Source organism: Pseudomonas jilinensis, from assembly GCF_003586265.1.
Taxonomy (GTDB): Bacteria; Pseudomonadota; Gammaproteobacteria; order Pseudomonadales; family Pseudomonadaceae; genus Halopseudomonas; species Halopseudomonas phragmitis.
The window spans coordinates 224,761-282,431 of the sequence record NZ_QJSA01000004.1 but is presented as its reverse complement, the minus strand read 5'-3'; the positions used below and the strand labels follow the sequence as shown (position 1 = coordinate 282,431).

53 protein-coding genes, 1 tRNA gene and 1 pseudogene (2 of these 55 only partly in view) are annotated in these 57,671 nt (G+C 60.2%); 26 read left to right on the top strand and 29 right to left on the bottom strand.

The window, feature by feature from the left end; translation table 11 throughout:
- The 9 genes from C2846_RS06450 to alkB all read left to right on the top strand — a co-directional run.
- Positions 1–183 carry the 3' end of an FAD-dependent oxidoreductase gene (locus C2846_RS06450; protein WP_080050123.1) on the top strand. Its footprint begins 1,959 nt before the window's first position, so only the last 183 of its 2,142 coding nucleotides appear in the window; its start codon lies beyond the left edge, outside the window; the stop codon is at positions 181–183.
- A complete protein-coding gene (locus C2846_RS06445; RefSeq protein ID WP_338067857.1) occupies positions 180–881 on the top strand; it encodes a TIGR04283 family arsenosugar biosynthesis glycosyltransferase in 702 nt (233 codons plus the stop codon). Before C2846_RS06450 ends, C2846_RS06445 begins: the two co-directional genes overlap by 4 nt.
- Before the next feature lie 19 nt (positions 882–900).
- Positions 901–1,503, top strand: a complete 603-nt coding sequence (locus C2846_RS06440; RefSeq protein ID WP_080050121.1) for a TIGR04282 family arsenosugar biosynthesis glycosyltransferase — start codon at positions 901–903, stop codon at positions 1,501–1,503.
- A 178-nt stretch (positions 1,504–1,681) separates the two neighbouring features.
- Positions 1,682–2,878, top strand: a complete 1,197-nt coding sequence (locus tag C2846_RS06435) for an acyl-CoA dehydrogenase family protein (RefSeq protein WP_119700993.1) — start codon at positions 1,682–1,684, stop codon at positions 2,876–2,878.
- 125 nt (positions 2,879–3,003) lie between these two features.
- Complete coding sequence (locus tag C2846_RS06430) at positions 3,004–3,768, top strand: SDR family NAD(P)-dependent oxidoreductase (protein ID WP_119700992.1); 765 nt, start codon at positions 3,004–3,006, stop codon at positions 3,766–3,768.
- A 165-nt stretch (positions 3,769–3,933) separates the two neighbouring features.
- Complete coding sequence (locus C2846_RS06425) at positions 3,934–4,983, top strand: phosphotransferase (RefSeq protein ID WP_119700991.1); 1,050 nt, start codon at positions 3,934–3,936, stop codon at positions 4,981–4,983.
- Between the two features lie 17 nt (positions 4,984–5,000).
- Positions 5,001–5,840, top strand: coding sequence for a 5'/3'-nucleotidase SurE (surE, locus tag C2846_RS06420; RefSeq protein ID WP_080050117.1), 840 nt, complete (start codon positions 5,001–5,003; stop codon positions 5,838–5,840).
- A gap of 20 nt (positions 5,841–5,860) precedes the next feature.
- Positions 5,861–6,649, top strand: a complete 789-nt coding sequence (locus C2846_RS06415) for an SDR family NAD(P)-dependent oxidoreductase (protein ID WP_080050116.1) — start codon at positions 5,861–5,863, stop codon at positions 6,647–6,649.
- Between the two features lie 285 nt (positions 6,650–6,934).
- Positions 6,935–7,585, top strand: a complete 651-nt coding sequence (alkB, locus tag C2846_RS06410) for a DNA oxidative demethylase AlkB (RefSeq protein WP_119700990.1) — start codon at positions 6,935–6,937, stop codon at positions 7,583–7,585.
- Between the two features lie 123 nt (positions 7,586–7,708).
- On the opposite strand, the gene C2846_RS06405 is transcribed toward alkB, so the two are convergent.
- The 3 genes from C2846_RS06405 to C2846_RS06395 all read right to left on the bottom strand — a co-directional run bounded on the left by C2846_RS06405 (position 7,709) and on the right by C2846_RS06395 (position 11,075).
- Positions 7,709–9,508, bottom strand: a complete 1,800-nt coding sequence (locus C2846_RS06405; RefSeq protein WP_119700989.1) for an acyl-CoA dehydrogenase — start codon at positions 9,506–9,508, stop codon at positions 7,709–7,711.
- Between the two features lie 139 nt (positions 9,509–9,647).
- Positions 9,648–10,832, bottom strand: coding sequence for an acetyl-CoA C-acyltransferase (locus C2846_RS06400; protein WP_080050113.1), 1,185 nt, complete (start codon positions 10,830–10,832; stop codon positions 9,648–9,650).
- A 51-nt stretch (positions 10,833–10,883) separates the two neighbouring features.
- A complete protein-coding gene (locus tag C2846_RS06395; protein WP_119700988.1) occupies positions 10,884–11,075 on the bottom strand; it encodes a hypothetical protein in 192 nt (63 codons plus the stop codon).
- Positions 11,076–11,268: 193 nt separating this feature from the next.
- Between C2846_RS06395 and C2846_RS06390 the strand changes: the two genes are divergently transcribed.
- Together C2846_RS06390 and C2846_RS06385 are read left to right on the top strand one after the other, a co-directional pair.
- Positions 11,269–12,369 (top strand): FAD-dependent oxidoreductase, encoded by a 1,101-nt coding sequence (locus tag C2846_RS06390; protein WP_119700987.1) that lies wholly within the window; start codon positions 11,269–11,271, stop codon positions 12,367–12,369.
- Between the two features lie 117 nt (positions 12,370–12,486).
- Positions 12,487–14,031: a methyl-accepting chemotaxis protein gene (locus C2846_RS06385; RefSeq protein ID WP_119700986.1), complete on the top strand. Its 1,545-nt coding sequence runs from the start codon at positions 12,487–12,489 to the stop codon at positions 14,029–14,031.
- Positions 14,032–14,153: 122 nt separating this feature from the next.
- On the opposite strand, the gene glpD is transcribed toward C2846_RS06385, so the two are convergent.
- Positions 14,154–15,674: a glycerol-3-phosphate dehydrogenase gene (gene glpD, locus C2846_RS06380; RefSeq protein WP_119700985.1), complete on the bottom strand. Its 1,521-nt coding sequence runs from the start codon at positions 15,672–15,674 to the stop codon at positions 14,154–14,156.
- Between the two features lie 115 nt (positions 15,675–15,789).
- Here glpD and ybaK point away from each other — a divergent pair, with 115 nt between their 5' ends.
- Together ybaK and glpK are read left to right on the top strand one after the other, a co-directional pair.
- Entirely contained in the window at positions 15,790–16,263 is a 474-nt protein-coding gene (gene ybaK / locus C2846_RS06375; protein WP_080050108.1) for a Cys-tRNA(Pro) deacylase, read from the top strand.
- Positions 16,264–16,302: 39 nt separating this feature from the next.
- Positions 16,303–17,790 carry a glycerol kinase GlpK gene (gene glpK / locus C2846_RS06370; RefSeq protein ID WP_080050107.1) on the top strand — a complete coding sequence of 496 codons (1,488 nt, stop codon included), beginning with the start codon at positions 16,303–16,305 and terminating at the stop codon, positions 17,788–17,790.
- A gap of 125 nt (positions 17,791–17,915) precedes the next feature.
- On the opposite strand, the gene C2846_RS06365 is transcribed toward glpK, so the two are convergent.
- The 3 genes from C2846_RS06365 to C2846_RS06355 all read right to left on the bottom strand — a co-directional run bounded on the left by C2846_RS06365 (position 17,916) and on the right by C2846_RS06355 (position 22,041).
- A complete protein-coding gene (locus tag C2846_RS06365) occupies positions 17,916–20,252 on the bottom strand; it encodes an FdhF/YdeP family oxidoreductase (protein WP_119700984.1) in 2,337 nt (778 codons plus the stop codon).
- Entirely contained in the window at positions 20,245–20,976 is a 732-nt protein-coding gene (fdhD, locus tag C2846_RS06360; RefSeq protein ID WP_231705611.1) for a formate dehydrogenase accessory sulfurtransferase FdhD, read from the bottom strand. Before fdhD ends, C2846_RS06365 begins: the two co-directional genes overlap by 8 nt.
- Positions 20,977–21,153: 177 nt before the next feature.
- On the bottom strand, positions 21,154–22,041 hold the full coding sequence (locus tag C2846_RS06355; RefSeq protein ID WP_080050104.1) for a LysR family transcriptional regulator: 888 nt from the start codon (positions 22,039–22,041) through the stop codon (positions 21,154–21,156).
- Positions 22,042–22,345: 304 nt separating this feature from the next.
- Here C2846_RS06355 and C2846_RS06350 point away from each other — a divergent pair, with 304 nt between their 5' ends.
- Complete coding sequence (locus tag C2846_RS06350; protein ID WP_080050103.1) at positions 22,346–24,397, top strand: TonB-dependent receptor family protein; 2,052 nt, start codon at positions 22,346–22,348, stop codon at positions 24,395–24,397.
- A gap of 133 nt (positions 24,398–24,530) precedes the next feature.
- On the opposite strand, the gene C2846_RS06345 is transcribed toward C2846_RS06350, so the two are convergent.
- Positions 24,531–24,607 (bottom strand) — tRNA-Pro (locus C2846_RS06345).
- Positions 24,608–24,689: 82 nt separating this feature from the next.
- Positions 24,690–25,268 carry a molybdenum cofactor guanylyltransferase MobA gene (mobA, locus tag C2846_RS06340; RefSeq protein ID WP_119700983.1) on the bottom strand — a complete coding sequence of 193 codons (579 nt, stop codon included), beginning with the start codon at positions 25,266–25,268 and terminating at the stop codon, positions 24,690–24,692.
- 79 nt (positions 25,269–25,347) lie between these two features.
- Here mobA and moaB point away from each other — a divergent pair, with 79 nt between their 5' ends.
- Both moaB and C2846_RS06330 read left to right on the top strand, forming a co-directional pair.
- Positions 25,348–25,884 carry a molybdenum cofactor biosynthesis protein B gene (gene moaB / locus C2846_RS06335; RefSeq protein ID WP_080050101.1) on the top strand — a complete coding sequence of 179 codons (537 nt, stop codon included), beginning with the start codon at positions 25,348–25,350 and terminating at the stop codon, positions 25,882–25,884.
- Positions 25,881–27,089, top strand: coding sequence for a molybdopterin molybdotransferase MoeA (locus C2846_RS06330; RefSeq protein WP_119700982.1), 1,209 nt, complete (start codon positions 25,881–25,883; stop codon positions 27,087–27,089). Before moaB ends, C2846_RS06330 begins: the two co-directional genes overlap by 4 nt.
- Positions 27,090–27,208: 119 nt before the next feature.
- Here the strand turns inward: C2846_RS06330 and grxD are convergent, their stop codons facing one another.
- Together grxD and C2846_RS06320 are read right to left on the bottom strand one after the other, a co-directional pair.
- Positions 27,209–27,526 carry a Grx4 family monothiol glutaredoxin gene (gene grxD / locus C2846_RS06325; RefSeq protein WP_080050099.1) on the bottom strand — a complete coding sequence of 106 codons (318 nt, stop codon included), beginning with the start codon at positions 27,524–27,526 and terminating at the stop codon, positions 27,209–27,211.
- 113 nt (positions 27,527–27,639) lie between these two features.
- Positions 27,640–29,733, bottom strand: a complete 2,094-nt coding sequence (locus C2846_RS06320; RefSeq protein ID WP_119700981.1) for a molybdopterin oxidoreductase family protein — start codon at positions 29,731–29,733, stop codon at positions 27,640–27,642.
- 285 nt (positions 29,734–30,018) lie between these two features.
- Between C2846_RS06320 and argF the strand changes: the two genes are divergently transcribed.
- The gene (gene argF, locus C2846_RS06315) at positions 30,019–30,924 is read left to right on the top strand and encodes an ornithine carbamoyltransferase (RefSeq protein WP_080050097.1); all 906 of its coding nucleotides are present in this window, start codon (positions 30,019–30,021) and stop codon (positions 30,922–30,924) included.
- A 14-nt stretch (positions 30,925–30,938) separates the two neighbouring features.
- Complete coding sequence (locus C2846_RS06310; protein ID WP_080050096.1) at positions 30,939–32,060, top strand: ABC transporter ATP-binding protein; 1,122 nt, start codon at positions 30,939–30,941, stop codon at positions 32,058–32,060.
- 149 nt (positions 32,061–32,209) lie between these two features.
- Here the strand turns inward: C2846_RS06310 and C2846_RS06300 are convergent, their stop codons facing one another.
- Positions 32,210–33,433 carry a serine hydrolase domain-containing protein gene (locus tag C2846_RS06300; RefSeq protein WP_165443778.1) on the bottom strand — a complete coding sequence of 408 codons (1,224 nt, stop codon included), beginning with the start codon at positions 33,431–33,433 and terminating at the stop codon, positions 32,210–32,212.
- Between the two features lie 149 nt (positions 33,434–33,582).
- Between C2846_RS06300 and msrB the strand changes: the two genes are divergently transcribed.
- The 4 genes from msrB (at position 33,583) to C2846_RS06280 (ending at position 35,547) form a co-directional block, all read left to right on the top strand.
- Complete coding sequence (gene msrB, locus C2846_RS06295; protein WP_119700979.1) at positions 33,583–34,101, top strand: peptide-methionine (R)-S-oxide reductase MsrB; 519 nt, start codon at positions 33,583–33,585, stop codon at positions 34,099–34,101.
- Positions 34,102–34,104: 3 nt separating this feature from the next.
- On the top strand, positions 34,105–34,719 hold the full coding sequence (gene msrA, locus C2846_RS06290; RefSeq protein WP_119700978.1) for a peptide-methionine (S)-S-oxide reductase MsrA: 615 nt from the start codon (positions 34,105–34,107) through the stop codon (positions 34,717–34,719).
- A 62-nt stretch (positions 34,720–34,781) separates the two neighbouring features.
- Complete coding sequence (locus C2846_RS06285) at positions 34,782–35,261, top strand: FKBP-type peptidyl-prolyl cis-trans isomerase (protein WP_080050092.1); 480 nt, start codon at positions 34,782–34,784, stop codon at positions 35,259–35,261.
- A gap of 106 nt (positions 35,262–35,367) precedes the next feature.
- Complete coding sequence (locus C2846_RS06280; RefSeq protein ID WP_080050091.1) at positions 35,368–35,547, top strand: hypothetical protein; 180 nt, start codon at positions 35,368–35,370, stop codon at positions 35,545–35,547.
- Positions 35,548–35,553: 6 nt separating this feature from the next.
- On the opposite strand, the gene C2846_RS06275 is transcribed toward C2846_RS06280, so the two are convergent.
- The 6 genes and pseudogenes from C2846_RS06275 to C2846_RS18810 form a co-directional block, all read right to left on the bottom strand.
- Positions 35,554–36,285, bottom strand: a complete 732-nt coding sequence (locus C2846_RS06275) for an SDR family oxidoreductase (RefSeq protein WP_119700977.1) — start codon at positions 36,283–36,285, stop codon at positions 35,554–35,556.
- 126 nt (positions 36,286–36,411) lie between these two features.
- Complete coding sequence (locus tag C2846_RS06270) at positions 36,412–36,927, bottom strand: GDYXXLXY domain-containing protein (RefSeq protein ID WP_119700976.1); 516 nt, start codon at positions 36,925–36,927, stop codon at positions 36,412–36,414.
- Positions 36,924–37,985, bottom strand: a complete 1,062-nt coding sequence (locus C2846_RS06265; RefSeq protein WP_119700975.1) for a DUF4401 domain-containing protein — start codon at positions 37,983–37,985, stop codon at positions 36,924–36,926. Before C2846_RS06265 ends, C2846_RS06270 begins: the two co-directional genes overlap by 4 nt.
- Positions 37,982–38,953, bottom strand: coding sequence for a DUF2157 domain-containing protein (locus C2846_RS06260; protein ID WP_080050087.1), 972 nt, complete (start codon positions 38,951–38,953; stop codon positions 37,982–37,984). Before C2846_RS06260 ends, C2846_RS06265 begins: the two co-directional genes overlap by 4 nt.
- Entirely contained in the window at positions 38,954–40,831 is a 1,878-nt protein-coding gene (locus C2846_RS06255; protein WP_080050086.1) for an MFS transporter, read from the bottom strand.
- 154 nt (positions 40,832–40,985) lie between these two features.
- Positions 40,986–42,358: pseudogene (locus C2846_RS18810) on the bottom strand (MFS transporter).
- Positions 42,359–42,811: 453 nt separating this feature from the next.
- Here C2846_RS18810 and C2846_RS06240 point away from each other — a divergent pair.
- The 4 genes from C2846_RS06240 (at position 42,812) to C2846_RS06225 (ending at position 45,337) form a co-directional block, all read left to right on the top strand.
- Positions 42,812–43,231 (top strand): anti-virulence regulator CigR family protein, encoded by a 420-nt coding sequence (locus tag C2846_RS06240; protein ID WP_269434084.1) that lies wholly within the window; start codon positions 42,812–42,814, stop codon positions 43,229–43,231.
- A 122-nt stretch (positions 43,232–43,353) separates the two neighbouring features.
- Entirely contained in the window at positions 43,354–43,566 is a 213-nt protein-coding gene (locus C2846_RS06235) for a bacterioferritin-associated ferredoxin (protein ID WP_080050084.1), read from the top strand.
- Positions 43,567–43,684: 118 nt separating this feature from the next.
- The gene (bfr, locus tag C2846_RS06230; protein WP_080050083.1) at positions 43,685–44,152 is read left to right on the top strand and encodes a bacterioferritin; all 468 of its coding nucleotides are present in this window, start codon (positions 43,685–43,687) and stop codon (positions 44,150–44,152) included.
- 129 nt (positions 44,153–44,281) lie between these two features.
- On the top strand, positions 44,282–45,337 hold the full coding sequence (locus C2846_RS06225; RefSeq protein ID WP_080050082.1) for an NAD(P)-dependent alcohol dehydrogenase: 1,056 nt from the start codon (positions 44,282–44,284) through the stop codon (positions 45,335–45,337).
- Between the two features lie 48 nt (positions 45,338–45,385).
- Here the strand turns inward: C2846_RS06225 and pyrF are convergent, their stop codons facing one another.
- The 11 genes from pyrF to gyrA form a co-directional block, all read right to left on the bottom strand.
- Positions 45,386–46,087 carry an orotidine-5'-phosphate decarboxylase gene (pyrF, locus tag C2846_RS06220; protein ID WP_080050081.1) on the bottom strand — a complete coding sequence of 234 codons (702 nt, stop codon included), beginning with the start codon at positions 46,085–46,087 and terminating at the stop codon, positions 45,386–45,388.
- A gap of 39 nt (positions 46,088–46,126) precedes the next feature.
- Positions 46,127–47,305, bottom strand: coding sequence for a lipopolysaccharide assembly protein LapB (lapB, locus tag C2846_RS06215; protein WP_080050080.1), 1,179 nt, complete (start codon positions 47,303–47,305; stop codon positions 46,127–46,129).
- Positions 47,306–47,310: 5 nt separating this feature from the next.
- Positions 47,311–47,610: a lipopolysaccharide assembly protein LapA domain-containing protein gene (locus tag C2846_RS06210; RefSeq protein WP_080050079.1), complete on the bottom strand. Its 300-nt coding sequence runs from the start codon at positions 47,608–47,610 to the stop codon at positions 47,311–47,313.
- A 73-nt stretch (positions 47,611–47,683) separates the two neighbouring features.
- Positions 47,684–47,968, bottom strand: a complete 285-nt coding sequence (ihfB, locus tag C2846_RS06205; RefSeq protein ID WP_080050078.1) for an integration host factor subunit beta — start codon at positions 47,966–47,968, stop codon at positions 47,684–47,686.
- A gap of 158 nt (positions 47,969–48,126) precedes the next feature.
- Positions 48,127–49,809 (bottom strand): 30S ribosomal protein S1, encoded by a 1,683-nt coding sequence (rpsA, locus tag C2846_RS06200; RefSeq protein ID WP_080050077.1) that lies wholly within the window; start codon positions 49,807–49,809, stop codon positions 48,127–48,129.
- A 156-nt stretch (positions 49,810–49,965) separates the two neighbouring features.
- The gene (cmk, locus tag C2846_RS06195) at positions 49,966–50,658 is read right to left on the bottom strand and encodes a (d)CMP kinase (protein WP_080050076.1); all 693 of its coding nucleotides are present in this window, start codon (positions 50,656–50,658) and stop codon (positions 49,966–49,968) included.
- On the bottom strand, positions 50,655–52,898 hold the full coding sequence (locus C2846_RS06190) for a bifunctional prephenate dehydrogenase/3-phosphoshikimate 1-carboxyvinyltransferase (RefSeq protein ID WP_080050075.1): 2,244 nt from the start codon (positions 52,896–52,898) through the stop codon (positions 50,655–50,657). Before C2846_RS06190 ends, cmk begins: the two co-directional genes overlap by 4 nt.
- Positions 52,891–54,003, bottom strand: coding sequence for a histidinol-phosphate transaminase (hisC, locus tag C2846_RS06185; protein ID WP_080050074.1), 1,113 nt, complete (start codon positions 54,001–54,003; stop codon positions 52,891–52,893). The genes C2846_RS06190 and hisC overlap by 8 nt, the downstream gene beginning before the upstream one ends.
- A 34-nt stretch (positions 54,004–54,037) precedes the next feature.
- The gene (gene pheA / locus C2846_RS06180) at positions 54,038–55,135 is read right to left on the bottom strand and encodes a prephenate dehydratase (protein ID WP_080050073.1); all 1,098 of its coding nucleotides are present in this window, start codon (positions 55,133–55,135) and stop codon (positions 54,038–54,040) included.
- A gap of 4 nt (positions 55,136–55,139) precedes the next feature.
- Positions 55,140–56,222, bottom strand: coding sequence for a 3-phosphoserine/phosphohydroxythreonine transaminase (gene serC / locus C2846_RS06175; protein WP_080050072.1), 1,083 nt, complete (start codon positions 56,220–56,222; stop codon positions 55,140–55,142).
- An 8-nt stretch (positions 56,223–56,230) separates the two neighbouring features.
- Positions 56,231–57,671 carry the 3' portion of a DNA gyrase subunit A gene (gene gyrA, locus C2846_RS06170; RefSeq protein WP_119700972.1) on the bottom strand. 1,196 nt of this gene lie beyond the right edge of the window, so the window shows 1,441 of its 2,637 coding nt (coding positions 1,197–2,637); its start codon lies beyond the right edge, outside the window; its stop codon occupies positions 56,231–56,233.

Here is a 57,671-nt window from a genome sequence, read left to right as displayed (position 1 = left end):
CTCGCCGAGTTCGTGCTGGCGATGAAGCACAACATCGGCCTGAGCAAGATTCTCGGTACTGTCCACAGCTACCCGACACTGGCTGAGGCCAACAAATACGTTGCAGGCCAGTGGAAGAGAAACCACGCACCACAAAGGCTACTGGCCTGCTTGACACACTATCACGCCTGGAGGCGTCGGTGAGGCTGTCGGTTATCATGCCCGTGCGCGACGAGGCCGCAGGCATCGTTCAAGCCCTGCTGCCCCTGCAGGAGCTGCGCGGCGAACTGGAAATCATCGTCGTCGATGGCAACAGCAATGATGCCACCCGGGTGCTGGCAGAACCGCTGGCCGATCAGGTTATCGTCACCGAGACGGGACGTGCACGACAGATGAATGCCGGGGCATTGCTGGCCAGAGGCGAGTGGCTGCTGTTTCTGCATGCCGATACCCGATTACCAGAAGGTTTTATGCAATTGCTGCCATTGGATGCTGAAGCGAACACGGCCAACCGCACCTGGGGCCGGTTCGATGTGCGCCTGCAGCCCTCGTCACCGCTACTGCGTCTGGTCGCCTGGATGATGAACCGACGCTCGCGCCTGACCGGCGTGTGTACCGGGGATCAGGCGATTTTTGTGCACCGCACTCTGTTTGAGCAATTGGGCGGCTACGCCGAGATTCCGCTGATGGAGGATATTGAGCTGAGCAAACGTCTGCGCCGCCGCAGCCCGCCCCTGTGTATCAGCACACCACTGACAACATCCAGCCGACGCTGGCAACAACACGGCACGCTGTCCACCATACTGCTGATGTGGCGGTTGCGACTGCTGTACTGGCTGGGAGTGGCGCCTGAAAGGTTGGCACAACTGTATCGGCAACCGTCCAGGCACAACGGCCGATAGCTTGCCAGGAACCAGAACCATGCCCCGCCCCTCGGATACACCGCCCCTGCCGCTGCTGATCTTCGCCAAGGCGCCGGTACCCGGTCAGGTCAAGACCCGGCTGATACCCGCGCTCGGAGCCAAGGGCGCTTGCGCGCTATACCGTCGCCTGCTGGTGCTCACGCTTGAGCAAACCCGCGACTGGCCTGGCCCACGCGTTCTGTATTGCGCGCCAGACACTGATGATCCGCTGTTCGCGGCACTGGCACGTGAGCAGCATCTGCAACTTCGCCCCCAAGCTACCGGGGATCTGGGTCAGCGCATGGCTCAAGCTTTCAGTGAACACCCCCAAGGCGCCCTGTTGGTTGGCAGCGACTGCCCAGTGCTGACCAATGCCCATCTATTGGCCGCAGCCGAGGCTCTGCAAACTCATGATTGCGTCATCCTGCCCAGTGACGACGGCGGCTATGTGCTGATCGGCCAGCGTCAACCACACCCAGCGCCCTTTCGAGACATGAGCTGGAGTCACGCCCAGGTTCTGGCTGACACCCGCCAGCGCCTGCAAGAGGCCAACCTGAGCCTGTGGCTCGGGCCTACATTGTGGGATCTTGACGACCCCGAGGATCTGGCACGCTGGCGTTGAGCGCAGGCGCGAATCTCGCTGACGCCTATAGTAGTACCTCACTACCATTACATCTGTTTATGAGCATGCATTCCACCGCCGGGACTTGGTTCTCCGCCCCGGAGGATGACTGTATGGTCAGTTCATCGGTCAGCCCCGGCTGGCCGCCCGGCTCAACCAACTCCAGCAAGGAACCACCATGTTCGAACTCAGCCCCCGCGTGCAGGAACTCAAGGACCAGCTCAACGCCTTTATGGATGAGCACATTTACCCTAACGAAGCTCTGTTCTACGAGCAGGTCAAACTGAACAAGTGGGGCCACCCGCCGATCCTTGAAGAACTGAAAAGGAAAGCCCGCAGCCAGGGTTTGTGGAACCTGTTCCTGCCGCACTCCGAGCGTGGCGCCGGACTGAATAATGAAGAATACGCCCACCTGTGTGAAATCATGGGTCGCGTGTCCTTCGCCGGTGAAGTCTTCAACTGCAGCGCGCCGGACACCGGCAACATGGAAACCATCGAGCGCTACGGTAACGAGGCGCAGAAAGAACAGTGGCTCAAGCCTCTGCTGGCTGGTGAAATCCGTTCCTGCTTCTCCATGACCGAACCCGATGTCGCCTCCTCCGACGCCACCAATATCCAGTGCGAAATTCGCCGTGAAGGCGACGAGTATGTGATCAACGGCACCAAGTGGTGGTCCTCCGGCGCTCTGAATGAACACTGCAAGATCGCCATCGTCATGGGCAAGACCGACCCGAACGCGCCCAAGCACCTGCAACAGAGCATGATTCTGGTGCCGCTCGACAGCCCCGGCGTGACCATTGTGCGTGACCTGCATGTATTCGGTTACGACCATGCGCCACACGGCCATGCCGAAATCATTTACGACAACGTCCGCGTTCCGGCTTCCAACATGCTGCTCGGCGAAGGCCGCGGCTTTGAGATTGCCCAGGGTCGCCTCGGGCCAGGCCGTATTCACCACTGCATGCGCAGCATCGGTATTGCCGAGCGCGCACTGGAAGCCATGTGCCGCCGCGCCGCCGAGCGCGTTGCCTTCGGCAAGCCGCTGTACAAGCACGGCAGCACCGCCGAAGCCATCGCCAAATCACGTTGCGAAATCGACCAGGCCCGCCTGCTGACCCTGCACGCTGCTCGCAGCATGGACCTGTACGGCAACAAGGTCGCCCGCCAGCAGATCGCCATGATCAAAGCCGTCGCACCGACTATGGCCTGCAACGTGATTGACCGTGCCATTCAGGTACACGGCGCCAAGGGCGTTTGCCAGGACAGCTTCCTCGCCTCCGCCTACGCCAAGGCCCGTACCCTGCGCCTGGCCGACGGCCCGGACGAAGTACACCTGGGCACCATCGCCAAGCTGGAAATGGGGCAGTATCTGTAAAACAACTGGATCGCCACGGGCCTACGGCCCTCGCGATGACGGTGGTGTGGTGGAGTCGACAAGGCCCATCCACCCCCTCGTCATTGCGAGTCGCGCAGCGACGTGGCAATCCATAGGAGAGCAGCATGAGTAAACTGTTTGACCTGACCGGCAAGGTCGCCATCATCACCGGCTCGACCAAGGGCATTGGCAAGGCGATTGCCGAGGAATATGCCAAGGCCGGCGCCAAAGTAGTCATTTCCAGCCGCAAGGCCGATGCCTGTGAACAGGTCGCCGGCGAGCTTCAGGCTCAGGGTTTCGACGCCCTGCCGGTGGCCTGTCATGTCGGCGACAAGGCGCAGTTGCAGAACCTGGTCGACAAGACCCTGCAAGCCTTCGGCAAAATCGACATCCTGGTCTGCAACGCCGCGACCAACCCGGTCTATGGCCCGACCCACCAAGTCAGCGACGAGGCCTTTGACAAGATCATGGGCACCAACGTCAAGGGTACTTTCTGGCTGTGCAATATGGTCATCCCGCACATGGCCGAACAAGGCGGCGGTTCCATCGTATTGCTGTCGAGCATCGCCGGCCTGCGGGCCAGTGCCAATATCGGTGTGTATGGCATGTCCAAGGCCGCTGAAGCCGGGCTGGCGCGCAACCTGTCGCTGGAATGGGGTCCCAAGGGTATTCGGGTCAACAGCATTGCTCCCGGCCTGATCCGAACCGACTTCGCCCAGGCGCTGCTGGAAGATCCCGACCGGTTGCGCAAGGTCGAGGAAAAGCTGCCGCTGCGCCGGGTTGGCGAACCGGTTGATATCGCCGGGGTGGCATTGTTTCTGGCCTCGGCGGCTGGTGCTTACGTCACCGGCCAGACCATTGTCGCCGATGGTGGTGATACCATCGCCTGAGGGACATCTGAAACCCCGTCATTGCGAGGAGCAGGGGCGGCCATCCGCCAACGTGACAATCCACAGTCCCACGCATGGATTGCCACGGGCCTGCAGCCCTCGCAATGACACAGAAAGCATACCCAGAGATTCCCTAACAACCTCCAAGAAAATGGGACCTTCTACATGAGCGAAGCCACCCTGATCGACGTACTGCCCGCCCATCGCTTCGATGAAGCCAAGCTGGCTGCTTACCTCAAGGGCCGTCTGCCCGACGTGGAAAAAGGCATCGGTATCAAGCAGTTCCAGGGTGGCCAGTCCAACCCGACCTTCCAGTTGCAGATTGGTGAGAAGCGCTACGTGCTGCGCAAGAAGCCGCCGGGCAAGCTGCTGCCCTCGGCACACATGGTCGAGCGCGAATATCAGGTGATCAACGCTCTGGGTGAAACTGGCGTCCCGGTACCCAAGGCCCGACTGCTGTGCGAAGACCCCGAGGTGATCGGCACCAATTTCTACATCATGGATCACGTCGAGGGTCGGGTGTATTCGCACCCGTTGCTGGAGAAAGTCGCCATTGAGCAACGGCTGCCAATCCACCGCTCGATGATCGAGACTATGGCCAAGCTGCACAATGTCGACTGGCGCGCGGTGGGCCTTGAAGGCTACGGCAAGCCCGAAGGCTACGTGGCGCGCCAGATCAAACGTTGGGGCGGTCAGTTCGAAGCCAGCCGTACTGGCGACATGCCGTCGATGGATGCACTGATGGCCTGGCTGCCCGAGCATGCACCCAAGGATGACTTCACCACCATCGCCCATGGCGACTTCCGCATCGGCAACCTGATTCTGCATCCGAGCGAACCGCAGGTGGTGGCGATTCTCGACTGGGAGCTGGCAACCCTCGGGCATCCGCTGTCTGATCTGGCCTATTGTTGCCTGCCCTATCACCAGTCGGCGGCGCTTGAAGGCATGCGCGGGCTCAAGGGTCTGGATCTCAAAGCCCACAATGTACCCGAGGAGCAGCAGGTACTGGACTGGTACTGCGAGTTTACTGGCCGCAGCAACGTGCCGGACTGGAACTTCTTCCTGGCCTTCTCGCTGTTTCGTTTGGCAGCTATTGTCCAGGGTGTCTATCACCGCGCCCTGCAAGGCAATGCCAGCAACGCCGATGCACTGGAAGTCGGCAAGCGCGCCAGTCTGCTGGCTGATATCGGCTGGGAAATCGCCCAGAAGGGCTGAACACTGTTGAGGGTTGTATGAGTAAACCAATCAAGCGAGTACTGCTGACCAATGACGACGGTTGGCGTGAACCCGGCCTCAAGGTGCTGGAAGATATCGCTCATGAAATCGCCGAGGAAGTCTGGATCGTTTCACCGGACCTCGACCAGAGTGGTGTCTCCATGTCGATCTCGCTACACCAACCACTGCGCGTGCATCACTTTGGCGAACGGCGCTTCAGTGTCAGCGGCACTCCCAGCGACTGCGTGATGCTCGGGGTCAGCGAGCTAATGCCAGAACCACCGGATCTGGTGCTATCCGGCGTCAACAACGGCGCCAACATCAGTGACTCGGTGGCCTATTCCGGCACGATCGGCGGCGCCCTGACTGCCACCCTGCTGAACATCCCTGCCATTGCCCTGTCGCAGGCCTACCATAAAGGCAGTGACACCCACTGGGAAACCGCCCGCCAGTATGGCCCCGGCGTGGTCAGGCAATTGCTCGAAAGCGGCTGGCCGACCGACTGCGCTATGAACATCAACTTCCCGGCCCGCGCCCCGGCTGAGGTCACCGGCGTAGCCATCTGCCGCGCCCGCGCCGGCAGCATTGGCGGCATCAATATCGAAAGCCGCCGCGATACCCGCGATGTGCCCTACTTTTGGCTCGGTTTCCAGCGCCAGACTGAACGTATCATCGGCCTGGATACCGACGTCGGCGCCCTGCGCGCCGGGCGCATCAGCATTTCGCCGCTGCGGTTTGAACGCGATATCGCCAGTTGGCAGATCGACAGCGATGCTCTGGCGCGCAGGCTCGGTATTGAGCCGCGTGACGACGATACCGCTGCCGTCCCTGCCGACGACCCGAGCATTGACCACTGACCCCTTTCAAGGAGCGCCACATGCAACGTTTCGAAAACCGAATTGCCCTGATTACCGGTGCCGGCAGTGGCATTGGCCGCGCCACCGCCAAACGCCTGGCCGCCGAAGGCGCCCGGCTGATGCTGGTGGATCGCAACGAAGAAGGCCTGCAGCAGACTGTAGAGCAACTGCCAGCCGGCACCGAAGTGTTGCAGCGCGCTCTGGACGTAGCCGATGAAGCGGCCGTCGAGCAGTGCGTCGCTGACACCATCACCCACTTTGGCCGTCTGGATGTACTGTGCAACAACGCCGGCATCGCCGGTGGTGACTACAGTACCGCCCAGGATCAGAGCCTGGAAACCTGGCAAAAGATCATCAGCGTCAACCTCTACGGCGTGATGCTGTTCACCAAGTACGCCTCACGGCAGATGGAAAAGCAGGGCCAGGGCGCCATCGTCAACACCGCCTCAGTGGCCGGAATTCGCTCCGGTGCCGGCGGCAACGCCTACAGCGCCTCCAAAGCCGGGGTGATCAACTTCACTATGACCAGCGCCTGTGATCTGGGTGCACACAATATCCGCGTCAACGCTGTGTGTCCGGGCCTGATCGAAACCGGCATGACTGCCCCGGTGTTCGACTATGCCCGCGCCAACAACAAGGAAGCCAAGCTGGGTGCGCGCTGCGAGCTGCGCCGCTATGGTCGCCCGGAGGAAATCGCCGCGACCATCGCCTTCCTCGCCAGCGACGATGCCAGCTACATCACCGGCCAGGCCCTGGCGGTAGACGGTGGCAACACCGCCTCGCTGAACCTGCCGGGGATGAAGGTCTAGGGTCTGTTGACTGACTTCCTGAGCGGGCTGACGCTTTAAGCACCGAGGTGCTGCCAGTTTCAGCATCGCGCGGGCGCTGGGCGGCACTCCGACGACGCTCCCCAGGTCATACACGGCCCATCAGGCAATCGCCTGGGAGTGTCGCGCCCCGGTCCGCGTTCGGGCGCGACACAAAGCCAGCTCACAGCCACATCGACCGCAAGCGGACGCGCAATCCCCAGGGCATGGCCGAGCCATGCCCGACAGTGCTAGCCTAACCTCTCAGCCCTCAACACCTGAATACCCATGCAAGGCTCACTGGACTTTCCGCCCAACACCGAAGATCGCCACTGCCTGGCTGATGGTGCCTGGCTGCTCAAAGGTTTTGCCCTTGTCCAGGCAGAGGATCTGCTTGCAACCATCGCCGAGATCAGCGCGCAAGCGCCCTTCCGTCACCTGCTGACTCCCGGCGGGCAACGCATGTCGGCGGCTATGAGCAATTGCGGGCGATATGGCTGGACCAGCGATCGTCTGGGCTATCGCTATAGTGAAACAGACCCACTCAGCGGCGCTCGCTGGCCAGCCATGCCCGAGTCTTTCCGCGCACTGGCAGTCAACGCCGCAGCGAGCTGTGGCTATCCGGACTTTGAACCCGAGGCCTGCCTGATCAACCGCTATGTCACCGGCGCACACATGGCGCTGCATCAGGACCGAGATGAGGCGGATTTTTCCGCGCCGATTGTATCGGTGTCGCTTGGCGCGCCTATCCGCTTTTTGTTTGGCGGCCCGCAGCGTGGCAACAAGCCGGCAAGCTGGCTGCTGGAGCATGGTGATGTGGTGGTCTGGGGTGGTCCGAGCCGGCTGTTCTTTCACGGCGTTGCGCCGCTGGGCCAACGCGCAGCGCACCCGTTGACCGGGGCACTGCGGTATAACCTGACGTTCAGGAAGGTGGGGTAAGGCGTAGGCGCTGCTGCAAGCCCTTGAGGCTTCCCCCCCGGGAGGCGGGAGCATCCGCTCCCGCTGCAAGCCCGCTGCATCCCCATCCTGGAGCAGATGCTCCAGGCTCCCAGGGAAAGCAGCCTAGAAACACTCCACCGGCATATCCAGCGTGGTGCGGTCGGCGTCGCGCAGGACGTTGGCCAGGGCCAGCGGCTTGGGCAACTCGTAGCGCAGGAAGTAGTCGCAGGCGTGCAGTTTGCCCTGATAGAAGGCCTTGGGCCGCTCACCACCACTCTGCAACGATGCCAGTGCGGTCTGTGCCTGGCGCAGCCACAACCAGCCGACCACTACATGACCAAAGCACTCCATATACAGGTAGGCATTGGCCAGGGCCCGTTCCGGATCGCTCTTGCGCAGGGCTTGCAGGGCGGTGGTGACCTCTTCCAGGGTGGCCAGGGCATTGCCGAGCAACTGGGCGCCGTCCTTGAGCTCTGCCAGCGCCTGACACTCACTCAGGGTGGTACGGATACGGCCCAGCAGCGCCTGGTAGTACTTGCCGTCGGCCATCGCCACCTTGCGCCCAAGCAGGTCCTGGCCCTGAATGCCGTGGGTACCTTCGTGGATCGGGTTGAGGCGGTTGTCGCGGTAGAACTGTTCGACCGGGTATTCGCGGGTATAACCGTAGCCGCCATGCACCTGGATCGCCAGGCTGTTGGCTTCCAGACAGAACTGCGAAGGCCAGGACTTGACGATCGGGGTCAGCAGGTCATTCAGGCCAGCCGCCTCTTCACGCGCCAGCGGATCTTCGGCGTGCTTTTTCTCATCGATCAGGGTTGCAGTGAACAGGCACAGTGCCAGACCACCTTCAACGAAAGCCTTCTGCGCCAGCAGCATACGCCGCACATCGGCATGCTCGATGATCGGGATCATCGGGCTTTGCGGATCACGCTCCTTGAGCGGCCGGCCCTGATTGCGCTCACGGGCGTATTCCAGCGCGTGCAGGTAGCCGGTGTAGCCGAGCATCACCGAGCCCAGACCCACGCCGATGCGCGCCTCGTTCATCATGTGGAACATCTGCGCCAGGCCCTGATGCGGTTCACCAACCAGATAACCAACCGCCCCGCCCTTCTCGCCGAAGTTGAGCATGGTCGAGGTGGTGCCGCGATAACCCATCTTGTGGATCAGGCCGGCCAGTTGTACATCGTTGCGCTCACCCAGCGAGCCGTCTTCATTGACCAGATACTTGGGCACGATAAACAGTGAAATGCCCTTTACCCCGGGCGGCGCGTCGGGCAGCTTGGCCAACACCAGATGCACGATGTTTTCGCTCAGTTCGTGGTCACCGGCAGAAATGAAGATCTTGTTGCCGCTGATCCGATAACTGCCGTCCTCTGCAGGTACCGCACGGCTCTTGATGTCTGCCAGCGAGGAGCCGGCATGCGGTTCGGTCAGGCACATGGTGCCGAAGAAACGCCCGGCCATCATCGGCTCAGCGAAGCGCTTTTTATATTCTTCGCTGCCGTGAGCCATGATCAGGTTGCTGGCGGCGATGGTCAGGCCGGCGTAGGCCTGGGTACTGACGTTGGCGCCCTTGATAATGCCGATGCAGGTCTGGGCGATCACCGACGGCAACTGCATGCCACCACGTTCGTAATCCTGCGAGGCGGCCATCAGACCGGTGTCACGCAGCACGTCCAGCGCAGCTGACACTTCTGGACGAATTACCACCTTGCCATTTTCGAAGGTTGGTTCGTTGGCATCGCACAGGGCGTTATGCGGGGCGAAGGTTTCCGCACCAACCTTGAGTGCCAGCTCAATAGCGGCATCGAAAGTATCGCGGCTATGGTCGGCATAACGCGGGAATTGGACAAAACGTTCGACATCCAGCAGCTCATAGAGCAGAAACGCCAGATCATCGGTAGATACGATTTTTTGTGACATGACACGGACTCCTGCGGGTAATGCAGGGACCCGCATTGAAACAGGGATGGATCAAATACCAGCCCCGCAGCTAGCTGCGGGGCTGGGCAGAGAAAACTCGGCGCGGCTGCCACTCACTGGCAACCGCACCGCTGCCGGGTCAGACGATCTCGAACAGACCGGCTGCACCCTGGCCGCCGCCGATGCACATGGTCACGACCACGTACTTGACGCCACGACGCTTGCCTTCGATCAGCGCATGGCCGGTCAGGCGCGAGCCGGTTACACCGTAGGGGTGACCAATGGCGATCGAACCACCGTTGACGTTGAGGTTTTCAGCCGGGATACCCAGCTTGTCGCGGCAATAAACGACCTGAGAAGCGAAGGCTTCGTTCAGCTCCCACAGACCGATATCGTCCATCTTCAGGCCGTTGCGCTCGAGCAGGCGCGGAATAGCGAAGACCGGGCCGATACCCATCTCGTCGGGCTCGCAACCAGCCACGGCAAAGCCACGGAAGATACCCATGGGTTCGATGTTCAGCTGTTCGGCAACCTTGCTGTTCATCACGGTACAGACGGAGGCACCGTCGGACAGCTGGCTGGCGTTGCCGGCGGTGATGAACTGATCCGGACCACGAACCGGTTGCAGCGAGGCCAGGCCTTCCAGGGTGGTGGACGGACGGTTGCACTCGTCGCGATCCAGAACCACTTCCTTGTCGGAAATCTCGCCGGTTTCCTTGTTCTGAACCTTCATGGTGACCTTGTACGGCACGATCTCATCGGCGAACTTGCCGCTTTCCTGGCCGGCGGCTACGCGCTGCTGGCTGAGCAGCGAGTACTCATCCTGCGATTCACGGCTGACGTTGTAGCGCTTGGCGACGATATCGGCAGTTTCGATCATCGACAGGTACAGCTCAGGCTTGTTCTTCATGATCCACTCATTGGTGCCGTGGAACATGTTGAGCTTGTCGTTCTGACACAGGCTGATCGACTCGACACCACCGGCGACGATGGCCGGGATTTTCTCGCTGACCACGCGCTGGGCGGCGATGGCGATCGACTGCAGACCGGAGCTGCAGAAACGGTTCAGCGACATGCCGGCAGTGGTGACCGGCAGGCCGCCACGGATGGCAGCCAGACGCGCCATGTTCTTGCCCTGGGCACCTTCGTGGAAGGTAGCACCCAGGATCACGTCCTCAACCAGGGCCGGATCGATACCGGCACGCTTGACCGCCTCGGCGATGACGAAACCAGCCATGTCGACACTGTGGGTGTTGTTCAGTGCGCCACGGTAGGACTTGCCCAGGCCGGTACGGGCCGTGGATACGATAACTGCATCAGTCATGGTTCTGCTCCTGTTTCCAATTAGCTACGCCTGCAGGCGAAACGGTTTCGGTTAAACGGCTGGGGCCGCCTTTTGTTCTTGTCGGTCTCCCCAGGCTGCCAGGGTTTCACGGGCTTCCAGATACCGCTTGAGCCCTTTCCACAACAACACAATGGAGCCGAGGGTAATGAGGCTGGCTACCCAGAAGATCGAGTAACACACAGCATAGTCATCCTGGAACACGTAATCGGTTACCAGGGCCACGGCGTCCTCCGTTCGGGCTGGTAAAGACCAGTTAACGGAGAGTATCAGGTTCGCACAGCGAAAGTCGATTCCGAAAAAGCAGCATCACCGATCAACATGCGGACCTATCATTCTAAGCAATCGTGTCCACCATCGATGCAAAACAGGCCGCCCGTCACTTGGCCAATCGACCAGCAACAGCTAGCCTTCAGACATGACCCAACCGCCGCTACAGAGCACGCCGCTGGCCCTGGTCGGGGCCGGACACGCCCACCTGGTGGCCTTACGCTGCTGGTATGACCGCGACTTCAGTCCACCAGTTGGTACTGTGCTGATCAATCCCGAGCCAGAGGCCTGGTACTCAGGGATGATGCCCGGACTGCTGGCCGGACGTTACCGGCCTGACGACTGTGCGATAGCCCTGGAGCCCCTGTGCGCGAGCCTGGGCATTGAGCTGGTGATCGGCCGACTCGCCGAACTGAATGCCGATCAGCGTCTGCTGCGGCTCGACGACGGTCGCCAGTATCAGGCCGAACTGCTGTCGCTCAACATCGGATCCAGCCCCGCCTGTCTGCTGCAGGACGGCAGCCTGCCAGTCATCCCGGCCAAGCCCTTCGCTGCGTTGTATCAACAGTGGCGCCTGTGGCGCGACGGCCGTGCACCCGTCAATCTGGCATTGGCCGGAGCCGGCCCGGCGGCCTTTGAACTGGCCCTGGCATTGCAGGCCAGCCTGCCCAACAGTCGAATCAGCCTGATCGGCAGTACTCCGTTACTGGCTCGGCACCCATCGACTCTGCAACGCCGGGCACTGCGACTGCTGCATGAGCGCGGTATCGACTATCAGCTCGACCAGCTCACGGGTATTCGCCAGGGTCGCCTGCTGTTGGCGTCCGGCATCGAATTGGAGGGATTCGACGCCCTGGTTCTGGCTACCGGCGCCCAGCCGCATGCCTGCCAACAGACCAGCGGCCTGCGCTGCGACCCTCTGGGTTTCATTGCTGTCGATAGCTGCCTGCGCAGTCTAAGTCATAGCGCCATCCTGGCCAGTGGCGATTGCGCCAAGGTACCGGACAGTCACCACTGCGGCGTGCATGCGGTCCGCCAGGGCCAGACTCTGGCGGACAATCTGCAGGCGCTGCTGTGCCAGCAACCGCTGCAGCGCTACCAGCCTCAGTCACGCACTCTGGCGTTGCTGGATACCAGTGATGGCCGAGCCCTGCTCAGCTATGGCCCGCTAGCCGCCGCCGGGCGCTGGGTGCGCTGGTGGAAAACCTGGCTGGATACCCGCTTTATCAGTCGTCACCGCGCCCAGTAGCCAGGGTCAGCTACCCCAACCCCGACCAAAGACCAATTGTCTCGCCTTGCGACAACTGGCCTACTGCCCGCATGGCCTGACGGCCCGAAAACAATAACGTCATTCAGGAGAGGCGCCATGACCCACGGTATCGCCATCCGCTCACTTTGTGCATCGATTCAGCTCGGCGCCGGCCTTTGGCTGCTGCTGCAGTACGGCCCCATGACTTTGCCTTTCAGCCTGCTGCTGGCCGCCCTGCCCTGGCTGCTGACACGCAGCAAAGCTCCCCAGGCCAACACTCAGAACACTGATCAGAGATTGGAAGATCTGGCTCGCGACTTGTCGCGTTCGACCAGCCGCAATGCCATGGCCGCAGCGGAGGTGTCGTTCTCTGTTGAACAACTGGCTGCTCGCCTGCACTCCCAACTCAGCGCCATCACCCAGGTGGCTCAGAATGCTGAGCATATCGCCCATCAGGTGGAAAACACCTCTCGCTTCGCTGAACTGGCCGATCAGGCCGCCGAGTCTGCACGCAGCAGCAGCCAATCGGGCAAGCAGGCGCTGGATCAGGCCGTCGATGTCATGCAAGGGCTGTCACGCCAGGCCGATGCCAGCCTGATGATGCTCAACCAGCTCAATGACAAGGCCAGCAAGATCGTTCAGGTCACCCAGGTCATTGAAACCATCGCCAGCCAGACCAACCTGTTGGCACTCAACGCCGCCATCGAGGCGGCCAGGGCTGGGGAAATGGGGCGCGGTTTCGCGGTAGTCGCCGACGAAGTGCGTGGTTTGGCCGCTCGTACAGCCACCTCAACCTCTGAGGTCGCCACCATCATCGATGAAATGCACCGGGAAACCCAACGGGTCACCGAAGGGATTGGCGAACTGGTCAGCCAGGTCCAGACCAGTGTCAGTCTGATCGAACAGGCCAGCAGCCAACTGCTGGATATCAACCGTCATGGCGAGGCGGTGAAACAGGAAACAGCCCAGATTGCCGAGAGCAGCGCCGCCAACCGCGATCAGTTGAGCAGTTTGTCCTGTGCCGTCGAGCAGGTACGTGCCGATCTGGCCGGTAGTGATCAGCAGACCCGTCGGTTGGGTCAGGAGGCGGACAATCTGGTCGAGTTGGCCGAGCAGGTCAGCGAGATGCTCGCCGAAGTAGCTCTGGCGCCCTACCACCAGCGCCTCTTCGACGCGGCCCGGGAAGCTGCCGAGTCGATCAGCCAGCGTTTTGAACAGGATATCGCCAGTGGCCGAATCAGCCTGGAAGATCTGTTCGACCACAACCTGACGCCCATTCCCGGCAGCCGTCCACAGCGCTACAAGAGCCGTTTTGACCAGTACACCGACAGCGTGTTGCCGGCCCTCCAGGAACCACTACTGCAGGCCCATCCGGAACTGGTGTATGCCATCGCCACTACACCCGAAGGCTACGTGCCGACCCATAATCAGGCCTTCAGCCGCCAGCCGACCGGCGACCTGGAGCACGACACCCGCTACTGCCGCAGCAAACGCCTGTTCAACGACCGCACCGGTGGCCGTTGCGGCAGTCACCAACAGTCATTGCTATTGCAAACCTATAAACGCGATACCGGCGAGATCATGCATGATCTGTCGGTGCCGCTGTGGATCAAGGGCCGGCACTGGGGCGGGTTGCGCCTGGGTTACAAGCCCGAGCACTGAAGACCCCTCCCGGGAGGCGGGAGCATCCGCTCCCGCTGCAGACCAACGTGCATCCCCAACTTCGAGCAGATGCTCGGGGCTCCCAGGAAAACCCGAGCCATTAGCATTACCTAGCCAAGTTTTCAGCCCAACCGCCCCAGATACTCCGCCAAATCCTGCTGCTGCTCCGAGCTCAGGCGCAAGCCCAACTTGGTCCGGCGCCAGAGGATATCCTCGACGCTGCTGGCCCACTCGTGCTGACGCAGATACTGCACTTCCCGTTCGGTGAGTCCGGCGCCAAAATCCCGCCCCAGATCACGTTGGCTATCGGCCCCCTCCAGAAATTGCTGGCACAGTCGCCCGTAGCTGCGTACATAACGCCAGCGCTGGCGATCATCGAGCCAGGGATAATCGGCCTGCAGCTCGGCATTGAGCGCAGCCTGGCTGATGAAATCGCCCCCCGGCAGGGCATGCCGACCGGTCCAGGCAGGCCCCATGCCAGGCAGCCAGGGCCGCAGCTTTTCCAGCGCCGCCTCAGCCAAGCGGCGATAGGTGGTCAGCTTGCCGCCAAATACATTCAATAGCGGTGCCTGCCCGCGTCCACCCTGTACGGTCAGGGTGTAATCCCGGGTTACCGCTGCCGGGTTACCATCCTCGTCATCCAGCAACGGCCTGACTCCGGCAAACCGATGCACAATAGCCTCGGCACTGAGCGGCTGACGAAAATGAGCATTGACCACCGACAGCAGGTAGGCCTCTTCCTCGGCGGTAGGCCTTACCGCTGCCGGGTCTCCTCGATAATCCAGATCAGTGGTGCCAATCAAGGAGTAGTCACCCTCATAGGGCAACACGAACACGATCCGCTGATCCTCGTTTTGCAGGATGTAGGCCTGCGAGCCCTGGTACAGACGCGGCACAATGATGTGGCTGCCCTGAACCAGACGCATCCCCTGACTGGGGCGCTCGCCCAGGATCTCCTCCGTGGCACGGGCCGCCCAGGGCCCGGTGGCGTTGACCACCGCCCGCGCACGAACCTCGCTGCGACCTTCAGCCGAAGCAATCTGAACCTGCCAGAAACCGGCTTCACGGTGAGCCGAGACGCAACGGCTGTGCAAGCGGATATCAGCCCCCAGCGCGCGTGCCTGCATGGCATTGAGCACCACCAGCCGGGCATCGTCGACCCAGCAGTCAGAATATTCGAAGGCGTAATGAATATTTGCCTGCAACGGGCTCTGGCCGTTGAGCCGCAGGCTGCGGGTGGCTGGCAAGGTAGTCCGCCGCCCCAGGTGGTCGTACAGAAACAGACCGGCCCGCAGCATCCAGCGTGGGCGCAAATGCGGGCGGTGCGGCAGGATGAAGCGCAACGGCCAGATAATGTGTGGCGCCTTGGCCAGCAATACCTCGCGCTCGCCCAATGCCTCACGCACCAGCCGAAATTCGTAGTATTCGAGATAACGCAGTCCGCCATGGATCAGCTTGCTGCTGGCCGAGGAGGTATGCGCAGCCAGGTCATGCTGTTCACACAGCACGACCTTGAGCCCACGGCCGGCGGCATCGTTGGCAATCCCTGTGCCATTGATCCCTCCTCCGATCACCAGCAAGTCGCACTCGCTCAAGGCCGCTGGGTTGCCTTGGGGCCGTTCATTCGGATGAACTCTGAACACGCTAGTCACCCTCCCTGGGTCTAGAAAACGTGGTATTTCATATGAGCATACACTGTTGCCGTTTTATCGCGCGCCCAGCAGAATCGCATGCAGACAATTACATGGACATGTCAGCATGACCCCCGCCACCAAACAGCTCGACAAGGCCCGCATCAGCTACCAGTTGCATCGTTACGAGCACGACCCCAAGGCCGAATCTTATGGTGGCGAAGCCGCCGACAAACTGGGGCTCGACCCAGGCCGGGTGTTCAAGACCCTGCTGGCCAGCAGCGAAAAAGGCGAGTTGCTGGTAGCTGTGGTACCAGTCAATGGCCTGCTCGATCTCAAGGCCCTGGCCCAGGCCGCCGCGGTGAAGAAAACCGACATGGCCGATCCAGCCGCCGCCCAGCGCAGCACCGGCTATCTGGTTGGCGGCATCAGCCCGCTGGCCCAGAAAAAGCGCCTGCGTACCTTCATCGACGCCAGCGCTCGCGACTGGCCTAGCATTTTTATCAGCGGCGGACGCCGGGGGCTGGAAATCGAGCTGGCACCCGAGGACCTGGCAAGCCAGACTCAAGGTCAGTTCGCCGCCATCGGGCGTGGTGATTGAGTTAGTTTTAATCCATTCAAAAAATGCAGGACAAGCCCCATGCCAGACCATCTACTCGCCATCGACCAGGGCACCACCAGCAGCCGAGCCATTGTGTTTGACCGTGACGCCCAGCCACTGGCAACGGCCCAGCAGGAATTCGCCCAGCACTTCCCCGAGGACGGCTGGGTCGAACACGATGGCGAGGAAATCTGGTCCAGCACGCTCAAGGTCTGCCGTCAGGCGCTGGAGAATGCCGGTCTCAAGGCTCAGGACATCGCCGCTATCGGCATCACCAACCAGCGGGAAACCACCCTGCTCTGGGATGCCAACAGCGGTGAGCTGTTGCACCACGCCATCGTCTGGCAGGATCGGCGTACCGCCGACTATTGCGCCCAACTCAAGGCCGACGGCCATGAGGCCGTGGTCAGCGCCAAAACCGGGCTGCTGATCGACCCCTATTTCTCCGGCACCAAACTGCGCTGGCTGCTGGACAACGTCGCAGGTGCCCGGGAGCGAGCCGAGCGCGGCGAATTGCGCTTCGGCACAGTCGACTGTTTCCTGCTCTGGCGCCTGACCGGTGGCCAGGTGCACCGTACCGACGCCACCAACGCCTCACGCACTCTGCTGTTCAACATTCACACCCAGCAATGGGACGACGAGCTGCTGCGGCTGTTCGAGATTCCCGCCAGCCTGTTGCCCGAGGTGATGGACAGCGCCGCTGAGTTCGGCATCAGTTCTCCGGATCTGCTAGGCGCAGCGGTGCCGATTCGGGCCATCGCCGGTGACCAGCAGGCAGCCCTGATCGGCCAGGCCTGCTTCGAGCCTGGCATGGTCAAGAGCACTTACGGTACGGGCTGTTTCATGGTGATGAATACCGGCAAGACCCCGGTCAAATCGCAGAACCGGCTGCTGACGACTGTCGGCTATCGACTCAACGGTGAAGTCAGCTACGCCATCGAAGGCAGCATCTTCGTTGCCGGGGCCGCCATCCAGTGGCTGCGCGACGGCCTCAAGCTGATTCAGAGCGCCGGTGATACCGAAGCCCTGGCCGAGCAGACCGGCGAGCAATGTGGCGTGTATCTGGTACCGGCCTTTACCGGCCTTGGCGCGCCCTACTGGGACCCGAAAGCGCGCGGTGCCATTTTCGGCCTGACCCGCGATACCGGCATTGGCGAAATCGTTACCGCCGGATTGCAGTCGGTCGGATTTCAGACCCGTGATCTGCTCGAAGCGATGACCGCTGACGGCGCCACCAGCACTGCGGCCTTGCGGGTTGACGGTGGGATGGTGGTGAACAACTGGGTAGTGCAGGCGCTGGCCAATATTCTCGGCGTCCCGGTCGACCGTCCTCAGGTCACCGAAACCACCGCGCTGGGAGTCGCCTACCTGGCCGGCCTGCAAAGCGGCCTGTTCGCCAGCCTGGAGGATATCGCCCGGCACTGGCAGTGCGAGCGTCACTTCACCCCGCAGATGAGCGCCAGCCAGCGCGACAACCTGTATCGCGGCTGGCTGGATGCGGTGGAGCGAGTCAGACGTCAGGCTTGACCCACTGGATTGCCACGGGCCTACGGCCCTCGCAATGACGGGGTAGGTGAGGCGCAGCACGTAGGCATCGCTCACTGCCTTTTCTCGTCATTGCGAGGGCCGTAGGCCCGTGGCAATCCATGGGCTCAGTGCAAAGCCCCCAGCAGTTTCTCAGGATTTTTGAGCGAACACGGTTCCAGACAAATAGCGATGAACTTGGAGGTCGGGGTGTAGCTGCCCTCCCCCACGCTCTCCAGCGGCACCAGCGGGTTGATCTCCGGGTAATAAGCGGCGGCCTGTCCTGGTGGGATGTCATAGGCCAGCAGAGTGAAACCTCGCACCCGCCGCTCAATGCCGTCGGCCCAGAGCGAGACAATATCGACCTCTTGCCCAGCTTCCCAACCCAGACGCTGAAGATCCAGCGCATTGACCAGCAGCACGTCGCGCCGCCCGCGCACGCCCCGATAACGATCATCGAAGCCATAAATGGTGGTGTTGTACTGATCATGTGAGCGCAGGCTTTGCAGGATCAGGTCGGGTTGCTGGCCAGTTTGCCGGATGCGCCTGTGCAGCAGGGTCGGCGGCAACGGATGGGCGGCAAATTCAGCCTTGCCCGATGCGGTCTGCCATTGCCGGGTACTGACCGGATGCTCCAGATGGAAACCACCCGGCTGTTCAAGACGCTGATTGAAATCTCCAAACCCCGGCAGGGTTTCGGCAATCAGTTGCCGGATGACCTTGTAATTGGCCACCAACACGCTCCAGTCCACCGGATGCTTACCCAGCGTCGCTTCGGCAATCCCGGCAATGATTGCCGGCTCAGAGCGCATCTGCGTCGATAATGGCGGCAACTGCCCGTAGGACGCATGAATCATGCTGAACGAGTCTTCGACCGTCACAGCCTGCGGGCCGCTGGCCTGGCGGTCGATATCGGTACGGCCCAGGCACGGCAGGATCAACGCCTCGTGGCCGGGCATCAGGTGGCTGCGATTGAGTTTGGTGCTGATTTGCACGGTCAGTTCGCAGTTCATCAGCGCCTGATGCGTGCGCGGGGTATCGGGCGTGGCCTGGGCAAAATTGCCGCCCAAACCGATAAACACCCTGGCCTGCCCAGCCAGCATGGCCCCGATGGCCTCGACGGTATTGTGTCCGTGGTGGCGCGGTACGGAAAACCCGAAGCGCCGTTCCAGAGCATCGAGAAACGCCGCCGGGGGGCGCTCGTTGATGCCCATGGTGCGATCACCCTGCACGTTGCTATGCCCGCGCACCGGACAGACGCCGGCGCCGGGGCGGCCAAGATTGCCGCGCAGCAGTTGCAGGTTGACGATTTCACGGATGGTCGCCACCGAGTGATGGTGCTGGGTGATGCCCATGGCCCAGCAGACGATCACCCGATCGGCCTTGGCATACAACCGGGCGGCCTGCTCCAGCTCAGCCAGAGGCAGACCCGACTGCTCGACCAGCACCGCCCAGGGCGTAGCGTCCAGCTGCGCCAGATACGCCTCGACCCCCAGGGTCTGAGTAGCCAGAAACTCACGATCGAATACCGCCGCAGCGCCACTGGACCGCGCTTCGCGCTCCCATTGCCACAGATACTTGGCCATGGCTCGCACAACCGCCAAATCGCCGCCCAGAGCCGGGCGGAAATAGGCGGTATTGAGCGGTTCGGCCCGATTGCCCAGCATGGCAAGCGGTTCCTGCGGCGGCTGGAAACGCTCCAGCCCGCGCTCACGCAGCGGGTTGAAGCACACCACCTGAGCGCCACGATGCACCGCCTCGCGCAGAGGTTCGAGCATGCGTGGGTGGTTGGTACCGGGGTTCTGGCCAAACACCAGAATGGCATCGGCCTGGGCAAAATCGGCCAGGGTCACACTGCCCTTGCCAACCCCGATGCTGGCATTGAGCGCCACGCCACTGGCTTCGTGACACATGTTTGAGCAATCGGGAAAGTTGTTGGTGCCATAGGCACGCACAAACAACTGATAGAGAAACGCCGCCTCGTTGCTGGCCCGCCCGGAGGTGTAGAACTCGGCTTGATCGGGACTGTCCAGCCTCTGCAGATGCTTGGCGATCAGAGCAAAGGCTTCATCCCAGCCAATCGGCTGGTAGTGATCGCTGGCCCGATCATAGCGCACCGGTTCGGTCAGCCGACCCTGGTATTCCAGCCAATAATCGCTTTGCTCGCGCAACTGACTGACGCTGTGACGGGCAAAGAACCGGGCATCCACGGCCCGCCGGGTAGCTTCCCAGTTGACTGCCTTGGCACCGTTTTCACAGAACTTGACCGCGCCGTTGCCCGGCTCATCGCCCCAGGCACAACCTGGGCAGTCAAAACCACCATGCTGATTGGTTTTGAGCATGGCCTTGAGATTTTTGATCGGCTGGCCACTGTCGAGCCAGGCCCGGGCGACACTGCGCAGCGCGCCCCAACCGGCGGCCGGACCTGAATAGGGTTGATAGCGTAGCTTGGTGTTGTCAGACATGACTGTAGACCCGTGGCGCGCTGTGATGCGGCAGGTGAATCAGATTGAGTTGGTGCTGGCGCGCCCAGTCGACGCTCAGGGTAGTAGGTGCCGATAGGCTAACCAACGTACCAATCCGCGCCCGCACCGCCTTGTGGATCAATTCCAGACCACAACGGCTGGTGATCAGGACGCAACCCTGACGCGGATCAAGGCCCTGCCGGTAGAGCGCGCCAATCAGTTTGTCCAGCGCGTTATGACGCCCGACATCTTCACGGCAGAGCCGGATCTCACCCTGGGAATCAAGATACAGCGCGGCATGCAGGGCACCGCTGTCACGTGCCAGCGATTGTGCGGCGCTGATACGCTCGCGCAAACCAGCGAAATGCTCATATGGCGGTAAAGCCACTGGCGTCAACAGCGGCAGACTGGGCAGAGCCTGCTCCAGCGCCTCTACCCCGCACAGGCCACAGCCGGAACTGCCGGCCAACTGGCGACGCTGCCGTTTAAGTGCCTGGAACGCCCGGCTACTGATGTTCAGTTCAACCTGATAGCGTTCGCCGGAGCCGGACACCTCAATCCCATAGACATCATCAATCGATGAAAGCAGCCCATTACTCAGACTAAAACCCAGGGCAAAATCTTCCAGGTCACTCGGTGAGGTCAACATAACCGCATGATTGAGGCCATTGAAACTGACCGCCAAGGCGCATTCACTGGCCAGCGCTGCCGGGGTTTGCAGCATCGGCGAGTCGAGCAGGGTATAACTGTGGGCGGGAGTTGCAGCGACAACCTGCAAAGCGTTGCTTGACATGGGACACCTCCGGTACCAACACCGGCCTGAGTTCGATACCGCTCAGGTTAGGAGGCTTGGCTGGCACAGTCCAATCACTGGTTTTGATGCCATCATCGACAGTATCTATCAATCACTCTCCAGCAACTCCCGGGCGGATTCGAAGCATGCCTTGGCCAGGGCTGAATGCGGCACCTGGCGACGCATTACCAGCCCTGGCCGCGACAGGGTGCCAGCCCCGGTTATCGGCAATAATCGAGCCTCGCTACTGAAGTTTTCCAGGCCAGCATCCAGCGGCACCACCGCGCAGCAAAGGCCGGCAGCGACCGCCTGCAACAGCGGATGAACCGAGTCGACCTCCAGCACTGGCCGCAGCCGTACGCCTCGGCTACGCAGGCCGTGATCTATCGATTGGCGAAAGTGCATACCGCTGGTCAGCAGTCCAAGCGGTAGTGCCTCAAGGTCAGACCAGTCCAGTTCGGTCTGCTCTAGTAGGAAATGGCGGCTGTCATGCAGTAACCCCATATGGGTTTCCGGCAACGGCAACCAGTCGAACTGAGCCGGGTCAGGATGCTCCAGATAGCACAGTCCCAGATCGAGCTGGTTACGCGCCAACTGATCGAAGATCTGCTCACTGCTGAGCGTATGCAGATGAAACTGCAGACCCGGGTGAGCCTGGCGAAAGCGCGCCAGCAGATGCATGGGATCCACCCCGGCCAGCGGCACCAGCCCTAGACGCAAGGTCCCAACCAATTGCCCCTGACAGGCCGCAGCCTCGGCCCGCAAGCCATCATGGGCCGCCAGCAGGCTACGCGCCCAGGCCAGAATCCGCTCCCCTTCCGGGGTAAAACCCTCGAAACGCTGGCCCCGATTGACCAGCGTCAGGCCCAGCTCCTCTTCCAGATTGCGCAAGCGCATCGACAACGTCGGCTGGGTGACATGGCAGCGCACCGCCGCCTGGCCAAAGTGGCGGGTTTCATCCAGCGCGATCAGAAAGCTCAGTTGTTTGATGTCCATGCCGGCACTTTAGCGCGTGAGCTGATGAAACACGACCAGTTCCACTATTCGGAACACGAGACGATAAATTTTAAAACCAAGACAATTGACAATCACTATCATTTACATTTAGTTTTGCCCCGGCTGATCGACCTGCCTTCAAGGGAAAGGCAGATGCAGCCCCGCATCCCGGGGAGCAGTTCGGGTTATGGGGCATGCCACTACCGTACCGCTCCAGGAGCATTCGGCTATTTCAGACCAGCCCGGTACATGCTTGCAGCCTCTTTGCGGGGAGCAGAAGAGGCAACTGAACCCAGGAACAAGAATGAAGCCAACACCAGTATTTACACCGCACCTCCTTGCCATGGCCATCGCTGCCGCCACTCTGCCCGGCGCCGTTCTGGCTCAATCGGAAAACACCGTGCGCCTGCCGTCCATGGAAGTCGTAGGTTCCCAGCAGGACAGCATTTCGCGCCAAACCGGGGCTGTGGTGGTCCTTGATCGCGAGCAAATCGAGCGCATCCAGCCGACCTCTACCGAAGACGTCCTGCGCCGCGTAGCCGGTGTTCACACCAAAACCGAAGAAGAATCCGCCATCGTCAGTAACATCGGTATTCGCGGGTTGTCCGCCAGCGAAGCCAAGTCGCTGGTACTTGAAGATGGTGTACCGGTAGCGCCCGGCCTGTTTATTGGCAATGACCGCTACTTCAACCCGCGCATCCAGCGCATGGAAGGCATTGAGATTCTCAAGGGCTCGTCTTCACTGCGTTATGGTCCATCCACCATCGGTGGGGTTATCAACTACAAGACCAAGACGCCAGAGGGCGTAGCCGTCTCCGGCCGCGTTGGCTCGTTTAACACGCGTGAAGCGGTGCTTGAAGCCGGCGGCCGCAACCCGTCCGGCGACGCCTATGCCGGTATCGTCGCCACCCATGCCCGCAGTGACGGGTTCATGGACAAGGACTACGAAATGACCGACATCATGGTCAAAGCCGGTACTGCACTGGGCGACAACCAGAACGTGTCGGTCAAATACTCCTGGCACGACAATGAAGCCAATATCTCCTATCGCGGCATTTTTCTGCAGGATTACCGGGCCGGCAAGACCTACAACCCGGCACCTGACGACTACTACCTGACTGATCGCAGGGCCTTCGACATCAACCATGAATGGCACCTGAATGACCGCGCCACCCTACGCACCCTTGCGTACTGGAGCGAGATGACCCGAGACTACTGGCGTTACGATGTCGATACTCCGGCCTCCAACGCTGCTGGACGCTGGGTTTATCGCGATACTCTGACTGGCAACAACCGCAGCTTCGAACGTTATGGCCTGGAGTCACGCCTGAGCCTGGACCATGACCTGTTCGGACTGATCAACGAAGCTGAGTTCGGCCTGCGCTTCATGAAAGAAGAGTCGGATGACAAGCGCATCCGTGCCACCCGCGCCCAGGATCGCACCGGAATCAATGATCGTCATATCAAGGACTCGGCCGAAAGCATCGCCGGCTATGTTCAGAACCGTTTCGTCATCAATGAGCGACTGGCGATCACGCCCGGTCTGCGCTTCGAGTCCTATGAACAGACCCGCAAGATCCTGACCCAGAACGGCGACTCCGAAGACACCTCAAACATCGAGTGGCTGCCGGGTATCGGCTTTACTTACCAGTTGGTGCCTGCCGCCCAACTGTACGGTGGTGCCTACCGGGCCTTCTCGCCGGCTTCTAACGGCGTTGCCCTGGACGGCCTGGTCGACCAGAAGCTCGATGGTGAGCGTTCGGATAACTACGAACTGGGTCTGCGTGGCGCCAATGGTGCTTTCACCTACGACGTCACTGCGTTCTACATGAACTTCGACAACCAGGTGGTCACCGGCAACAGCGATCCGAACCTGTCGCAGTCCAACGCCGGCAAGACCCTGCACTATGGTCTGGAAGCGGCACTTGGAGTCGAACTCGGCGGTGGTTTCAGCCTGGACACCAACTTTACCTGGGTGCCCGAGTCGGAATTCCGTACCGGTGACAACAAGGGTAACCGCCTACCCTACGCGCCCAAGTACCTGGCCAATGCAGCACTGAATTACACCTACGGCAGACTCTCCACCGCGCTGAACGCTCACTATCAGGGTAAGCAGTATGGTGATCCGAGCAACACCAAGGACATCCCCAACAACGCCGCTGGCGGCATCTGGGGTGGTCAGATGCGTTCCTACACTGTCTATGACCTGCTGGCCCAGTACCAGCTCAACGACAACCTGCGGCTGCAGGGTGCAGTCAAGAACCTGACCGACAAGCGCTACATCACCGGCTTGCGTCAAGGCATCTACGTAGGGCCGGAGCGCTCCTTCGAAGTGGGCATGAACTACCGGTTCTGAGCCGATCAGAACTCATCAGGCGGCAGGGAAGCCGCACCTCAAGCACAGCGGCAGAGCACACACTCTGCCGCTGTTTTTTACGTGATCAACGCGCATAAAAAAACCCTGACTCAATGAGTCAGGGTTTTCGTATTGGTCGGAGCGACTGGAATCGAACCAGCGACCTTCTCGTCCCGAACGAGACGCGCTACCAGGCTGCGCTACGCTCCGTTAGTGAGGCGGCATTTTACCGAAAAGTCGTTTTTGCACAAGGGGCAAATGAAAAATTCTTTGCTGCGGCAGGGAGTTATACCTACTGCCAGTCTTCCAGTCGGTTGGCATTCAGCAATTGCGGATCATCCGCGGGCAACTCGAGCACACTGGCATTCTCACCCAGCAACCAGCGCAACGGGCTGCGCTGGCCGGCCTGCCAGGCTTGCTCCAAGGCCGGCAGACAGGCTTTGGGGATAACCGCCAGCAATGGCTGCCAGGCCTCTGCAGAACGCGCCAGAACCGGCCGCTCAGGCTGCTCGCGGGCCAATTCACACAACTGCACCAACAGCGCCTGCTCCAGGCGCGGCAAATCACAGGGCACAATCAACAAATGACTGCCACTGCACGCCTTGAGCCCCGCCAGAATACCGGCCAAAGGGCCGGGATAATCCGCTTGCGCATCGCCGACCACAATGTCGGCCCACAACTGATAGCGCTGCTGGTTGCGATTGCAACTGATCAGCACCTCGCCAACCTGGGTACGCAGCAGCTCGACCAGATGCTCGGCAACCGGTCGACCGGCCCAGGGCATCAAACCCTTGTCGCGCCCACCCAGGCGGCTGCCCTGCCCGCCGGCCAGCAACAGGCCGGATAATTGGAATTTTGTGCTCTCGCTCATCAGGTACCTCATAGCAGCCCGGTTACAGGCGGCTCTGTGTTATAACACCCGCATGCATCACCCGCCAAAGGAATCGAGCATGGCTCACGCCCCCCGAGAATTCACCCCACTCAACATTGCCGTTCTGACCGTCAGCGATACCCGCAGCCTGGAAACTGACACCTCGGGCCAATTGCTGGCAGACAGCGCCAGCGAGGCTGGTCACCGGCTGATTGACCGCCAGCTACACCCCGATGACATCTATCGGATTCGCGCCGTGGTCTCGGACTGGATCGCCCGCCCGGAGGTTCAGGTTGTACTGATCACCGGTGGTACCGGCTTTACCGGCCGCGACAGCACCCCAGAAGCCGTAGCGCCGCTGCTGGACAAGCAGGTCGATGGTTTCGGTGAGCTGTTCCGCCAGGTGTCTTTCGAGGAAATCGGCACATCTACCCTGCAGTCCCGTGCCCTGGCCGGTCTGGCCAATCGCACTCTGGTGGTCTGCATGCCGGGCTCAACCAACGCCTGCCGCACCGCCTGGACCCGGATCCTGCGCGAACAACTGGACAGCCGTACCCGGCCCTGCAACTTCGTTCCGCATCTGGAACTGGCCGACGCCTGCGAGAGCCGCGCATGAGCCTGATGCCAGTCGAGCAGGCGCTGCAGTTACTGCTGGAGCACGCCGCCAGTCAGCCCGCGCTCGGCACTGAACAGGTATCCCTGAACGCCGCTCTGGGGCGCATTCTGGCCGAGCCGGTTGAGGCAACCCTGGATGTGCCACCCTGGGACAACAGCGCGATGGACGGTTACGCCCTGCACAGTGCCGATATTGCTACAGCACTGGAGCAAGGCTTGCCGATCAGCCAGCGGATCACCGCCGGCACGGCGCCGGCACCCCTGCAACCGGGTACCTGCGCACGGATTTTCACCGGTGCGCCACTGCCCGAAGGGGCCGATACGGTGGAGATGCAGGAAAACACCCAGCTCAACAGCAACGCCCTGATGCAACTGCTGCAACCGCTGACGCCTGGAGCCAATGTACGCCCACGCGGGCAGGACATTTGTGTTGGTAGCCGGGTGTTGGAAGCCGGCACACGTCTGCGCGCTCAGGATCTTGGGCTGTTGGCCTCAATCGGGATTGCCGAACTCAAAGTGGTACGCCCGCTGCGGGTAGCCGTGGCCTCGACGGGTGATGAGCTGCGTGAACCAGGCGAACCACTAGGGCCAGGGCAGATCTACAACAGTAACCGTTACACCCTGATCGGCCTGCTGCAGGCTCTTGGACTGGTCATCATCGACGCCGGCATCCTGCCCGATGACCCCGAGCAGACCCGTGCGCGTTTGCGGGCCCTGGCCGCTCAGGCCGACCTGATCATCACCTCCGGCGGCGTCTCGGTTGGGGAAGCGGATTGCCTTGGCCAGGTATTGCGTGAACAGGGCCAGGTCAACCTGTGGAAGCTGGCCATCAAACCCGGCAAGCCCTTCACGCTGGGCAGTTTCAACAGCACCCCGGTTATTGGTTTGCCTGGCAATCCGGCAGCGGTGCTGGTGACCTTTGTGCTGCTGGTCAAACCCTGGCTGCTGCGCCGCCAGGGGGTCACCGACGTAGCCCCGCTGAGCCTGTCACTACCCGCTGGTTTTGACTGGCCCAGAGCTGGCAAGCGCGATGAATACCTGCGCGCCCGGCTGGAAGCAGGCCAGGTAGTACCCTCCGGCAACCAAAGCTCCGGCGTACTGAGCAGTGCCAGTCAGGCCAGCGGCCTGCTGCTGATCCCGGCTGGCCAGACACCCCGGCGCGGCGAGGCAGTACAGTTTCTGCCGTTTTCCGGGTTGTTGGGCTAGGGTCGGCCTCCGCAAGCCCCGCTGCATCCGCAACGTCGGCATGCTGCTCGAAACTCCCAGAATCAGGCACAAAAAAGCCCGCGCGGATAAACCCGGCGGGCTTGGTGAAAGCGGCACAGTTACTCGACGTTGGCCGCCTTGACCATGGTCTGCAACTCACCTGACTCGAACAGCTCCAGGATGATGTCACTGCCACCTACCAGTTCACCCTTGACCCACAGCTGCGGGAAGGTCGGCCAGTTGGCGTAGCCCGGCAGGGTCGCACGGATATCCGGATTCTGCAGGATGTCGACATAGGCGAACTTCTCGCCGCAGGCCATCAACGCCTGCACGGCACGGGCGGAAAAGCCACACTGGGGTGCATTCGGCGCACCTTTCATGTAGATCAGCACCGGGTTGTTGGCGATCTGTTCTTTGATGGTATCGATGGTATCCATGATGCTCCTCTTGGCCGGCTGGACAGGCCTTGGGGCATACGCCGTCAGTCAGCGCCCCTTGGCTCTCAATCCGACATTCTACCGTAAAACAACCAACCTTTTCACTCGGAGACTCAACCGAGCGCTTCCACTCGGACCGGTACGCCATTAAGCGCAGCATTGCCGGTTACCGGATCGAAATAACGCTCATCGGTCAGATCATTGACACTGACCCCGGCATGGGCACGGGCGACATCCATAGCCACCCCGGGGCGATCATGCCCCCAGCCATGGGGCAAACTGACTACCCCGGGGCTGATCTCGTCACTGGCCTGGACAGTCACTGTCACCGCTCCCACCCGGGATGATAGGCGCACTTGCTGCCCGTCATTCAAGGCGTGACGGGCCAGGTCATCGGGGTGCATCAACAACTGGTCTCGCGGTTTGCCTTTGACCAGCCGCTGATAGTTGTGCATCCAGGAGTTGTTACTGCGCACATGCCGGCGACCGATCAGGCGCAGCTCGCCAGACTTCGCAGCGCCGCCAGTCAACTCGCCAAGCACCCGCTGAAGGTCATCAAGCATGGCTTGCGGAGCGCACTCAATCCGACCGCTGGCGGTTTGCAACCGTTTCGCCAGGCTGGGTTGCAGAGGCCCAAGATCAATACCATGCGGATGCTGCTTGAGCACGTCGAGGCTGAGCCGCTCAGCATGAGGCCCGGCGCGCAGGGCCAGATCGACCATCTGATCTGGTGCCAGCACAGGCCGGGGCTCCTGCCCGGTCAGCCGGGAAAAGGCCTGGCCCAGACCGACGAAAATCTCCCAGTCATGCAGACTACCTGCTGGCTTGGGCAATACCGGCTGGTTGTAGCGGGTCACATTGCGCACCGCGAAGTTATTGAACACGATGTCGTAGTGATCATGTTCCAGACTTGAGGTCGGCGGCAGGATGACATCGGCGTGCCGAGTGGTCTCATTGATATACAGATCGACACTGACCATGAACTCCAGCCCTGCCAGCGCCTCGTCGAGCTGCCGACCATTGGGAGTGGACAGCACCGGGTTGCCGGCGGAGGTCACCAGCGCTCTGATCTGCCCCTCACCCGGGGTCTGGATTTCTTCGGCCAGCACCGCCACAGGCAGCTCGCCATTAAACTCTGGCAAACCTGAAACCCGGCTCTGCCATTCGTTGAAATGACCAGGTTTGCCCTTGGTGACCGCAAAAGCCGGCTCGGGGAACAGCGACCCGCCGGGCTGATCAAGATTACCGGTCACCAGATTGATCAACTGGATCAGCCACTGGCACAAGGTGCCATAACGCTGCACCGAAACGCCCATACGTCCATAGCACACGGCCCGCTCGGCAGCGGCGAATTCACGCGCCAACCGGCGAATTGCACCTGCCTCGATCCCACAAAAGGGCGCCATGCGTTCAGCGTCGAACTCAGCCAATGCCTCGCGCACCTGGTCGAGCCCCACGCACAGATCCAGCACCGGGCTTGGACGCTCCAGCTTCTCGGCAAACAGGGTATTGAGCATACCCAGCAATAACGCCACATCCGTACCGGGCTGGATAAACAGGTGCTCGCTGGCGACCTCGGCGGTTTCGCTGCGACGCGGGTCGATGACCACCAGCTTGCCGCCACGGGCTTTAAGATCCTTGATCCGCCGGCCGACATCCGGCACGGTCATGATGCTGCCGTTGGATGCCAATGGATTGGCACCGAGCATCAGAAAATGATCGGTGTGGTCGATATCTGGAATCGGGATCATCGACATGTGGCCATACAGCCAAAGTGACACCAGGTGATGCGGCAACTGATCAACCGAGGTGGCAGAGTAGCGCTGGCGAGTGCGCAACTGCCCGAGAAAGTAATTGCTATGGGTCAGTGAGCCATAGTTATGGACATTGGGATTGCCCATGTACACCGCTACGGCGTTGCGCCCATGTTCGCGCTGGATCTGGGACAAACGCCCGGCCACCAGCTCAAAGGCTTCGTCCCAGCCGATCGGCTGCCACTGATCGCCAACCCGGCGCACCGGCTGGCGCAAACGCTGGGGGTCGCTCTGGATATCCTGCAAGGCTACAGCCTTGGGACAGATATGGCCGCGGCTGAAGGGGTCGTCAGGGTCGCCCTTGATCGACAGGATCTGCTCGCCCTCGGTAGTGATCGCCAAGCCACAAATGGCTTCGCACAGATGACAGGCACGGAAATGAGTCTCAGGCATGGCGCACCTTTTTATACGCTTGTTTTAATCGTTCCACTCTAGGCCGGTATGCGGTGCAGAACAAGCCGGCCAGCACGGGCTCCAGCCCAGGAATACGTCAGCATTCAGTGACTGAATCCCAACAATCCGACCCCACGTGGGCTGTGGCTATTTGCCTTGCGACGGATTTTACCTATAAGATCGCGGCTTCTCTTTTTTGACATGGCTTGTACCGGGCCGTCAGGCTCGCGGTATGGCTTACTGTTTCCGCTCGCCGTGCGAGCGAGGTAGCACAGGTAGCACGACATGACAGTACGGCACTTTCTCTCCTTGATGGACTGCACTACTGCAGAACTGACCAGCTTGCTCAAACGAGGCATTGAGCTGAAGTCTCTGCATCGTCAAGGCGTGATCTACGAGCCGCTGAAAAACCGGGTCCTGGCGATGATCTTCGAGAAGGCCTCGACCCGGACTCGGGTATCCTTTGAGGCCGGCATGATCCAGCTAGGTGGTCAGGCCATCTTCCTGTCGCCACGCGATACCCAGCTTGGTCGCGGGGAACCGATCGAGGACAGCGCCCGGGTACTGTCATCCATGTGCGATGCGGTAATGATCCGCACCTTTGCCCACCAGACTCTGGAAACCTTCGCCCAGTATTCTCAAGTCCCGGTGATCAATGGTCTGAGCGACGATCTGCACCCCTGCCAATTGCTGGCTGACATGCAGACCTACCTTGAGCACCGTGGATCGATTCAGGGCAAGACCGTGGCCTGGATCGGTGACGGCAACAACATGTGCAACACCTTCATTCAGGCAGCCATGCAATTCGACTTCCAGCTCAAAGTCGCCTGCCCCGAAGGTTATGAGCCCGACCAGCAGTTTCTGGCTGCCGCAGGTGATCGCGTCACCCTGACCCGCGACCCACGTGAAGCGGTTGCCGGTGCCCACCTGGTCAATACCGACGTCTGGGCCTCGATGGGCCAGGAAGATGAAGCCCAAGCCCGACTCAAGCGCTTTGCCCCCTATCAGGTCACCCCTGAGCTGCTGGATCTGGCCGACAAGTCGGTACTGTTCATGCATTGCCTGCCTGCGCACCGGGGCGAGGAAGTCAGCGCCGAACTGATGGATGACCCGCGCAGCGTTGTATTTGATCAAGCCGAAAACCGTCTGCACGCGCAAAAGGCGCTGGTGGAATTTTTGCTGGTCGACTAAGCCGGAGCCCACCAATGACCAATTCCCACGGCATTCTTCTGGAACTTAACCAGCTGGCCTGTGGCTATGCGGGTCATACCGTGGTCGCCAATCTGGACATCCATCTGCGGGCCGGCGACATCGGTTGTCTGCTCGGCCCTTCGGGCTGTGGTAAAACCACGACTCTGCGCGCAATTGCTGGGTTCGAACCGATCAGCGCCGGCAACATCCGTCTGGATGGCCGCCAGCTTTCCTCACCAGGCAAGCGAATCCCGCCTGAACAGCGCCAGATCGGCATGGTTTTTCAGGACTACGCCCTGTTCCCGCACCTGACTGTCAGCGAGAACATCAGCTTCGGCATTGTGCGTCACCCTGAGCGCCAGCGGATCGTTAATGAACTGCTCGACCTGGTCAAACTGAACCACTTGGGCAAGCGCTACCCCCATGAACTGTCCGGCGGCCAGCAACAACGGGTTGCACTAGCCCGGGCTCTGGCGCCAGCACCCAAGCTGCTGCTGATGGACGAGCCCTTCTCCAATCTCGATGGTGAATTGCGCCGCCGGCTGTCGGCCGAGGTGCGTGAGATTCTCAAGCATCGGGGCATTAGCGCCATGCTGGTGACCCACGACCAAAGCGAAGCCTTCGCGGTGTGCGATCACGTCGGGGTGCTCAAGGAAGGTCATCTGCAACAGTGGGATACGCCCTACAACCTGTACCATGAGCCGGCCACACCCTTTGTTGCCAGTTTCATTGGCCAGGGCTACTTTATCCGCGGCCAGTTGCTCTCACCCGATACGGTGCAAACCGAACTGGGGGTAATCCGCGGTAACCGCGCCTATCAATTGCCCGAAGGCAGCTCGGTGGATGTGCTGTTGCGCCCGGACGACATCGTCGGTCAGGAAAATAGCAGCCTGCGGGCGCGGATCATTGGCAAGACATTCTTCGGCGCTACCACGCTGTACCGCCTGCAACTGCCGACCGGCAGCATTCTTGAGTCGATCTTCCCCAGCCACGATGATCACGCCATGGGCGAGATGGTCGGCATCCGCATCGCCGCCGACCACCTGGTGGTGTTTGCCGCCCAGGGCAGCGTCAATACCCATGCCCAGCTCCCGCTGGAGCAGGTGCTGGATGCCGGGCCCGCCGCCAGCAACTAGGGAACACCTGAAAACTACCTGCGTTGGCAATACTGCGTTAAAAACAGCCTCAAAATGCTCATTTACACCACGTAAACTGCGCTTTTTCGGCTGTTTTTGCCTTGTCTTGCCTGCCTCGCCTACGTTTTCAGAGGCTCCCTAGAGTAGGGTTAGCGCTGGCGATAGAGAATCTGGCTGATGGTGTTATGCACCACCCGTGAGTGACGGTAATCAGTATTCTGCATCATGCCCAGAATAACGGTATCGTTGCTCGGATCGACCCACATCCAGGGTCCCTGAATCCCCCACCACCAGAAAGTACCCACTGGCAGAAAGCCGGCCGGCTCCGGATCGTTGACCACAGCCACATTCAGGCCAAACAGGTTGCCAGGTGCCCAGTTCGGACCAGCCACACCCTCGGGCAGTTGGTTGCTGGCCATCATCCGCACGCTTTCCGGCTTGAGCAAACGCACTCCATCAAGTTCGCCCTCATTGAGCAGCATGCGGGCAAAACGTAGATAGTCATCCATGCTGGAAATCAGGCCACTACCACCCATAGTCAGTTTGGGTGACAAGAGATAGCTATCGTTGGGCAGTGGCTTGAGCCCCTCACCCGCCACCGGATGATAGGAGGTAACCAGGCGCGGGGCCTGCTCTGGCGTAACCTGGTAAGCGGTTTCATGCATACCCAGCGGCTGGAAAATACGCTCAGCAAGAAACTCGGCGTACGGCTGGCCGGTGACGACCTCAACTATGCGTGCCTGGATATCGACCGATATGCTGTAATGCCAGAGCGTCCCGGGCTGCTGACGTAGCGGCAGGGCTGCCACCTTGGCAACCATCTCTGCCAGGGTCTGATCGGTGCTGAACAGGTCAGCCTGTTCATACAGCGTATCAACCTGTGACTGACTGAACCGACCATAGCTGAAGCCGCCGGTGTAGTTCATCAACTCCCGCAGCGTGACCGGATGGCTGGCCGGCTCGGTCACCGGGCGACCACCCTCACCGTCGGCTATTGCGACTTGCAAACCCTTGAACTCCGGCAGGTAATGCTCAACCGCCTGATCCAGCGCCAGTTTGCCCTCTTCCACCAGCATCAGCACTGCCACAGCGGTTACCGGCTTAGTCAGGGAGAAAATCTTGTACAGGCTGTCTTCAGCCAGAGGGGTTTGACTGGCCAGATCCTGATAACCAACCTCGCGCCGATAGACCTGTTCGCCGTCACGCTCGATCAACAGGGCTATGCCGGCCAGACGCCCCTGCTCCACTTCGGCCTGCAGCGCCTGGTCCAGCATGGCCAGGCGCTGAGGGTCGAACGGTGCCCCAAGCGCTGGCGTGGCCAGTAACAGGGCGACAGCAAGACATAAAAAATCTTTGACTCGAAAAAGATGCATTCTTGTTTCCTCTATCGGGTATGCACTGATCGCAACATTAGCGCCAAGCATTATCAATTGCCACTGCCGCACCTGCCATACTTATGATCTGGCAACCAAACCAAGGCAGCGCGGTCAAATCAGAACCCCCGCTGCGACAGGAGCAGTCCATGAACCGCAGAACCCTGTTGACAGGTCTGGCCAGTCTGCCGGTACTGCCGCTGTTCAGCGGTTTTACCCTGGCCGCAGACTCGCCCTTGTCCGCCCAGCCCCCTACGCGCCTTGCGCATCCACCCAGCTATTGGCGCGACAAGGTTTCGGCCGAGGCCTGGAAAGTCTTGTTCGAAGAGGCCACCGAGCGACCCGGCAGCAGCCCGCTGGATCAGTTCTACGAACCTGGCAACTACCTGTGCGCGGCCTGTTACCTGCCGCTATTTCGCAGCGAAGACAAGTACGACAGTGGCACCGGCTGGCCCAGTTTCACCCAACCCATTGAGGGTGCACTGGGCACCAAACTCGATTTCAGACTGCTGTGGCCACGTACCGAGTATCACTGTGCCCGCTGTGGTGGCCACCAGGGTCATGTGTTCAACGATGGCCCCGCACCGCTGGGTAAACGCTGGTGCAACAATGGCGTGGCGCTACGTTTCGTGCCTGCTGACCAGCCCCTGCCGCCACTGCGAGGCTGACCCATGCCCTGGCTAATGCTGATCCTGACCCTGCTGTGTATCACCCCGACCCACGCCAACCAGGCCCTGACGGAAGGTCCGCCTGGCACCCAAATGGCAGTCTTCGCTGGCGGCTGCTTCTGGTGTACCGAAGCCGATTTCGACAAGCTGCCTGGCGTGGTCGAAACCATCTCCGGCTATATCGGCGGCGACGCCCAAAGCGCCAACTATCCAATGGTCTCGGCCGGCCGCACCGAGCATATCGAAGCGGTAGCGGTGTTCTACGATCCGCAGCAGACCAGCTTCGCCAGCCTGGTCGAAGCCTATTGGCCGACCATTGATCCGTTGACCGCCAACGCCCAGTTCTGCGACCGTGGCCGGCAATACCGCAGTGCGCTGTTCTATGCCAACGAACACCAGCGTGCAGTGCTGGAAACCTCGCGCCAGGCCCTGACCGACTCGGGACGCTTTGCCCGCCCCATCGTGACCGAAATCCTGCCGCAAACGGCCTTCTACCCGGCCGAGGAGTACCACCAGGACTACTACCTGAAGAACCCCTTGCGCTACAACTTCTATCGCAGCCGCTGCGGGCGTGATACCCGCCTCAAAGAGCTCTGGGGCGAACCCGCCAAGCGCTGACTTGGCATTCGCCGGCCGGCACTGGATAATTCGCCTTTTCAACCAGCCAGCGAGCAGGAACGATGCAGATCGCCAACAACACCGTTGTCCAGTTTCACTACACCCTGTCCGATGCCAGTGGCGAGATCGAAAGCTCGTACAAACATGAGCCAGTGCTCTACCTGCACGGCCAGGCCGGCCTGATTGACGGTTTGGTCGAGGCCCTGGAAGGCCGCCAGGCCGGCGACAGCTTCAGCGTCACCATTCCCGCTGAAAAGGCCTACGGCCAGCCGCGCGAAAACGCCACCCAGAAAGTCCAGGTCAAGTACCTGCAAGGCGCCAAAAAGTGGAAACCCGGCATGGTCGCCGTTCTGCAAACCGAACGCGGTCCGGTCCAGGTTACTGTGACCAAGGTCGGCCTCAAGCAGGTGGAAGTGGATACCAACCACCCACTGGCCGGCAAGGAGCTGACCTTCGCCATCGAGATTCTCGATGTCCGCGCCGCCACCGAAGAGGAAATTGCCCACGGGCACGCCCATGGCGTAGGTGGACACCAGCACTAAAATGGTCTGCCGGACAGCCGCCTGTCCGGCTTTTACCGTGAATCCGGGCTTTATTGCCGCAAAACCTGTATGGTGGTGGGTCTTATTCCAAAACCGGCAGGTTCCCATGTCCGCGAAAACCACTGCAAGCAAACGCAAGAACGACGCCGCCATCGCTACCCATCAGTCGATTCAGGACCAGATCGATGCTTTCCTGAATGCTGGCGGGGAAATCCAGAACATCCCCAACGGAGTCAGCGGCCAAACCTGGGCCAATCCGCACCGGGCCAGCAAGGGCACCCGCTGAACCTGCTCAAAACGGCTGTACGGTGGGACGGATAATGATTTCGTTGATATCCACCGCAGCCGGCTGAGCCAGCGTCCAGGCAATCGTCTGGGCCACCGACTCTGCGGGCAAGGCAATCTGATAGGCCTGTTCCAGCGCCCTGACGGTCCTCTCGTCAGAACTGCCGTAGGGCAGCTCAGTGGCGATGGCGCCCGGCGATATCAGACTGCAGCGAATGTTCGGGCACTCCTGACGCAGCCCTTCAGTCAGAGCCCGGACAGCAAACTTAGTGGCGCTGTAAACTGCTCCGCCAGGCGCCACCTTGTGCGAAGCCAGTGACCCCAGATTGATCAGATGCCCGGCCTGTTGCTGCTGAAAGACCGGCAATGCCGCCGCCACCCCATGCAACACCCCCTTGAGATTGATATCAACCATTCGCTCCCACTCATCAACTGCCAATTTGTGGATCGAACCAACCGCCATCAGGCCGGCATTATTGATCAACACATCCAGCCGGCCGTAGCGCTGTACGGCCAGTTCAACCAGAGCGCGAACCTGATCGCGATTGGTCACATCGGTCTCTTGCCACAATGCTTCACCACCGGCCTGGTGAATATCGGCGGCCAGCGCCTCCAGCCGTGCCGCGCGCCGCGCGCCCAGCACGACCCGGGCCCCGAGGCCGGCCAGGCGGGTGGCTGTTGCTGCGCCTATACCACTGCTGGCGCCGGTGATCACGACGACCTTGCCACTGAGTTCCATGGTTTATCTCCTGTTCAATCAGTAGCCTTACCATAGAACCAAAAACCAATAAACAACAGCAAGATACAAACAAGAATGACCATTCATTCATAATTGTGATCAAATCGACAACAGAGACTGCCACGCTCAGCGCTGGTTGCTGCCGATCAACTCCAGTTCGGCATCATAGAGAGCCTGCAGCAACGCCGTTCCGTCAGCACGCACCCGGAAGCCGCCCCAGCGAGCCGTTTCATAGCGCTCGGCCGCTCCTTCCTGAAAGAAGAAGGCGTTGGGGCCTACGCTATAACCACCATCCTGACGCCGTATGCGCATAGCCAGGAGCGCTTCGGTTTCGGGTAATTCATCAGCCACGGCCTGTAACCGCCCACGCTGCTGCTGATCAAGTACAAGCCAGGCAAACCGTGGCGCCACACCCTCCTCATCGGGCCAACCATCGGCCTGATGAAGCTGCAGATCAACTGCGAAGCGCAGCGCCATATAGTCGCCCTGCATCAGCGAGCGCGGGTCCACCGGGGCCAGTTCAAGCAAGACAAAATGTCCGTCACGCAAGGTACGCTCATGCCCCCACACCGCAGCCAGAGCTACCGCAACCACCAGCAGCCAGACAGCAAACATACCCAGCCGTTGCCAGCTTCGAGTCATGACAGCCTCCCGATCCAGCGCAACGCCAACCAGCGCAGCACCAGTAACCCCATGCCGCTGAGCACCAGAACCAGCGACTTATCCAGCAAGCTCAGATGCAGGCTGTAGTACAGCTCCCCCAGATATCCCAGCGCAAACACTGGTGCCACGACACTCCAGAGCCGGCTTCCTGCCTGCCAGGCCGCCAGACCCAGGGCAGCGCTAACCAGCAGGCCCGGCGCCTGGTTGAGCAACAGACATAGCAGCAACAGTGGCACCAACAAGAGCAGCCGCTGGCGCCCGCTGTTTCTTAGTAACCACAACCCCACCCCGAGCAACAGCAGCCCTGCACCCAGACGATAGAACAGTGGCAGCCAGTGATGCACCGTACCCGCGCCCAGGCGTTGCCAGAGCATTTCCATGACGCTTTGATGGCCGAACAGCATTAGTACCAGAGCAACCAGCGTGGCCGCATTGAGCAGAGGCCTGAGCCATTGCGCCAGACCAGCCAACGCCCAATGCGCGCGGGCCAACCAGCCAACCACCGCTGCGCTCGCCAGTAGCAGGCCGTATAGCGCCAGCGCTGGACCGGCGCCAATCAGCACTGCGGTGTTTCCCAATACCAGCAAAGCGCAAAGCATACGGTGCAGCGCTGTTGCAGGCATCCAGAACAGAGCTGCTGCCAACAGCGCGCTGATCAGCGCCGGGTAACTCAACCGGTATGTTGGCAAATCCAGTCCTTGCACCAAGGCAATCACCACAATCAACTGACCGCTAAGAGAAAAGGCCAGGGCCAACTGGGCGGAGAACAAGCCCGACTGACGAAACAGCCAGACACTCGCTCCCAGCATCAATACCCCAACCAGCATCTGCCCCCAGGGGCCATCAGCCAGCAGCATCACCGGCATGAAAAAAGCACCACCGATCATCAGCGCCGACAACCAGGCGGCAGCACCGAGCAACAGCGACAACCACCAGGGCGAGCCCTCCAGCTCCAGCAGCCCCTGGTGTTGGGCAGAATCAATCAGGCGCTCACGCCCCATGGCCTTGAGCAAGTTATCCAGCCAGGCCTGCTTCATCCCCGTCCCTCCCGGTACAAGCGATGTAACCAGATCGAAGCCAGTGCACTGCTGAGCAGCAGATAGCCACCCAGGATATTGAACAGCATGAAGCCATCCAAAGCCTCCAGCCCGCGTGCCAGCCCCGAAGCTCCGACAATGATCAGGCAGAACAGCTGCAAGGCCAGCAATGGCAGATCCCGACGCAGATACAGATAGCCCACTATCCCAACCGCGCACACCACCAGCAAAACCAGCAACACCGCAGCAAACCCACTTTCCCACCAGCCTAGCAAGCCCCCTGGTGTCCAGGCCGCCAGCAACAGCAAGCCTGCCAAGCGCTGAATCAACCGCGCAGGGCGGCAAAGCAGGTACGGTTCAAGCCACTCGAACAGCAGCAGTACCGCGAGATTGAACAACCCCAGCATCAGCAAGCCGTCAGCCTGGCCAAAACCCCAGAACAGTTGAAACATCGGCATGCTGATGAAGAAACGCAGCAACGCCAGATTACAAACCAGCAACCACAGCCCCCAACAGACTGCCGAACGCGACAGCAGCGCCCAGGGCAACATCAACACAGCCCAGGCAGCAAACAATTGCCAGATATCAGCCCCGGTCTGATAGGTCTGCCCGATCAACGCCAGCAAGGCACCGCTGGTCAGGGCGCAGCCCAGCAGCATGGCACGTTGCAACGATGAATAGGGCGCGGCGTAACCAGCTAGTGCAGTGAACGTTGTCAGCGCCCCGACAGCCAGCCCCAGCTTGGCAAACCGGTGCAGGTCATCCCAGTTCCAGGCCAGAAAGAAAATCAGCCCGACAGCCAGCAGCAAAACCCCGGCCAGCGCCAGCAGACGATCAAGCAGGTTGCGCCATTGTCGGGAGTCCGGCTGATGCCAGCCCAGGCGCTCCAACTGTTGCCACTGCTCGGCTCCGAGCCGGCCGCTCTCGACCCAGCGGTGCAACTGATCACGCTCGCGCAACCCCATCATTTAGCGTCCCTCGCCACGCAACTGGCTGACCTGTTGTTGCAAGTCCTGACTGGTGACCTGCTCCGGCGCCAGAGGCACACCCGCCACCAGCCCCACTCGCGACCAGAAGCGGCGAAAAAAGCCTTTGTCCGGGGCGCGGCTGAAGAAACTGCCCCACAGCCCACGCAGAGCCATGGGAATCACCGGCACCGGGTGCTCTTCAATGATGCGCGCGATGCCATTGCGAAACTCATTGATCTCGCCGTTACCGGTCAGCTTGCCCTCCGGGAAGATGCAGACTACTTCCCCTGCTTCCAGATATTCACCAATACGCCGAAAAGCCTCTTCATACACCTGCTCATCCTCATGCCGGGCCGCAATCGGCACAGTGCCGGCGGTGCGGAAAATGAAGTTCAGCACAGGTAAATTGTAGATCTTGTAGTACATCACGAAGCGCACCGGTCGGCGCACTGCGCCGCCGATCAGCAAAGCATCAACGAAAGACACGTGATTGCAGACCAGCACGCAAGCTCCGTCGTCCGGAATCGCCTCCAGATTGTCATGCGAAACCCGGTACATGGAGTGGCTGAGCAGCCATACCAGAAAACGCATGGTGAACTCGGGCACGACCTTGAAGATGTAGACATTGACCGCCACGTTCATCAGCGAAATGACCAAAAACAGCTCAGGGATCGACAAGCCCGCCTGGGTCAACAACGCAATCGCGGTAACCGCCGACAGCACCATGAACAAAGCATTGAGGATATTGTTCGCAGCAATCACCCGGGCCCGTTCTTCATCGCGGGTACGGGCCTGGATCAGCGCATACAGTGGAACGATGTAGAAACCACCGAATACTCCCAGACCGAGAATGCAGCTCATCACCCACCAGGCGGCTGGCTGGCTCATCAGACCCAGCCAGGTGTACTCGACGCTGGCAGCCTCAACACTCCCGGCGCCCCACCACAGCAGCAGGCCGAACAGGGTCAAGCCCAATGAGCCGAATGGCACCAGACCGATTTCCACCTTGCGTCCGGACAAGCGCTCACACAGCATTGAGCCCAGCGCGATACCCACGGAAAACACCATCAAAATCAGGGTTACCACACTTTCATCGCCGTGCAGATAATCCTTGGCGAACCCGGGAATCTGGGTCAGATAGGTCGCCCCGAGAAACCAGAACCAGGAGTTGCCCAGCAGCGAGCGCGATACCGAAGGCACCTGCTTGACCAACCCCAGATGCATGATGGCCCAGGACTGGCGCAAAATATTCCAGTCCAGCTTCAGCCCCGGTAAGGCTGCCGCAGCCCTGGGAATACCCAGGCTGGTCACAAACCCGAAAAGTGCTACCGCCACTACCGACCCGCCGACCCAGACAGCCCAGCCATCGCCAGCCATGAGGATGCCGGCATACAGGGTGCCGCCCAAAATCGCCAGAAAGGTGCCCATTTCCACCAATGCGTTCCCGCCAACCAGTTCCTCTTCTCGCAGGTGCTGAGGCAGGATCGAATATTTGACCGGGCCGAACAGGGCTGACTGAGTCCCCATGGCGAACAGTACCAGCAGCATCAGTGGCAGACTGCCAAACAGCACACTGACAGCCCCCAACAGCATGATCAGGATCTCGCCGCCCTTGATTACCCGGATCAGGGCATCCTTGGCAAACTTCTCGCCGAACTGACCTCCCAGTGCCGAAAACAGGAAGAACGGCAGAATGAAGAGCAACGCGCACAGGTTGATCAGTAGATTGCTATCACCCGAAAAACTGAGCTTATACAGGATCGCCAGGATCAGCGCCTGCTTGAACAAATTATCGTTGAAAGCCCCAAATAACTGGGTGAGGAAGTAAGGCAGAAAACGCCTGCTGGCCAGCAGGGAGAATTGCGAGGGTTGTGCCATGTGCAGGGTGGTCCTTGTTCAGCGAGTCCTTGTTATAGGATGTCAGCATAAACGAATCAGGACACATGCAAGGATACTGAGTTGTCATTCAGCACCTTTTTTAGACTTTTCTCATACCAGCGCCCGCTAACCCCGGGCGCTGGTTAGCCCACCGTCAGTGCGAAGCCAGCCCCAAACGACGGTTACGCCGTACAATCCATTGATGAATCCGCTCCTGACGATCCGAGGTCAGCGGATAGCGCCAGGAAATAGCGAAAGCGGTCATATACAACATGACCGGCCCAAGGATATACAGCACCCGCAAGGCCATCAGTTGCCCGTCGCTATGCTCAGCAGCCTGGGCATCGAAACCGACCAGCGCCAGCAGCCCAAGCGACAACCCCAGACCGATCGCCATCGCCAGTTTATGGGCCATGCCGGACATGGCGAAGAACAACCCGGTCCGATGCTCCTTGCTACGGGCTGTATCCAGATCAACGATATCCGCCAGCATCGACAGCGGCAGGAACTGGAAGGCGGCAAAACAGAAGCCCTTGAGCGCGAACATGATGGCGAACGGCAGCAACTGGCCGGCCTGCAGAAAGAACATACCTATGATGCTCAGGCTCGACACTGCTACCGCGACACAAAACGCCCGGTGCTTGCCGATACGTTTACCGGCGATCAGCCAGAATGGAATCCCCAGAATACCGACCCCGAAGTACAGCAAGTACATCATGCCGATATGGGCCTGAATCTGAATAACGTGCTGCATGAAAAAACCGACAGTGCATTGCGGAATGACTCACCGGTTACCACGATCAGCAGAATCAGCATCATGCGCTTGAACGGGCCGTTATTCTTCAGTACCCGCAACCCCTTGCGCCAGTCGGTGCGCTGCACTGACTTAGGCGGTGCTTCCTTGACCGTAGTAACCACCAGCAGCACGGTCAACGGCAGCAAAATCAACAGCATCCAGGCCATCGCTGCCAGAATCGGACCATAACCGATACTGAGCTGACCATCACTGCCCAGCAGCCAGACCGCAAACTGCATGACAGCCCCGTCAGTCTCGCCGGCCTGAAACTTGGCCCCCAGGCGCTGAACGATGGCCGGAGCCAAGGCGGCAAGAAACAGGCCTACCAGCACAAATCCCTCCCGTGCAGCAGTAACCCGACTGCGCTGGTGGTATGCAGGCGAAAGCTCAGCGCCCCAGGCACCATAGGGCAAGGTAACCATGGTCCACCCCAGATACATGATCACGGTCCAAACCAGCAGATGGCCAATCCCAGCCCCCTCGGGTGGCATGAAAATCATCACCGTACCCAGCAGCATCAGCGGCATCCCCATCAGCAGCCAGGGTTTGCGCCGCCCCAGCCGGGTTTGCCAGCGATCACTGAGAGTGCCGATCAACGGATCGGTGATGACATCGGACATGCGGGCGATGACCAGCACTAGCGCCATCAAGGCCATGTTGAGCCCAACTTCCTGGGCGTAAAACGGTGGCAGGTAAACCACCAGTGGGTAACCGATCACTGCCAATGGCATGCCCACGGAACCGTGAACCAGGATGGTGGAGCGCTTGAGAACGCCAGACTGACTCATGCTTGTCTCCCGCTGAGATACGTGCAAGCTCCCGCAGGGCTTGCCTTGTTTTCATTGTTCGTCTCGTCGCGGCCGCGCCGGTAGCAAATGGTGCAAGACAATCAAGCCATGCCCCAGCCGGCAATCAACCGCCGTATAGCCTGACCGATTCTAGGCCCCCATAAGCGCATTACAAGCAGCACTGACTGAATAGTCATTCGCCCCTGCAATGAACTGTGTCGTCAAGCTCTTTGAGCTACGGTAGAACGCCGGAAAATAAAGGGGCCCAGCCATTATCGATCGGCCACCATGGGCCACATTCAGTTCACTGATGGTTCTGGAGCAAGGTTCAATCAACAGCATGACGGAACCCAAAGACCACAGTTACACTCAAACGACAAAAGGAGAACAACCCGTATGCCCGTGAACAAACTCATGACCGCGCGCCATTGCACCCTGTTTCTAGCCCTCAGCCTATGTGCCGGCAGCGTATTGGCGCAGCCGCCGCATGCGCGTGGCCAGGCGGGACACCACCAGTATCAAACTACCCATAACCACTCCAGCTCACGGGTGGTTATCGAAGAAGCCGTAATCCGCACTATCCTGCGCGACAACCATATGTATGTTGGCCAGGTCGACAGCCTGCCACCAGGCATCCGGAAGAATCTGGCCCGAGGCAAGCCCCTTCCCCCGGGAATCGCCAAACAGTTGGATAGCCGCCTGGTCGCCCAACTACCCCACTACCCCGGCTACGACTGGCGTCGGGTAGGCCGCGATCTGGTGCTGATAGCAGTCACTACTGCAGTTGTAGAAGCTATTCTGGACAATGTTTTTTGATTGAGCCGTCGTTACGCGGTACGCCCTTAACCGTGCCGCGTAATAATATCTCAAACTCGTTTGACAACTATTCTCATTACCATTAGCATGTCCAGCATAACCATTCAGAACTGGGACATGCCATGTACGTCTGTCTGTGCAAAGGGGTTACCGACCGTCAGATTCGCGATGCGATCAATAGTGGCGCATGCAGCATGCGCGATCTGCGTGAGTCTCTGGATGTCGCCAGTCAATGCGGAAAATGCGGGCGCGATTGTAAGTCCCTGCTGAATGAAACATTGCTGGCCGGTCAGGCCGCGGCCATGGCCGGCGACTCGCTCTGGGTCGCCGCCTGACAGACATTAATTCCAACTGATAATCATTACTAATTCCCTTCCAGATCAACCACTTAGATTTGACTTTAAGCAACCGCCAGACCAGACTGATAGCTGAACTGAAGTGAGGACATCAGTCATGAAAGGCGACAAGAAAGTCATCCAGCATCTCAATACCATTCTTGGCAACGAACTGGTTGCCATCAACCAGTATTTTCTCCATGCGCGCATGCTGCAGGACTGGGGGCTGGACAAGCTTGGCGACCACGAGTATCACGAATCCATTGACGAAATGAAGCATGCCGACATGCTGATCAAGCGGATACTGTTTCTCGAAGGCCTACCCAATCTGCAGGATCTGGGCAAGCTGCTGATCGGTGAGAACACTCGGGAAATCCTCGAGTGCGACCTCAAGCTGGAAATGAAAGGCATCCCGGACCTCAAAGCGGCCATCGCTTACTGTGAAAGCGTTGGCGACTACGGTAGCCGCGATCTGTGCGAACAGATCCTCAACTCCGAAGAGGAACATGTCGACTGGCTGGAAACCCAGCTCGGCCTGATCAACGCGGTTGGTCTGGAGAATTACCAGCAGTCGCAAATGAGCTGACCTACCTACCCGCCACCCGGATCACCGGGTGGCGAAGCTTTGCCCACCTTGACCCAGATCAACCCCACACGCCACCAGCCGGTCTATTGTTAATGCTCAGTATCCCGCCACCTGCCCCGGAGGTGCACCATGAGCAGCATGAAAGCCGCGGTTTTCGTTGAACCCGGCCGCATCGAAATTCAGCAGCGCCCCATCCCCGACATCGGCCCGACCGACGCTCTTCTACGCGTGACCACGACGACCATTTGCGGCACCGATGTACACATTCTCAAAGGCGAGTACCCGGTCAAGCCCGGTTTGATCATTGGCCACGAACCGGTTGGCGTGATCGAAAAGCTTGGCAATGCAGTTAGCGGCTACCACATCGGTCAACGGGTCATTGCCGGGGCCATTACCCCCTGCGGTCAATGTCACCCCTGCCTGGATGGACACTCAAGTCAGTGCGGCGGGCATGCCATGGGTGGCTGGCAACTGGGTAACAGCATCGACGGCTGCCAGGCCGAATACGTGCGTATCCCCAACGCCCAGGCCAACCTGACCCCAGTCCCGGACGGTCTGAGCGACGAGCAGGTCCTGATGTGCCCGGACATCATGAGTACCGGTTTTGGCGGCGCTGAAAGTGGTCATATCCGCATTGGCGACACTGTGGCGATCTTTGCCCAGGGGCCAATAGGACTGTGTGCCACCGCTGGCGCCAAACTGATGGGAGCGACCCGGATCATCGTGGTCGACGGCGTCAATGAGCGCCTGGAGGTTGCCAAGCGACTGGGCGCGGATATCACGATCAACTTCAAGGAACAGGATCCCTTGGTCGTGATTCGGGAACAGACCCAGGGCGCTGGGGTAGATGTTGCGATTGAAGCACTCGGCACCCAGCAAACCTTCGAGTCCTGTCTGCGCGCGCTGAAGCCCGGCGGCACTCTATCCAGTCTCGGAGTCTATTCGGGCAAGTTGTCGATGCCACTTGACGCCATTGCTGCAGGCCTGGGCGATCACACCATAGTGACCACGCTATGCCCTGGCGGCAAAGAGCGCATGCGGCGTTTGATGGAAGTTGTCGCATCAGGACGGGTCGACCTGACGGCCATGGTTACCCACCGCTTCAAGCTCGACGACATTGTCGCCGCCTATGAGCTGTTCAGCCATCAGCGCGATGGGGTACTCAAGGTGGCCATCACCCCGTAATGACAACGGCCAATACCGGCCGCCAGCGGCGGCCGGAGCCGTTGTGCATTACTCGGCCAGACTGGCGATAATGGCCTGCAACGCTTGCGCCGGCTGTTCGGCACGGGTAATTGGTCGGCCAATCACCAGATAGCTGCTGCCGTTGTCCAGGCCCTGGCGCGGCGTCACGATACGCTTCTGATCATCAGCACTGGCTTCAGCCGGACGAATACCCGGCGTGACCAACAGAAAATCATCACCCAAAGCGCTACGCAATGCCTTGGCCTCACGCGCCGAGCACACCACTCCATCGAGCCCACAGTCCTGGGTAAGCCGCGCCAAGCGCTGGACCTGAACCATCGGCTCGATATCCATCCCGACCTCCTGCAAATCCTCTTGCTCCATGCTGGTCAGCACGGTGACAGCGGTCAGCAGTGGACGTGCACCAGAGCGCCGGTCGAGCACCTCACGACAGGCCTCCATCATCCGCCGCCCGCCTCCGGCATGCACATTAACCATCCAGACGCCCAACTCGGCAGCAGCTCGTACGGCGCTGGCCGTGGTGTTGGGGATGTCATGGAACTTGAGATCCAGAAACACTTCAAAGCCCTTTGCCTGAAGCGCATCAACCACCGCCGGACCACTGCTGGTAAACAGCTCCTTGCCGACCTTGACCCGGCACTGACTGGGGTTGAGCTGGTCAGCGAGGGCCAGAGCGTCAGCAGCGTCGGCAAAATCCAGCGCGACAATGATAGGTGTGTGACAAGGCATGCATCAGTCCTGTGCTAAATACGAAAGGGGAATGGCCGCTCAGGCAGCCTCTCGCCCCTTGAGGGGTCTTAGAGTGGACCAGCCGTGACAGGTGGGACACTGCCAGTGAAGCTGCCGGGCGGAAAAGCCACAAGCCTCACAACGGTACTGGTGTTTGTCGATCAGCAACGCTTCGACAATCCCACGCAAGATCATCAGGTTGTCTCGTCCTTTTTGGCCAACCTGATCCTTGTGCAGATCTATCAGATACAACAACCCCCGCAGCGAAGGCCGTTGCTGGATATGTGCCAGCACAAACAGGCTGGCAGCACTCAACCCCTGCTGCTGATACAGCTCATCGGCTTTGGCCAGCACGGTTGCCATCATCGGCAATCCGTCCGCCGCCAAAACCCGATCCAGGTAGGCCTGCATATCCAGGCCGCCATTATCAGCGCAGCGACGTACCAGCGGCAAGGCCTGAGGGACAAAATCAGCGTCCTGTTCGGCCAACCGCTGCAGCCATTTGGCCGCCTCACGGACCTGACCCTGCGCCTGTTCAAGCTCAGCCAGCATCAACATTGCTCGCACACACCCGGGGTCCACCTCGAGCGCTGCCCGCATCAGGCGCCTGACCTGCGGCCACTCGCCCAGGCTTTGGGGCTTTTGCGCCAATTCGCAGTGGTAATGCGCGAGCACCACCTTGAAATCAGCACGCTCACGCACCAGCTTGCGCCCAGCCTCAATCGCATGCTCCCAGTCGCGCTCGCGCTCATGGACCATGATCAGATCTACCAGAGCTTCGGCCTTGAGCTGGGAGTTCGAGTTGATCAGTTCATCAAGCAACCGCTCGGCACGATTAAGCATACCGACCGCCAGGTAATCTCTGGCCAACTCAAGCTGAACCCGGTCAGCTTGCTCACGAGTCAGATTAGGCCGGGCCAACAGGTTCTGGTGGACCTTAATCGCACGCTCGACATCGCCACGCTGGCAGAATAGCTTGCCAATGGCGATATGGGTTTCTACTGTTTCCGGATTGACTTCCAGCGCCCGAATAAAAGTTTCAATCGCCTCGTCCGGCTGTTCGTTGAGCAGGTAGTTAAGGCCGATGAAATACTGCTTGTCGATCGCACTGCCGTGCGGCTTGAGCATGAAACCGACCTTGATCGCCTCACGCCGCCCAAGCAACCAACCTATCGCCAGGGCTGCCATGAACAGGCCAAGGAACAGCAGCTCCTGCATGGCAATCAGCCTTTGACGGCCTGGGTCCGCAGCTTGTCAATTTCCTTGCGGTAGCGGTTCAACTCATTGCTTTGCAACATCAGCCGCAAACGCAGACGCGTGGTGATCAGCCAGCCGATGAACACTCCCAGCAAACTACCAAGAATGAAGGCAAAGACAATGAACAGGGAAAGCGGAAACGCTGGAGACTGCATTTCCAGAAACTGAAGGGTTACGCTCTGCTGGTTTTCCAGCATGAAATCAAGGGTCGCCAGTGCCACCAGCAAAAGGACAATGATCAGCACTGCGCGCTTGAGCCATAGCATGCCACACACTCCAATCCATTCGTGTAGGCCGGAGTATAGCGCAGGCTAGTTCAGGGGAGATACAGCGCCAGGCTTACAGCGACTCATTAACCCGGTCACGCAGCTCCTTGCCCGGCTTGAAGTGCGGCACGAACTTGCCGTCCAGCTCAACCGCATCACCGGTCTTCGGATTGCGGCCAACCCGAGGTGCCCGATAGTGCAAAGAGAAGCTGCCGAAACCGCGAATCTCGATACGTTCGCCGGTCGCCAAAGCCTGGGACATGTGCTCCAGCATGGTTTTGATGGCCAGTTCCACATCCTTGGCCGATAACTGTCCCTGCTGTTCGACGATACGCTCGATCAACTCCGACTTGGTCATGGTTTTTCCTTTTTTTTCAAGCGGCTAGATCCGTTTTTTATGGTTTTACCATGCTTGACGACGTTTGAACAGCCTGATAAGGAGCACAAAGCTAGGAATAACCCCAAAGCCACAAAAAAGGGCGACCGAAGTCGCCCTTTTTCAGGAATCACAAGGACTTAGTTGCCCTTGTTCTCCATTTGCTGCTTGATCAGATCACCAATGGTGGTCGGGCCAGCAGCAGCCACTTCCTGCTGACGCAGATCGCGGATCGCTTCCTTCTCGTCATCAACGTCCTTGGACTTGATCGACAGGCTGATCACGCGGCTCTTACGGTCGACACCAACGATCTTGGCTTCGACTTCATCGCCAACGTTCAGCGCGTTACGGGCGTCTTCAACGCGGTCACGGCTGATTTCGGAGGCTTTCAGAGTGCCTTCGACATCGTCGGCCAGAGTGATGACTGCACCCTTGGCATCAACTTCCTTGACGGTACCGGTAACGATGCTGCCCTTGTCGTTCAGGGAAACGAAGTTCGAGAACGGATCGTCTTCCAACTGCTTGACGCCCAGGGAGATACGCTCACGCTCTGGGTCAACCGACAGGATGACGGTTTCGATCTCGTCGCCCTTCTTGAAGCGACGTACGGCTTCTTCGCCGACTTCGTTCCAGGAGATATCGGACAGGTGAACCAGACCGTCGATGCCGCCGTCCAGACCAATGAAGATACCGAAATCGGTGATCGACTTGATGGAGCCGGAGATCTTGTCGCCCTTGTTGAACTTGCTGGAGAACTCTTCCCACGGGTTCATCTTGCACTGCTTGATGCCCAGGGAGATACGACGACGATCTTCGTCGATATCCAGAACCATGACTTCCACGTCGTCGCCGACCTGAACGACCTTGGACGGGTGGATGTTCTTGTTGGTCCAGTCCATTTCAGACACGTGTACCAGACCTTCAACACCCTCTTCCAGCTCGGCGAAGCAGCCGTAGTCGGTGAGGTTGGTGACCTTGGCGGTAACACGGGTGCCTTCCGGATAACGACCGGTGATGGCGACCCACGGATCTTCGCCCAGTTGCTTCAGGCCCAGGGAGACGCGATTGCGCTCGCGGTCGAACTTGAGCACCTTGACGTCGATCTCATCGCCAACATTGACGATCTCGGACGGATGCTTGATGCGCTTCCAGGCCATGTCGGTGATGTGCAGCAGGCCATCGACGCCGCCCAGATCGACGAACGCGCCGTAGTCGGTGAGGTTCTTGACGATACCCTTGACCACTTGACCTTCCTGCAGGGTTTCCAGCAGGGCTTCGCGCTCGGCACTGTTCTCGGCTTCCAGCACAGCACGGCGGGAAACGACAACGTTGTTGCGCTTCTGGTCGAGCTTGATGACCTTGAATTCCAGTTCCTTGCCTTCCAGGTGGGCAGTGTCGCGCACCGGACGGACATCGACCAGCGAACCCGGCAGGAACGCACGGATGGTATTGACGTCGACGGTAAAGCCACCTTTGACCTTGCCGTTGATGACACCCTTGACGATTTCTTCGGCGGCGAAAGCTGCCTCGAGAACTTTCCAGGATTCGGCGCGCTTGGCCTTCTCACGGGACAGTTTGGTTTCACCGAAGCCGTCTTCTACGGCGTCCAGTGCAACGTGCACCTCATCACCCACTGCGATGGTAAGCTCGCCCTGATCGTTCAGGAACTGATCACGCGGAATGACACCCTCGGACTTCAGACCGGCGTGAACGGTGACCCAGTCGGAGTCGATGTCCACAACGATACCGGTGATGATGGAGCCCGGCTCCATATCGAGAGTTTTCAGGCTTTCTTCAAAAAGTTCGGCAAAGCTTTCGCTCATTTGGATTCCTGTCAATGTAAATAAAGGCCGCAACCGCCTGGCCGCCAACATCGCGCGCCATGCAGCCCCGAGCCCGCCACGCCACCAGCTTGCGTGGGTTGATGATATAAATGCCCGTACCGGTGGTGCTGGTTACCCGGTACGGAACCCTCCTGATCAGCCCAGCAGGCCGCGCTTGTGCGCTTCCATCTGAACTGTTTCAAGTACTTGCTCAATGCTCATGTCGGTAGAATCGACCATGATCGCATCATCAGCCGGCTTGAGCGGCGCAACGCTACGATTCATGTCGCGCTCATCACGCGCCATAATCTCATCGAGTAGACTCGCCAGATTAGCAGTTTCGCCCTTTTGCAGCAACTGCTTGTACCGCCGTTCGGCGCGTTCCTGCGGGCTGGCGGTCAGAAATATCTTCAATTCTGCGTCGCTGAACACCACGGTCCCCATATCCCGACCATCGGCCACCAGCCCCGGCGCTTCGCGAAAGGCCTGCTGGCGCTGCAGCAAAGCCTCACGCACCGCTGGCAGGGAGGCGACCTGAGAAGCGCCAGCACCTATGGCCTCGGTACGGATGGCACGGGTCACGTCTTCACCCTCAAGGATGATCCGTTGCTCGCCCTGCCCTTCGTCAGCCACGAACTGCACGTCCAGGTGAGCAGCCAGCCGCGTAAGCACTTCCTCGTTGGTCAGGTCGACACCATGATTCTGCGCGGCAAAGGCCAGCAACCGGTACAGGGCACCCGAGTCGAGCAGATTCCAGCCTATGCGTGCGGCCAGCAATCCGGCGATAGTGCCCTTGCCCGAACCGCCGGGACCGTCGATGGTGATTACCGGGGTGCTTTGTTCGGTCACGCCGATGCCTCCAGGCTGACCTGAATACCCACAGACCGGGCCAGCTCGATGAATCCCGGGAAGGAGGTCGCCACGTTGGCGCAATCACTGATCTGGATGTCGCCGGTAGCTCGCAGTGAGGCAACACTGAAAGACATGGCGATACGATGATCACCGTGACTATCTACCTTGCCACCACCAATCGGCCCGCCATCGATGATGATCCCGTCGGCGGTCGGCTCAGCCCTGACACCCAGCGCCTGCAGACCATCGGCCATGACCTGGATCCGATCCGACTCCTTGACCCGCAACTCTTCCGCGCCACGCAGCACGGTACGCCCCTGGGCACAGGCTGCGGCCACGAACAACACCGGGAACTCATCAATGGCCAGCGGCACCTGATCAATCGGGATATCGATACCTTTGAGCTTGGCGCTGCGAATACGAATATCAGCCACCGGCTCGCCACCCACTTCGCGCTCATTGGACAGCTCGATATCACCGCCCATGGCCTTGAGGATATTGATCACCCCAACCCGGGTCGGGTTGATGCCGACGTGCTCCAGGGTCAGATCCGAGCCTTCGGCGATACTGGCGGCAACCATGAAGAAGGCGGCCGAAGAAATATCCGCCGGCACATCGATCTTGCATGCAGTCAGCTTGTGACCCGCCTCGATAGTGGCCTTGGCACCTTCAACCTTGATCGGATAACCAAAGCCTTTGAGCATCCGCTCGGTATGATCACGGGTTGGCGCAGGCTCAGTCACCGACGTGCTGCCACCGGCATACAGACCCGCCAGCAACAGGCAAGATTTGACCTGGGCGCTGGCCACTGGCATCTGGTAGTCCATCCCCATCAATTTGCTGCCGCCTGTAATGCGCAACGGCGGGCGACCATCTGCTGCAGTTTCGATCTGCGCACCCATTTCCCGCAATGGTTTGGCCACCCGCCCCATCGGGCGCTTGGACAGCGACGCATCACCGGTCAGCACGGTGTCAAACTCCTGACCGGCCAGCAAACCGGCCAAAAGACGCATCGAGGTTCCCGAGTTGCCCAGGTACAGGGGGCCTGGCGGAGCCTGCAGGCCCTGCAGTCCTACCCCATTGATGGTAACGCGACCATGGTGCGGACCTTCAATCACCACGCCCATGTCGCGGAACGCCTGCAGGGTCGCCAGACTGTCCTCCCCCTCCAGAAAGCCCTCCACTTCGGTCACGCCTTCGGCCAGCGAGCCGAGCATGATCGAGCGATGGGAGATGGACTTGTCGCCAGGTACCCGGATACTGCCGTTGACACGACCTCCAGGCTGAGCGATGAAGTTGATGGCTTGAGTCTGCATAGGTTCCATATACGCCCTGCGGGCCAAAATGGTACTGAAATGCTCACGCGCAGCCTTGGCACGGGTAAACACCCCCAACAGGGTGTTGGCGTCCCGCCCCTCGACCGCTTCGCGCAAGCGGCTTAAATCCCGGGTGAAGTCGTCCAGGCTGCGCAATACCGCATCACGATTGGCCAGGAACACATCACGCCACATCACCGGATCACTGGCAGCGATCCGGGTAAAGTCACGAAAACCTCCCGCCGCATAGCGGAAGATCTCCAGGTTCTCGCTGCGAGCCGCCAGGGTGTCGACCAGCGAGAAGGCCAGCAAATGCGGCAGATGACTGGTAGCTGCCAGCACCTCGTCATGGTCAGCCAGAGGCATCGCCTCGACATCTGCGCCCAGGCAATGCCATAGCCGGGTGACCAGTTCCAGCGCTTGCTCGCTGGTGTTCTCCAGCGGAGTCAGAATCACCTTGTGCCGCCTGAACAACTCGGCGCGAGCAGCCTCAACCCCGCTTTTCTCGGAGCCGGCAATCGGGTGCCCGGGCACGAACAGCGGCGGGATCTGACCAAAGGCCTGCTCAACCGCCTTGACCACAGCCCCCTTGGTACTGCCAACATCGGTCAGCACCGCTTGTCCCAGAGACAAAGTCGCCAGTTCGGCCAGCACCTTTTCCATCGCCAGCACCGGCACAGCCAGCAGAATCACATCCGCATCACGCACCGCCTCAGCCAGATTGTCGGTCACCCGGTCGACCACCCCCAACGGCAAGGCCAGCCGGCGCGCCATCGGATCGGGATCACAACCGACAACCTCAGCGCACACACCAGCCTGGCGAATGCCCTTGGCAAACGAACCACCGATCAGGCCCAGACCGATTACCGCAAGGCGACCGATTGTCGGTACAGAAGATGACAGGCTGTTGACATCAACCACGGTCGAGCACCTTGGTCAGCGCCTCAAGGAAGCGCTGATTCTCCATCCCCAGACCAACAGTGACCCGAAGATGATTGGGCATGCCGTAGTTGGCCACCGGGCGCACAATCACACCCTCGCGCAACAGCGCCTGGAACACCGGGGCAGCCTCGCAACCCAGATCGACGGCAACAAAGTTGCCGCGTGAGGGAATCCAGCTCAACCCCAGCTCCCGAAAGCCGTGCTCTAACTGCAACATCCCTTCGCGATTGATCGCCCGACTGGCCTCAAGGTAGGCCTGATCGCCGAGACTGGCTAGCGCAGCGGCCAGCGCCAGACTGTTAACATTGAACGGCTGACGCACCCGATTCAGCGCGTCGGCAACCTGAGGATGACTAGCGGCGTAGCCCACCCGCAGCGCTGCCAGACCGTAGGCCTTGGAGAAGGTCCGCGACACCAGCAGGTTGGGATACTGCGTCAGGTAGTCAAAACCACGCGGAAAATCGGCATCCTCGACGTATTCAGTGTACGCCTCATCGAGCACCACGATGACCCGCTCCGGCACTTTGGCCAGAAAAGCTTCCAGCTCTGGCTTGCCAAGCCAGGTGCCAGTCGGATTGTTCGGGTTGGCGATGAACACCAGCCGGGTCGCTGGAGTAATGGCCGCCGCCATCGCCTCCAGATCATGCCCCCAATCGCGCGCCGGCACCACCACTGCCTTGGCTCCAACCGCCTGAGTCACGATCGGATAGACGGCAAAGGCGTGCTCACTGAACACCACCTCATGCTCGGGCGAAACAAACGCCCGGGTTACCAGCTCAAGAATGTCGTTGGAGCCATTACCCAGGGTCAACTGCTCAGGCTGCAGAGAAAACACGCGCGACAGCGCCTGCTTGAGCGCAAAGCCATTGCCATCCGGGTAGCGGGTCAGCTCCGGCAGACTCGCCTTGATCGCTTCCACCGCCAGCGGACTGGGGCCAAGCGGGTTCTCATTGCTGGCCAGCTTGACGATGTCTTCGGCGCGCAAACCAAATTCGCGCGCCAGCTCTTCCACCGGCTTGCCGGGGACATAGGGAGACAGCTTTTGCACCCCGGGCAGGGCCAGGGCAAGAAAATCACAGCTCATATGCGCTCCGCACAGGCCGAGGGAATCGGCCGTGTTACAACACTGCCTTCGGGTAGGAGCCCAGCACTTTCAGCGCCACCGACTCGTCGTTGATCTTCTCCAGCACATCCTTGATCAGCGGGTCATGCTGATGACCGATGAAGTCGATGAAGAATACGTAGGTCCACTTGCCGCTGCGCGAGGGCCGGGTTTCGATCCGGGTCAGGTCGATGCCATTAGTATGGAACGGTTCCAGCAGATGATGCAGCGCGCCCGGCTTATTGCGCATGGAGACGATGACCGAAGTCTTGTCGTCGCCGGTCGGCGGCACCTTCTGGTTGCCAATGATCAGGAACCGTGTGGAGTTGTCCGGACGGTCCTCGATCTTTTCCGCGATCTTGCTCAGGCCATAGAGTTCGCAGGCCATGTCACCGGCAATCGCCGCCGAATTCCACTCCCCCTTGACCCGCTTGGCCGCGTCGGCGTTACTGGCCACCGCCACCCGCTCAACATTCGGGTAATGGGCATCCAGCCACTTGCGGCACTGGGCCAGCGACTGGGCATGCGAATAGACCCGGGAAATCTTGTCGGTCTTGGTATTTTCGCCGACCAGCAGGTGATGATGAATGCGCAACTCGACTTCGCCACAGATCACCATGTCGTGCTCGAGGAAGCTGTCCAGCGTGTGGTTGATCGCGCCTTCAGTGGAGTTTTCCACCGGCACTACGCCGAACTGCACTGCACCGGCGGCCACTTCACGGAAGATTTCATCGATCGCCGCCATTGGCACGCTGATCACCGAATGTCCGAAGTGCTTCAGCGCCGCCGCCTGGGTAAAGGTACCTTCCGGCCCCAGATAGGCAACCTTGAGCGGCTCTTCCAGGGCCAAGCAGGCAGACATGATCTCGCGGAACAGGCGCGCCATTTCCTCGTTGTCGAGCGGCCCCTGGTTCAGTTCCATGATGTGCTTGAGTACCCAGGCTTCACGCTCGGGACGGTAAAAAACCGCTTTCTCGCCCTCAGGCAGGGCCTTCTGTTTGACCTGCGCCACGGTTTGGGCACAGAGCGCGCGCTCACTGATCAGCTCGAGAATTTTTTCGTCGATGCTGTCGATGCGATTACGCAGGGCCTTGAGTTGAGCTTCGTCGGACATGGGTTCAACCGTGCTGTTTCTCGAATTCGGCCATGTAGGCCACCAGTGCATCCACTGCCGCTTCCGGCACCGCATTGTAAATTGACGCACGCATACCACCGACCGAGCGATGGCCCTTCAGATTAAGCAGCCCACGCTCCTCGGCGCCAGCCAGGAACGGCTTGTCCAGGCGGTCATCTGCCAGGCGGAACGGTACGTTCATCCACGAGCGATCAGCGACATTGATCGGGTTGCTGTACAGCCCACTGGCGTCGATGGCGGCATACAGCTTGCGCTGCTTGGCATCGTTGACGCGCTTCATCCCTTCCAGCCCACCCTGCTGCTTGAGCCACTGAAAAATCAGCCCGGACAGGTACCAGGCGAAGGTCGGCGGGGTGTTGTACATCGAGCCATTCTTGGCCGCCACGGCATAGTCGAGCATGGTCGGACAACTGGCCCGCGCGCGACCGAGCAGATCTTCACGCACGATTACCACTACCAGGCCGCTGGGACCGATATTTTTCTGCGCACCGGCATAGATCAGACCGAACTTCGATACATCAAGCGGACGCGACAGTATGTTCGAGGACATGTCTGCCACCAAGGGCGCAGACACTTCCGGCACCCAGTTGAACTCCAGCCCACCGATGGTCTCGTTCGGGGTGTAGTGTACATAGGCGGCATCGCCGGAGAGCTGCCAGTCGTTCTGCCCGGGAATTGCGAAGTAGTCATGGCCCTTGGCACTGGCGGCAACATGTACGTTACCGAAGCGCGAGGCCTCCTCGATGGCCTTGGCCGACCAGATACCGGTGTCGATATAATCGGCCCTGCCACCCTCAGGCAGCAGATTGAGCGGAATCTGGGCAAACTGCTGGCTGGCTCCGCCCTGCAGGAACAGCACCTTATAGTTGTTCGGAATCGCCAGCAGATCACGCAGATCCTGCTCAGCGCGCTCGGCGATGCCGACAAACTCGTCGCTGCGATGGCTCATTTCCATCACAGACAAACCTTTGCCCTGCCAATCCAGCAACTCTTCGCGGGCCTGCTGCAGCACCGCTTCGGGCAGCGCCGCTGGGCCGGCGCAGAAATTGAACAAACGCTTGCTCACGATGCCTGTTACTCCTGCTCACTCACTGGCGGCTCACCGCCGTCACCAGACTCTTTGACCTCGACGTCAACGCCATCAGCCACGGCATCTTCATCGAGCAACTCGTCACTTTCTTCCGGCTCCTGTACGCGCTCCAGACCAACAAGCTTCTCGCCATTGGCCAGTTTGATCAGAGTCACACCCTGAGTATTGCGCGACAATTTGGAGACCTCACTGACCCGGGTACGGACCAGCGTGCCCTGATCGGAAATCAGCATGATCTCGTCACCATCGACCACCTGGATCGCCCCGACCAACGGACCGTTGCGTTCATTGGTCACCATGGCGATCACGCCCTGGCCACCACGCTTGTACTGCGGGAACTCTTCGACCGCGGTACGCTTGCCGTAACCACGCTCGGAAGCCGTCAGGATCTGGGTATCCGCTTCGGCAATCAGCATCGACACCAGGCGCTGCCCCTCGGCCAGACGCATGCCACGGACACCCCGGGCAGTCCGCCCCATGGCCCGCACGTCGGATTCCTGGAAGCGAGTCACCTTGCCGCCATCGGAGAACAGCATGACTTCACGCTGACCATCGGTCAGCGCGGCGGCAATCAGTCGATCCCCCTCATCCAGATCCAGGGCAATCAGACCAACACTACGCTGGCGACTGAACTGCTCCAGCGGGGTTTTCTTGACCGTACCATTGGCGGTGGCCATGAAGATGAACCAGCCTTCGGTGTACTCATCAACCGGCAGCATGGTGGTGATCTTCTCACCTTCGTCCAGCGGCAGCAGATTGACCAGCGGCCGGCCTCGAGCGGTGCGCGAGGCCTCGGGAATCTCATAGGTCTTGAGCCAGTAGACCTTGCCCTTGCTGGAGAACAGCAGCAGGGTGGTATGACTGTGAGCTACCAGCAGGTGTTCAACGTAGTCCTCGTCCTTGACCCCGGTGGCGGCCTTGCCCCGACCACCACGGCGCTGCGCCTGATAGTCGGCCAGCGGCTGGCTCTTGGCGTAACCGCCATGGGAAATGGTGACTACCCGATCTTCCTCGGTAATCAGGTCGGCAATGGTCAGGTCCAGGCGCGAAGCAACGATCTCGGTACGGCGCTCATCGCCATAGCTGGTTTTGACCTGCTCCAGCTCTTCGACGATCACTTCCATCAGCCGTTCCTGGCTGTTGAGGATACGCAGCAGCTCGCCAATCTGAACCAGAATTTCCTGGTACTCGCCCAGCAGCTTCTCGTGCTCCAGACCGGTCAGGCGGTGCAGACGCAATTCCAGAATTGCCTGAGCCTGCTCCGGTGACAGGTAGTACTTGCCCTCACGCAGACCGTACTGCTCATCGAGCCCTTCCGGGCGGCAGGACTCGGCGCCAGCGCGCTCGACCATCTCCACCACGGCGCCCGGTTCCCAGGCTGTGGCAATCAGGCGTTCCTTGGCCTCAGCCGGAGTCGGCGATGCC

Excerpts from the sequence above, each read along its gene's own strand:
- C2846_RS06440 (WP_080050121.1), top strand. The coding sequence starts at position 901 with ATGCCCCGCCCCTCGGATACACCGCCCCTGCCGCTGCTGATCTTCGCC.
- C2846_RS06435 (WP_119700993.1), top strand. The coding sequence starts at position 1,682 with ATGTTCGAACTCAGCCCCCGCGTGCAGGAACTCAAGGACCAGCTCAAC.
- C2846_RS06430 (WP_119700992.1), top strand. The coding sequence starts at position 3,004 with ATGAGTAAACTGTTTGACCTGACCGGCAAGGTCGCCATCATCACCGGC.
- C2846_RS06425 (WP_119700991.1), top strand. The coding sequence starts at position 3,934 with ATGAGCGAAGCCACCCTGATCGACGTACTGCCCGCCCATCGCTTCGAT.
- surE (WP_080050117.1), top strand. The coding sequence starts at position 5,001 with ATGAGTAAACCAATCAAGCGAGTACTGCTGACCAATGACGACGGTTGG.
- C2846_RS06415 (WP_080050116.1), top strand. The coding sequence starts at position 5,861 with ATGCAACGTTTCGAAAACCGAATTGCCCTGATTACCGGTGCCGGCAGT.
- alkB (WP_119700990.1), top strand. The coding sequence starts at position 6,935 with ATGCAAGGCTCACTGGACTTTCCGCCCAACACCGAAGATCGCCACTGC.
- C2846_RS06405 (WP_119700989.1), bottom strand. The coding sequence starts at position 9,508 with ATGTCACAAAAAATCGTATCTACCGATGATCTGGCGTTTCTGCTCTAT.
- C2846_RS06400 (WP_080050113.1), bottom strand. The coding sequence starts at position 10,832 with ATGACTGATGCAGTTATCGTATCCACGGCCCGTACCGGCCTGGGCAAG.
- C2846_RS06390 (WP_119700987.1), top strand. The coding sequence starts at position 11,269 with ATGACCCAACCGCCGCTACAGAGCACGCCGCTGGCCCTGGTCGGGGCC.
- C2846_RS06385 (WP_119700986.1), top strand. The coding sequence starts at position 12,487 with ATGACCCACGGTATCGCCATCCGCTCACTTTGTGCATCGATTCAGCTC.
- ybaK (WP_080050108.1), top strand. The coding sequence starts at position 15,790 with ATGACCCCCGCCACCAAACAGCTCGACAAGGCCCGCATCAGCTACCAG.
- glpK (WP_080050107.1), top strand. The coding sequence starts at position 16,303 with ATGCCAGACCATCTACTCGCCATCGACCAGGGCACCACCAGCAGCCGA.
- C2846_RS06365 (WP_119700984.1), bottom strand. The coding sequence starts at position 20,252 with ATGTCTGACAACACCAAGCTACGCTATCAACCCTATTCAGGTCCGGCC.
- fdhD (WP_231705611.1), bottom strand. The coding sequence starts at position 20,976 with ATGCTGCAAACCCCGGCAGCGCTGGCCAGTGAATGCGCCTTGGCGGTC.
- C2846_RS06355 (WP_080050104.1), bottom strand. The coding sequence starts at position 22,041 with ATGGACATCAAACAACTGAGCTTTCTGATCGCGCTGGATGAAACCCGC.
- C2846_RS06350 (WP_080050103.1), top strand. The coding sequence starts at position 22,346 with ATGAAGCCAACACCAGTATTTACACCGCACCTCCTTGCCATGGCCATC.
- mobA (WP_119700983.1), bottom strand. The coding sequence starts at position 25,268 with ATGAGCGAGAGCACAAAATTCCAATTATCCGGCCTGTTGCTGGCCGGC.
- moaB (WP_080050101.1), top strand. The coding sequence starts at position 25,348 with ATGGCTCACGCCCCCCGAGAATTCACCCCACTCAACATTGCCGTTCTG.
- C2846_RS06330 (WP_119700982.1), top strand. The coding sequence starts at position 25,881 with ATGAGCCTGATGCCAGTCGAGCAGGCGCTGCAGTTACTGCTGGAGCAC.
- grxD (WP_080050099.1), bottom strand. The coding sequence starts at position 27,526 with ATGGATACCATCGATACCATCAAAGAACAGATCGCCAACAACCCGGTG.
- C2846_RS06320 (WP_119700981.1), bottom strand. The coding sequence starts at position 29,733 with ATGCCTGAGACTCATTTCCGTGCCTGTCATCTGTGCGAAGCCATTTGT.
- argF (WP_080050097.1), top strand. The coding sequence starts at position 30,019 with ATGACAGTACGGCACTTTCTCTCCTTGATGGACTGCACTACTGCAGAA.
- C2846_RS06310 (WP_080050096.1), top strand. The coding sequence starts at position 30,939 with ATGACCAATTCCCACGGCATTCTTCTGGAACTTAACCAGCTGGCCTGT.
- C2846_RS06300 (WP_165443778.1), bottom strand. The coding sequence starts at position 33,433 with ATGCATCTTTTTCGAGTCAAAGATTTTTTATGTCTTGCTGTCGCCCTG.
- msrB (WP_119700979.1), top strand. The coding sequence starts at position 33,583 with ATGAACCGCAGAACCCTGTTGACAGGTCTGGCCAGTCTGCCGGTACTG.
- msrA (WP_119700978.1), top strand. The coding sequence starts at position 34,105 with ATGCCCTGGCTAATGCTGATCCTGACCCTGCTGTGTATCACCCCGACC.
- C2846_RS06285 (WP_080050092.1), top strand. The coding sequence starts at position 34,782 with ATGCAGATCGCCAACAACACCGTTGTCCAGTTTCACTACACCCTGTCC.
- C2846_RS06280 (WP_080050091.1), top strand. The coding sequence starts at position 35,368 with ATGTCCGCGAAAACCACTGCAAGCAAACGCAAGAACGACGCCGCCATC.
- C2846_RS06275 (WP_119700977.1), bottom strand. The coding sequence starts at position 36,285 with ATGGAACTCAGTGGCAAGGTCGTCGTGATCACCGGCGCCAGCAGTGGT.
- C2846_RS06270 (WP_119700976.1), bottom strand. The coding sequence starts at position 36,927 with ATGACTCGAAGCTGGCAACGGCTGGGTATGTTTGCTGTCTGGCTGCTG.
- C2846_RS06265 (WP_119700975.1), bottom strand. The coding sequence starts at position 37,985 with ATGAAGCAGGCCTGGCTGGATAACTTGCTCAAGGCCATGGGGCGTGAG.
- C2846_RS06260 (WP_080050087.1), bottom strand. The coding sequence starts at position 38,953 with ATGATGGGGTTGCGCGAGCGTGATCAGTTGCACCGCTGGGTCGAGAGC.
- C2846_RS06255 (WP_080050086.1), bottom strand. The coding sequence starts at position 40,831 with ATGGCACAACCCTCGCAATTCTCCCTGCTGGCCAGCAGGCGTTTTCTG.
- C2846_RS06240 (WP_269434084.1), top strand. The coding sequence starts at position 42,812 with ATGCCCGTGAACAAACTCATGACCGCGCGCCATTGCACCCTGTTTCTA.
- C2846_RS06235 (WP_080050084.1), top strand. The coding sequence starts at position 43,354 with ATGTACGTCTGTCTGTGCAAAGGGGTTACCGACCGTCAGATTCGCGAT.
- bfr (WP_080050083.1), top strand. The coding sequence starts at position 43,685 with ATGAAAGGCGACAAGAAAGTCATCCAGCATCTCAATACCATTCTTGGC.
- C2846_RS06225 (WP_080050082.1), top strand. The coding sequence starts at position 44,282 with ATGAGCAGCATGAAAGCCGCGGTTTTCGTTGAACCCGGCCGCATCGAA.
- pyrF (WP_080050081.1), bottom strand. The coding sequence starts at position 46,087 with ATGCCTTGTCACACACCTATCATTGTCGCGCTGGATTTTGCCGACGCT.
- lapB (WP_080050080.1), bottom strand. The coding sequence starts at position 47,305 with ATGCAGGAGCTGCTGTTCCTTGGCCTGTTCATGGCAGCCCTGGCGATA.
- C2846_RS06210 (WP_080050079.1), bottom strand. The coding sequence starts at position 47,610 with ATGCTATGGCTCAAGCGCGCAGTGCTGATCATTGTCCTTTTGCTGGTG.
- ihfB (WP_080050078.1), bottom strand. The coding sequence starts at position 47,968 with ATGACCAAGTCGGAGTTGATCGAGCGTATCGTCGAACAGCAGGGACAG.
- rpsA (WP_080050077.1), bottom strand. The coding sequence starts at position 49,809 with ATGAGCGAAAGCTTTGCCGAACTTTTTGAAGAAAGCCTGAAAACTCTC.
- hisC (WP_080050074.1), bottom strand. The coding sequence starts at position 54,003 with ATGAGCTGTGATTTTCTTGCCCTGGCCCTGCCCGGGGTGCAAAAGCTG.
- pheA (WP_080050073.1), bottom strand. The coding sequence starts at position 55,135 with ATGTCCGACGAAGCTCAACTCAAGGCCCTGCGTAATCGCATCGACAGC.